The following is a 57,671-nucleotide window of genomic DNA, read 5'->3' as shown; positions in this document are numbered from 1 at the left end:
CGACATCATGACTGATGGTCAGCCGTTCCGGAGCACGGACTCGCGGGCCTTGCGATTGCCCAGCGGGCATCAGCGCTCCCAGGCTGGCTTGCGCGTCATGCGGCCGCGGAGCTCTTGCGACGGCTTGTTCGGAGCATCAAGCAGGTCAAGAAATTTCTCATGCGCGTCGGCATCGAGAAAGAAGGCACGCTGGTCGAGAATGGTCTCCTCAGCCTGCTTGCGCGCACTGTCCAGCATGAACTCCGACAGTTTTTGCCCGCGCAAGCTCGCGGCGCGGTTGAGAATGGCCTTCGTCTCGGCCGAAGCGCGGATCTGAATCACATCATCCTTGCGAACTGCGTTGCGATTGCTGCCAGCATGACTGGACTGCGCCATCGAAATCCTCCTGTGTCAGGGACAGATATCTAGTGATTGTCAGTACAACGTCAATACGTTTCAAGCCTTGAAGTGGCGATCTGGGATATCCTATCCCTTCACGCCTGCCACGCTCTCCCGTTCCACCAGCGGGCACTCCAACTTGGTGATCGGATAGCGGCCGCGGCCGGGCGTCGGCGGCGTCTCCAACTGCTCGATCGCCCATTGGCCCATCGCCAGATGCGGCAGGATGGAGGTCGTCAGCGGCGGGAACAGATGGCGGGCGATCTCCTCATCGTCATAGCCGACCACGGAGATGTCCTGCGGGATATGCAGGCCGGCTTCCTTCAGCGCTTCGTAGCAGCCGATCGCGGTGCGGTCGTTCTGGCAGAAGATGGCGGTGGGCCGGTCCTTGAGCCCGAGCAGCTTGACCGTCGCGGCATAGCCGGCGCTGGCCGACCAGTCGCCCTCGACCACCAGTTCCGGGTCGAACGGGATGTCGGCGGTGGCTAGAGCGCGGCGATAGCCCTTGAGCCGATCCTGCGCGGCCTGCATCCACGGCTCGCCGGTGATGGTGGCGATGCGGCGATGGCCATGGCCGATCAGGTGTCTCGTCGCGCTCTGGCCGCCGGCGATCTCGGAGGGAACCACGGCCGGGAAGGCATAATCGGCGGTGTAGCAGTTGAGCAGGATGACCGGCATCTCGAGGCTGTAGAGGAAATCCGGCGCGGCGATCTCGCGGGTGAAGATGGTCATATAGATCAATGCCGTGATGCCGCGCCCCGTCAGCGCCTGGATGGCGCGCGGCTCCATCACCGCGTCGCCCATGGTCTGCGCCACCAGAAGCACGTTGCCGGCGTTCCACGAGGCCTGCCGCGCGCCCTCGATGGCGACCACCGCCTCGGGGCTGGTGGCGAGCTGGTCGACCGCGAAGCCGATGACGCCATCCAGGCCCTCGAATGGCGTCACCGGCGGCCGCAGCGCGGAAAAGACCGGCGGCGAATAGCCCAGCGCTCTGGCCGCCTCGATCACCCGGTCGCGTGTCTGTTGCGACAGCCTGATGCCCGGCGAATTGTTGAGCACGAACGAGACCGTCGCCTGCGAGCAGCCGGCGGCGCGCGCGATGTCGGTCATGGTGACACGTCCTTTGGGCTTGGCGGCCGGCTTGCGGCGCCTGGAAGCCCCGGGAGGATCGCGCAGTTCCGTCGGTTCACTCATGGTCGGTTCCCAAACCCGGCCGGCACCAAAGCAAAGGCCGATTGCAACGGCAAGATGGTCGGCACGCTCATCTGAAACACACTATTGATAATAAGTATTATCAAGCGCGACATGCAAATCGCCGGCCGCGCCGCGTCGCGACGAAATCAGTCCGATAAGGTCAGCAGCGCTGACAATTCCTACGGGTTTCCGTGCGATAGAACGCTTTTGCGCACGTGCTCTCCTCACTCCCGGCGCATCTTTCGACCAGCGTCTCCTCCGCTTCGAAAGCACGCGCCTCAGCCCAAAACTAATACTCTTTACTAATAGCTGTAAGCGTTCTACTGTCAACTCGTCGTAACCGTCCGGGCTTCCGCTCGGTGCCGGCAAAGTGCGAAGGATGCTCGCTCGAAAGCCGGCGGGATCGCCGGTTTGGGCTCGTCTCCATCCTCACGAAAATGTCAGACAAATCGGACTATTTACGAATGCCACATGAGTGTCTAGTGTCTCGACCGCGGCCGGATCGGAACCGTTCTTAAGTCGGCGGACCTTTGCGCCACACCCTTGAGGAGGAGGGTTATCCGCGCCGCAGCCGAGACATCAGCGAAGAGTTCTACAAGGGAGGTTGAACTATGAAATCCATGATACGCAACGCATCAGTCGCCGCGGCGGCCTTGGCATTAGGCCTGTCGGTAAGCGCCAGCGTGCGCGCCGACGACAAGCCGACGCTGGCCTTCGTCGTCAACGGTGCGTCAGACTTCTGGAAGGCGGCGGAAGCCGGCGTGAAGAAGGCGCAGGGCGAACTGCCCGACTACAATCTCGAGCTCAAATATCCGGAACAGTCGTCGGTCGCCATCCAGCAGCGGCTGATGGATGATCTGGTGACGGCAGGCGTCAAGGGCATCATGGTCTCGGCCGTCGATCCCAAGACCTCGACCGATGGGCTGAACAAGATCGCGTCGGAAACCGCGCTGTTCACCACCGACTCGGATGCCCCGCAGACCAAGCGCGTCGCTTATATCGGCTCGTCCAACGTCGATGCCGGCAAACAGGCGGCCGAAATCGCCAAGAAGGCGATGCCCAACGGCGGCAAGTGCCTGGGCTTCGTCGGCCTGCTCGGCGCCGACAACGCCAAGGAGCGCATCCAGGGCATGAAGGACGGGCTCGCCGGCAGCAAGATCGAGCTGGTCGACGTGCGCGGCGACGACATCGACCAGGCGCGTGCCAAGAAGAATGTCGAGGACGCGCTGGTCGCCAGCCCCGACATCACCTGCATGGTCGGCTTCTACTCCTACAACACGCCGCGCATCTATGAAGCGCTGCGCGACGCCGGCAAGCTCGGCCAGATCACCGTCGTCGGCTTCGACGACGATCCGATCACGCTGGGCGGCGTCAAGGAAGGCACCGTCGCCGCGACCGTGGTGCAGCAGCCGTTCGAATGGGCCTATCAGGGCATGAAGCTGATGGCTTCCTACCTCAAGGGCGACAAGTCGGGCATCCCGGCCAACAACCTGATCATCATCCCGACCAAGATCATCGGCAAGGATGATGTGGACGCCTACGCCGCCAACCTCAAGGCGATGCAGGGCAAGTAAGCTCAGCACAGTTGCGCCGGCTCAAGGTTCGCCTTGAGCCGGCGTTCGTATTGACGGACCCGCCAAGGCCCGTCAGTCTGTGGCCACCGGCTGTTGCCCCGTGCGGTAAACTATGGCGTGATGACCTCTACCGATTCCATTCAACCGACCACTGCTCCGTTCCTGAGCCTCGAGGCCGTGCGCAAGACCTATCCGGGCGTTGTGGCGCTGGACAGATTCTCGATGGAGGTCCGGCCCGGCGAGGTCATAGGCCTGGTCGGCGAAAACGGCGCCGGCAAATCGACGCTGATGAAGATCCTCGGCGGCGTGACGCGGCCGGACAGCGGCACCATCACCGTCGACGGCGCGGCGCATGACGCGCTGACCGTCGAGCAGAGCATCGGCTCCGGCATCGCCTTCGTGCACCAGGAACTGAACCTCTTCGAAAATCTCGACGTCGCCGCCAACATCTTCTTCGGCCGCGAGCCGCTGCGTGCCGGGCCGCTGAGGCTGGTCGACCGCGCGAAACTGCGCGAGATGGTGGCGCCGCTGCTAAAGCGCGTCGGCGCCAATTTCTCGGCCGACGCGCCGGTGGCGTCGCTGTCGCTCGCGCAGCAGCAGATGGTCGAGATCGCCAAGGCGCTGTCGATCAAGGCGCGCCTTGTCATCCTCGACGAGCCGACTTCCAGCCTGCCGATGGCGGAAACCGAAAAGCTGCTCGACGTCATCAAGGGCCTGAGGGCGCAAGGCATCAGCGTCATCTTCATCTCGCACCGGCTGCATGAGATCGAGCGCGTCGCCGACCGCGTCGTAGTGCTGCGCGACGGCACGCTGGCCGGCACCCTTCCCAAGAGCCACATCAATCACGACGAGATGGTCAGGCTGATGATCGGCCGCATGCTGAAGGAGCGCGAGAAGGCCGGCGAGGCCGCGCGGGCTCCGGGCAGCGTAGCCCTGTCGGCGGATGCGATCCGCACCAGCACCTATCCGGACCGGCCGGTCAGCATCGAACTGAGGCGCGCGGAGATCCTCGGCCTGGCGGGCCTGGTCGGCTCCGGCCGCACGGAGCTGGCGCGCGTGCTGTTCGGCATCGAAGAGCGGTTGGCCGGCAGCGTCACGCTCGACGGCAAGCCGCTGAATGTGACATCGGCGGCCGACGCGGTGGCGAATGGCATCTTCCTCGTGCCGGAGGACCGCAAGCTCACCGGCATATTGCTCGATCTCTCGATCGCGCAGAACATTTCATTGCCCAACCTGCCGGCCCATGCCAGGCGCTCGCTGGTATCGGTCGGCGCCGAGCTCGCGACGGCCGAAAAGCAGAAGAAGAACCTCGGCATAAAGGCGCCGTCGGTGCTCACCCGCACCGGCACGCTGTCGGGCGGCAACCAGCAGAAGGTGGTCCTGGCCAAATGGCTGGCGATGAACCCCAAGGTGATGATCCTGGACGAACCGACGCGCGGCATCGACATCGGCGCCAAGGCCGAGATCTACGGGCTGATGCGGGCGCTGGCCGACGCCGGCGTCGCCGTGCTGATGATCTCCAGCGACATGGAAGAAGTGATCGGCGTGTCGGACCGCATCGCGGTCATGCATGAGGGGCAGATCTCCGGCATCCTCGACAAGGACGATTTCAGCCAGGAGAACGTGCTTTTGCTGGCGGTCGGCAAGAAGCCGAAACTGCTGCAAGCGGCGGGAGGAGCGCAATGAGCAAGAAAGATCTCGGCCTGCTGATCCTGATCCTGGTGGTCGGCGCGGTGGTGACGGCCATCAACCCGCGCTTCCTGTCGGCGATCAATCTCGCCAACACTTCCAACCTGGTCGCTCTGTTCGGCATCCTGTCGATCGGCCAGGCCTTCGTCATCATCACCGGCGGCATCGAATTGTCGGTCGGCTCGGTGATCGCCCTGCTCGGCACGCTGTTCATCGATTTCATCGCGGTGCGCGAGGTGAGCTGGCCGCTGGCCTTCGTGCTGATCCTCGTGCTCGGCGCCGTCATCGGCTTCGTGCATGGCTGGCTGATCACGCGGCTGAAACTGCAGCCCTTCGTGGTGACGCTGTGCGGCCTGCTCATCTATCGCGGCGTGGCGCGCTTCTATACCGCCGACGGCACGGCCGGCTTCGCCTTCGGGCAGAACTTCCCGACGCTCGAGTTCCTGACCGCGGGCCGCTCCTACGGCCTGCCGAACAGCTTCATCGCGCTGATCGTCATCGCCATCGTTATGTGGGTGGTGCTGCACCGCTCGGTCTTCGGCCGCTATCTCTATGCGATCGGCAAGAACGAGGAAGCGGCGAAATATTCCGGCATCCGCACGGGCCGGGTGATCATCGCCGCCTATGTCATCTGCGGCGTGCTGACGGCGCTGTCGGCGATCTATTTCGCCATGTACACGCGCTCGATCTCGCCCGCGAGCCACGGCCAGTTCTATGAGCTTTATGCCATCGCCGCGGCGGTGCTGGGCGGCTTCTCGCTGCGCGGCGGCGAAGGGTCGCTGGTCGGTGCTGTCCTCGGCACCGTGCTGCTGCAGGAGTTGCAGAACCTCGTCAACCTGCTCGGCATTCCTTCCTCGCTCAACTTCGCGGTGATGGGCGGCGTGATCCTGATCGGCGTGCTGGTCGACCAGCAATGGGGCGTCTTCCGCGCCCGGCGCCGGATGCTGGAGGCGTCTCGCCGGGGCGTCGCCGGCGCGCCGGCGGAGTAGTCTCGCTCTTCCGTCCACACCCGGACCGGGTTCCGATTGGATCGATGCTCGCGGTGAAGCCGTGGGCAGGTCCCGATTCGCGGACGAATTGCAACAACGCGTGAACCGGAAAACAGCCCTTGTCGCAGAATCGGGGCTGGGCTAAGCAAATGGTATCTGAGGGTTCCAAGAACAAAATATGGGAGAAATTACCGTGACATCATCACGTTGGATCGCGCTCGCCGCGCTGGCGCTGACCTGCTCGACCCCGGCTATGGCCAAGGATTGGAAGACCGTGACGGTCGCGATGGAGGGCTCCTATGCCCCGTGGAACCAGACCGATGCCAGCGGCAAGATCGTCGGCTTCGAGGTGGACATCCTGAACGACGTCTGTGCCCGCGCGAAGCTGGAATGCAGCATCGTCGCGCAGGATTGGGATGGCGTCATTCCCGGGCTAACGGCAGGCAAGTTCGACATCGTCATGGACGGCATGTCGATCACCGAAGAGCGCATGAAGACCATCGACTTCTCGATTCCCTACGCGTCGTCGCCGGTGGCTTTCCTGGCCGACAAGAACGGCCCGCTGGCGCAGATGTCCAACACCGGCAAGATGATCGATCTCTCAAAGGACGACGCCGAATCCAAGGCGGCGCTCGACACGCTGCGCAAGGAGCTCACCGGCAAGAATGTCGGCCTGCAGGTCTCGACCACGGAGGCGACCTTCGCCGACAAATATCTCAAGGATGTCGCCAACGTCCATGAATACAAGACCACCGACGAGCACGACCTCGACCTGATGGCGGGCCGCATCGACGTCGCCTTCGCCGACACCACCTATTTCCTAGGCACGCTGGCCAAGCCCGATGCGAAAGACCTGGAATTCGTCGGCCCGCAATTCAAGGGTGGCCCGATCCTCGGGCCGGGCATCGGCGCGGCCTTCCGCAAGAGCGACAAGGACCTGCAGGACATCTACAACAAGGCGCTCAAGGCCGCGCTCGATGACGGCTCGGTGTCGAAATATTCCATGCAATGGTTCAAGATCGACATTACCAAGTAATGTCGCAACGGGAGCAGCCAAGGCTGCTCCCGTTTTTGCATTGAGCATATACGTCGATGCCTATCTCGGCGCCCGCAGGAGCCGTAAGTGGAGTTTCTCAACGATCTCAAGGATCAGGTTTCGACGGCCTATGAGCTGTTGGCCGCCGGCTGGGGCGTGCAACTGCTCTGGGGCATCGCCTGGACGCTCGCCGTCACCGTCGTCTCGATGCTGATCGGCGCCGTGCTGGGCTCGCTGGTGGCGGCGGCCAAGCTTTCGCATCGCGGCGGATTGAGATTCATCGGCGAGAGCTACACCACCGTCTTCCGTGGCGAACCGGAACTCCTGATCATCTACCTGTTCTACTATGGCGGCACGCAGATCCTGACCGGCGTGGCGCGCTCGACCGGATCGATCGGCTCGGCGGACATCTTGAACATGCCGAGTTTCCTCGGCGGCGTTCTCGCGGTCGGCATCATTTCTGGCGCCTACCAGGCCGAGGTTTTTCGCGGCTCGTTCCTGGCGATCCATCGCGGCGAGCTGGAAGCGGCGCGTGCCTACGGCATGTCGGCCTGGCTGCGGTTTCGCCTAGTGATCATGCCGCAGGTCTTGCGTCTCGCGGTGCCGGGGCTGGGCAATGTCTGGCAATTGACCATCAAGGATTCGGCGCTGATCTCGGTCACCGGCGTCGCCGAGCTGATGCTCACCGCCAACAAGGCGGCGCGCTCGACGCATCATTCGCTGCTTTTCTACACGCTCGCCGGCATCCTCTATCTGGTGATGACCTCGATCTCGACGCCGATCTTCGACAGGGCCGAGCGTTACACCTCCCGAAGCTTCACACGGCCGAAATAAGAGGTGGCGGTGGATTTCGACTTTTACCTTTCGACCATGTGGAGCGTGCTGAAGGCGCTGCCGCTGACGCTCGAGATCTGGTTCTTCGGCATCGCCTTCGGGCTCATCATCGCCACCGGCCTGACCTGGCTGCGGGCTTCCGGCTACAAATCGGGCGAGTATTTCACCCGCGCCTATGTCTTCGTCTTCCGCGGGTCGCCGTTATTGGTGCAGCTTTATCTGGTCTATTTCGGGCTCTCCCAGTTCGACTTCGTGCGCCACAGCCCGATCCTGTGGCCGATCCTGCGCGATCCGATGTACTGCACCATCGTCGCCATGGCCTTGAATACTGCGGCTTATGAGAGCGAGATTTTCCGCGGCGCGCTGCGCGCGGTGCCTGTCGGCCAGATCGAGGCGGCCAAGGCGTTCGGCATGTCGGCCTTCACCCGCTTCCGCCTCGTCACGCTGCCGATCGCGCTGCGGCTTGCGTTGCCGGCCTATTCGACCGAAATCATCCTCATGACCAAGGCAACCGCGCTGGCGTCCGTGGTCACCATCATGGAGATGATGGGAACGGCGCAGAAGATCCAGCATGACACGTTCCGGCCGATTGAGGTGCTGACCTGCGCCGGCGTGATCTACCTGCTTCTCAACCTGTCGATCGCCCGGTTGTTCGCCTGGGTCGAGCACCGGCTTTCGCCGCATCTGCGTCCCCCGCCCGAGCAGAGCCAGCAAGTCAAACCCGTACCGGAGGTGTTGTGATGTCGGCAAATGTCGCCGCTGCCGCGAAAGCCGCGCCGTCCTCCGATGAGACGCCAGCCATCAGCGTAAAAGATCTGCGCAAGTGCTTCGGCGATCATGAGGTGCTCAAGGGCATTTCGCTCGAGGCGCACAAGGGCGATGTGATTTCCATTCTCGGCTCCTCGGGCTCCGGCAAGAGCACGATGCTGCGCTGTATCAATCTCCTGGAGACCCCGGATTCCGGCGAAGTGCGGGTGGACGGCGAGCTCATCAAGATGAAGCGGGGTCGCGACGGCCACCAGATGCCCGCCGACATCCGCCAGGTGGAGCGGATCCGCGCCAACCTCGCCATGGTTTTCCAGAGCTTCAATCTGTGGTCGCACATGACCGTGCTGGAAAACCTCGTCGCCGCGCCGACGCATGTGCTGAAGCGGCCGCGCGCGGAGTGCCTGGAGCAGGCCGAGGCATTGCTGAAGCGCGTCGGTATATGGGAGCGCCGCAACTACTATCCGCCCCACATGTCGGGCGGCCAGCAGCAGCGCGCGGCAATAGCTCGCGCGCTGGCGATGAATCCCAAGGTGATGCTGTTCGACGAGCCGACATCGGCGCTCGATCCGGAACTGGTCGGCGAGGTGCTGCGCGTCATGCGCTCGCTGGCAGAAGAAGGGCGCACCATGCTGGTCGTCACCCATGAGATGGGTTTTGCCCGCGACGTGTCGAGCAAGGTGATGTTCCTGCACAAGGGCGAGGTGGATTCGGCCGGCGAACCGAAGGAGATGTTCGCCAGGCCGTCGACGCCGCAGTTCAAGCAGTTCATCGCCAACTTCAATAAGTGAAGCGCTGCGTTTCACCTTCTCCCCTTGTGGGAGAAGGTGGCCGCGAAGCGGCCGGATGAGGGGTGCTGGACGGAGCGAGGCGCTGGCGTTTGGGCACAACGGTGCTGCCAGGCGAAAGCCACCGCCAAGCTGGAGCACCCCTCATCCGTCTCGGCGCTTCGCGCCGATCCACCTTCTCCCACAGGGGGAGAAGGGAAAGCGCTAGATCATGTCCGACAGATCCGAGAACGCCATCGCCTTGCGCAGCACCTCGGCGAAGCGTTCGCCGGCGATTTCCTTGTCGCCGCTGTTGTCGATCGAGGTCACGTCCGGTCCCGTCAGCTTGACGCTTGTGCTCCGCGCCAGGCGGGCAAGCACTTCGCCGCGCGATTCACGGCCGCGCGCCGCCAGCCGCTCGGCGAGGATCTCCGGCGTGGCGGTGATCTCGACCACGGCCAGGTTGGCGTAGCGCTCGCGCAGCGCCGGGATGACCGATCGAGAGACATTCGCCACGGCTACATGACCGTTGGCCACGGCCCAGTCGACATCGGCCGGCAGGCCATAGCGCAGGCCGTGCGCGTCCCAGCACAGCGAGAAGGCGCCGTCCGCCTCCGCCTCGGCAAAGGCGGCATCGGCCAGCGTGTCGTGGTCCTCGCTTGCCGTGTCGCTCGGCCTGGTGATGACACGGCGCACGAATTCCAGCCGCGTCTCGCCGGCAAAGCGCGCCTTGGCGTAGCCGATCAGCGTGTCCTTGCCGGCGCCGCTCGGGCCGACCACCGCGACGAAGACGCCGTTGCGAATCGGCAGGCTGTCGGCCAGCTCGCGCTCGATGAGGGCCGAGACCATCATGCGACCCGGCCGCCCTGACGCCACACGGTGCGCACGACCGGCACATGGTCGTCCACGCGCACCCGCACCAGGTCGGCCCGGCGGCCGGGCTCGATGACGCCGCGGTCGGCGAGGCCGATCGCTTCGGCCGGGTTCTTCGAGACCATGGCGACCGCCTGCGGCAGCGAGATGCCGTCGACGACATCGCCAAGGAAGAAGGCCGACTGGATCAGGCTGAAGGGGATGTAGTCGGATGAAAGGATGTCGAGCAGGCCGTCGGCGGCAAGCGTGCGCGCCGAGACATTGCCGGAATGCGAGGCGCCGCGCATGACGTTCGGCGCGCCCATCAGCACCCCAAGGCCTGCGGCTTTCGAGGCCTTGGCGGCCTCTTGCGTCGTCGGGAACTCGGCGACGCGCACGCCCTGCTCGATCGCTTCGTCGACATGGCCGGCGGTCGCGTCGTCATGGCTCGCCAGCACGATGCCGCGCTCCTGGCAGGCGGCCGAGATGAAGACGCGGTTCGGACCGGAATTGCGGGCCGATTCGGCCATCCGCTTCTCGCAGAATTTCTGGAAGTCGCGGTCCGTCAGCTTCAGCTTGCGCTGGTAGTAGTAGGCATAGGTCTCGAGGTTGACGAACTGGCGCTGTCCGGGCGCATGGTCCATCAGCGAGGCGAGCTTAACCCGCTCGTCGGTCTCGAAATTGGCGAAAGCCTCGAGGCAGTCCGGCGCCGAGACCTCGCAGCGCAGATGGATGAAATGGTCGGCCCTGAGCCGGTCCTGGCGCACGCTGTCCTCAATCGCGTCGGCCAGCTTGCGAACGTCGTCGGATTTCAGGTCGGCATCCTCGTCCATGCCGACGCGCAAGGCGTCGAGCACCGTCGTGATGCCGGCGGTCGCCACCTGGGCGTCATGGGCAAGCACGGCGGCGATCGGGTTCCAGCGCACTTTCGGGCGCGGCGCGTAATGGCCTTCGAGGTGATCGGTGTGCAGCTCGACAAGACCTGGGATGATGTAGTCGCCGCCCATATCCTCGCCGGCGCGGGCAGCCCCCGGCTCGACGGCGGCAATCAGGCCATCGCGCAACAACAGCGAGCCCTCGACGATTTCATCGGGCAGCACGATGCGGGCATTGGTGAGAACGGTTTCGGCGGTCATCTCGGGCGGTCCTATCTCAAGCAGTCGTTTCAGAGCAATTCCAGGAAAAGTGCTTTGCGGTTTTCCGTCCGAAATTGCGTAAACAAAAAGATGGGGCGGTTCAGCGTTTCCGCTGATCCGTCCTATGCGGTCTTGCGGGCAGGCCTGCGGCCAAGCGCATGATGGGAAAGCACCATGAACGGGGCGCCGGGCTCGCTTTCGACGAACAATGTCAGCGCATCCACCGGCACCGGCTGCCGCAGCACATCGGCGAACAGGCCGTCGATCGCTGCACGAAGACGTGGGCTTTCCTGTGGCCCGACCCGCCCCGAGAGCGTCATGTGGAAGCGGAACGTGTCGAAGACGTAAGGGTAACCCCATTGGCAAAGGTTGCGAAACTCGTCCGGCTTCAGCGCATCGGGGCTGCGGCGCTCGATCTCGGCCTCGGTCAGCGGCGCGCGGAACGAATCGAAGGCGCGCACCACCTCGCCGGCGAAATCGTTGAGCGGCGCGAACTGCGTTTCCGGCACCAGCGCGAAGAAGCCGTCGATCTGGCCGACGACGAGACGCGGGATGATCACAGGCGGCGTCGTCTCGGCGAAAGCGTCGAGCGCGGCGCGCAGCGAAGCTTCCGTCTCGTTCGGCGCCAGCCGGAACGGCGCCTTCAACGTCGCATGGAATCCGTAGCGCCGGGCGGAGGCTGTATGGAAAGCGACTTCCGCGGCCGACAGATCGCCCACGGCCTCGACCGGCCGCGTCGCCGCGCCGAACGGGTCGCGGCCCAGCCAGTTGGCGGCAATGCGCGCCAGCTTCTCGTCCTGCCCCGGGGTGTAGTAGATCGCGTAGCGCATGGGCGTTCCTCGTCAAGCGCGCTGCGCGCCCCAAAGGAATATGCGACGCGCTTCAAGTCATGGTCTTGGCAAGTCGTGGCCCAAACGCCGGAGCGCTTGCGGCGACATGCACCGGAACCGCTGCCATAGGTGATTTCCATGACGGATTGACGAAGCTTTCGTGGGTTTTCGAAGGCAAGTCCAGCACGGAGCTTGTTAGCCGACGATTTTTCCGGGCTGGACCAACGGCTTTGCCGGCGTGCCGATCAGGCCTTCATCAGCCATTCATGCTCGGCCGCGTTGTGGAATTTCCACGTCCGCTTCGGTCCGGCCATGACGTTGAGGTAATAAAGGTCGTAGCCGTGGCAGGCCGCGCAGGGATGATAGCCCTTGGGCACCAGCACGACATCGCCGTCCTCGATCGCCATCGCTTCGTCCAGCTCGCGCACGCCGTTGCGGTCGGCATCGGTGTAGACGCGCTGGAAGGCAAAGCCCTGCGGCGGGTTGAGGCGGTGATAATAGGTCTCCTCGAGATAGGATTCGGCCGGCAGATTGTCCTGGTCGTGCTTGTGCGGCGGGTAGCTCGACGTGTGGCCGCCGGGCGTGATCACCTCGACCACCAGCAGCGAATCAGCCGGCTTGCCCTCGGGCAGGATGTTGGTGACGTAGCGCGTGTTGGTGCCCTTGCCGCGCACCTCCTGGCCGAGATCGTCAGGTCCGATGACGCGCACCGGCAGGCCGCCGCTTAAGCCGGGCGCCGAGCAGACGGCGAGTTCCAGCTCGGTATCGGCGGTCACCGACCAGTCGGCGCCTTGCGGCACATAGACCGACCACGGCTTGCCTTCGAAGGGCGACATGCGCTCGCCGAGCAGGCCGAGATCCTTGCCGCCGGCCGATGCCTTGCCCTTGCCGGTGACGAACACCAGGCAGACCTCGCGCTCGCCGGTTTTGCCGGACACCGTCTCGCCCGGACGAAGCCGATGCAGGTCGAAACCGACATAGGTCCAGCCGGCGCTTTGCGGCGTGACGTGAGCGACATGGCCGTGGCCCTTGTCGGCCTTGACGAGCAGTTTCGACATTTTTGTCTCTCCTATTCCGTTGGCCTTCGTTGGTTGCGGATCAAAGATCTTGCCGGCTGACAGAACCAGCACAACCTTCGAGATTGGCCGAGGCCTCCAAACTTCGTCATTCTAGGGCGAAGCAGGAGCGCAGCTCCGTCGCGGAGACCCTAGAATCCATGCCGTTACCTCAATCGAAGGGCGCTGCGGAGCAGAATTCTGTACCGCAGCGGCTGCTTCGAAGTCACGGAATGGATCCTAGGGTCTCCGCGACGTCGCTGCGCTCCTTGCTCCGCCCTAGGATGACGAAGCGAGGGGCGTTTCGGCTAATCGCCAACGCATGCGATCCGCCATGCACGCAGTATCCGATCCGTAGACGCTTCTGAGCCATGGATTAGTCACTCCTTCGGTCCGGGTTCGGCCTTGTTCTCCTCAATCGGCTTATAGAGGTAGAAAAACTGCCACACGGCATAGCCGGCGAAGCCCAGCGCGATGACGCCCCAGAACGGCGTGCCGGACGCGAATTCGATCACCGACCAGACCAGGCAGACCGCGACGACCGCGATACGGCGCCACAGCGGCCGGAAGAAGGGATGCTCATAGTCTTTCATCGCGCCAATCCAGGATTTGCCCAAAGCACAACGGATAAACCGGGCGCCCCGACTAATCCACTGCTCAGGCCGGAAAACCCTGCGTCTCGACCGTATAGCCGGCGGCCGTCATCACCCGCATAAGTTCCTTGTGGCCGACCTGGGCCATCTTGAGCGGCGGGTTCTTCTTCGGATCCTGCTCGGCCTCGACCACGAACCAGCCTTCATAGCCATGATCGGCGAAACGCTGGACAATCGCCCCGAAGTCGAGTGAGCCGTCGCCCGGCACGGTGAAGGCGCCGAGCGCCACGGCGTCGAGGAAGGACTGTTTCGTGCGGTCGAGCCTGTCGATCACGCCCATGCGAACATCCTTCACATGGACGTGGTTGATGCGCTTGTGGTGATTGTCAATGGCGCGCAGCACGTCGCCGCCGGCAAAGGCGAGATGGCCGGCATCGAGCAGCAGCGGAATGCCTTCGCCGGAGTTGCGCATGAAGGCGTCGAGCTCCGGCTCGGTCTCGACCACCGCCGCCATATGGTGATGGTAGGAGAGCGGCATGCCTTGCTCAGCGCACCACTCGCCGAACTCGGTGACGCGCCGGCCGTAAGCCTTCATCTCGTCATCCGAAAGTTTCGGCTTGGTGGCCAGAGGCTTGGAGCGGTCGCCCTGAATGGACCGGCCGACCTCCCCATAGACGATGCAGGGCGCATCGACCGCCTTGAACAGGTCGATCATCGGCTGGATGCGGTCCTTGTTCCGGGAGATGTCCTCGTTGACAAGCGTGCCCGAGAACCAGCCGCCGCAAAGCGTGACGTCGGCCTCCTTCAGGATCGGCAGCATCACCTTCGGATCGTTGGGGAAGCGGCGGCCCATCTCCATGCCGGTGAAGCCGGCCGAGCGCGACTGGCGCAGGCATTCTTCCAGCGACACGTCATCGCTCAATTCCACGAGATCGTCGTTCCACCATGCGATGGGGGACATGCCCAGTTTGGCTTTCAAGTCGTCACTCCAATGTCGGTTCGTTGCGAGCCGGTTCAGCCCTGACGGCTGCCCACGGCTTCCTCGTATTTCTTGCGCGCGGCATTGACTTCGCGTCGCGACGAGACTTCCGGCACGGCGACATCCCACCAATGGCCGCCGGCCTCGGTCGACACCAGCGGGTCGGTGTCGATGACCAGCACCGTCGTCTTGTCGTTCTTCTTCGCCTTGGCCAGTGCTGTCTCCAACTCGGCGATCGACGCTACCTTCTCGGCGACGGCACCTAAGCTTGCCGCATGCGCGGCGAAGTCGATGTCAGGCATCACCTCGTGGCGCGCGTCCTTCAAGAGATTGTTGAAGTTGGCGCCGCCGGTCGCCATCTGCAGCCGGTTGATGCAGCCATAGCCGCGATTGTCGAGCAGCACGACGGTGAGCTTCAGGCCAAGCATCACCGAAGTGGCGATCTCGGAATTGAGCATCAGATAGGAGCCGTCGCCGACCATGACGACCACCTCCTGGTCGGGCTTCGCCATCTTGACGCCGAGCCCGCCGGCGATCTCGTAGCCCATGGTCGAGAAGCCGTATTCGGCATGGTAGGAGCCCGGCGCGCCGGCCTGCCAGAGCTTGTGCAATTCGCCGGGCAGACCGCCCGCGGCATGCAGCAGCGTGACGCCCGAGCCCATGGCGCGCTGCACGGCGCCGATCACTTGCGCATCGGACGGATAGGCGGCGTTGGTCGACGCGGTCACCTTGGCGGCGGCGGCCTGCCACTCCGTCTTGCCCTTCAATGCATTGTCGGTCCACGCGGCCGGCGCCTTCCAGCCCTTCAGGGCGGCGGACAGCTCGGCAAGGCCCTCGGCCGCGTCGGCGACCAGCGGCAGCGCCCAATGCTTGCCGGCGTCGAAACCTTGCGTGTTCAGGCCGATGATGGTGCGGCCGGCATTCTTGAACAGCGCCCAGGAGCCGGTGGTGAAATCCTGCAACCTGGTGCCGACGGCGAGCACGACATCGGCCTCTTCCGCCAGCCGGTTGGCGGCCGACGTGCCGGTGACGCCGACCGCCGCCATGTTGAGCGGATGGTCGTCGGGCAACGAGGATTTGCCGCCCTGGGTCTCGCAGACCGGAATTCCGGCGCCCTGCACCAGCTTGGCGAGCTCGTCCGAAGCCTGCGAATAGAGCACCCCGCCGCCCGCGATCACCAGCGGCTTCCTGGCGCCCTTCAGCGCCGCGACGGCTGCCGCCAGCTCGTTGCGGTCCGGGCGCAGCCGGCGCGGTGTCCAGACGCGCTCGGCGAACAGACTTTCGGGATAATCATAGGCTTCGGCCTGCACGTCCTGGCAGAGCGAAAGCGTGACCGGGCCGCATTCGGCCGGATCGGTCAGCACCTGCATGGCGCGGTTCAGCGCCGGGATGATCTGCTCCGGCCGCGTGATACGGTCGAAATAGCGCGATACGGGACGGAAGCAGTCATTGACGCTCGCCGTGCCGTCGGAGAAATCCTCGGCCTGCTGCAGCACCGGGTCGGGCAGGCGGTTGGCGAAGACATCGCCAGGCAAAAACAGGACGGGCAACCGGTTTACATGCGCGAGTGCGGCCGCCGTCACCATGTTGAGGGCGCCGGGACCGATCGAACTGGTCGCGGCCATGAAGCGGCGGCGGAAATTGGCCTTGCCATAGGCGATCGCCGCGTGAGCCATCGCCTGCTCGTTATGGGCGCGGAAAGTCGGCAGCTCGTCGCGGACCTGGTAGAGCGCCTCGCCAATGCCCGCGACATTGCCATGGCCGAAGATGGCCCAGACGCCGCCGAAGATCGGCACCTTCTTCCCGTCGATCTCGGTCATTTGCCGGCTGAGGAAGCGGGTCAGCGCCTGCGCCATCGTCAGGCGGATTGTCTTGCTCATGGTGTCTCCTCCGCAGTCCTTCAGCGGTCTTGTTATGCGGCCTTGCGGCCGCGCGCGGCAAGCCATGCCTCGGTCAACTGCTCGAAGCGCGCGGCCATGTCGGCGATCGCCTCGTCATCCGACATCCTGCCGGCCAGCCATCGTTCGGCGGCGTTGACGAAGATGGTGCGGCCGACGGCAAAGCCCTTGACGATCGGCGCATTGGCGGTGGCGGCAAACGCCGCGACCAGCTCGTCCTGCGGCGCTTCCAGCCCGAGCAGCACCACGCCACGGCACCAAGGATCGTTCCTGACGATCACCTGTTCGATCTTCGCCCAGGCGCCCGCGGAAGCCTGCGGCTCGAGCTTCCACCAGTCCGGCTTGATGCCCAGCGCATAGAGCTCTTCAAGCGCGCGCGGAATGGTGGTGTCGTCGAGCTTGCCATGCTTGCCGGCGATGATCTCGACCAGCAATTCGCGGCCGACTTTCCGCGCCGCTTCGAACAAAGCGCGCAGCTTCTGCTGCTGTTCAATTTTGAGCGCCTCCGGATCGTCCGGGTGATAGAAGCACAGGCATTTGATGCAGTGGTCGACCGGCCATTCGGTGAGCTGTGAACCGATATCCTGGGAGAATTCGAAGCGCAGCGGCCGCGATCCCGGAAGCTCGACGGGGCGGCCGAGCCAGGCGAAGGGATGGCGGGCGAATTCGAACATGGCGTCGCGGCCATATTTTTCGTCGATCAGCATGCCGTAGCCATCGCGGCCGGCGGCGACCTTTGCCGCCGCCTTGACCGTCAGCACCTTGAAGTCGGGGATGCGCGAAACGTCGGCCCCGACCTTGGCGGCAACGTCTTCAAGCTGGACGCGATGGTCGCAGGCCAAAGCCATCAGCGAGGGGATGTCGCGCCGCCGCGTCGTTGCCCAGTGGACGTGGTTGATCGCCTCGTCCTTGCGCAGCGCCAGGTGTTTGCTGCCGTTCTTCAAAAAGAACTGCAGCTCCTCGAAGGTCGGGTATTCCGGCGCGCAGAGCAGGCGCGACACCGCGAAGGCGCCGCAGGCATTGGCCCAGGTCGCGGCTGTCGCAAAACTCTCGCCGCCGAGCCAGCCGCGCAGGAAGCCCGACATGAAGGCGTCGCCGGCGCCGAGCACATTGTAGATCTCGATCGGGAAACCCTTGCCGACGATACCGTCCTCGAGATCGTCGCTGATCGGGCCGTCATAGACGATGCAGCCCTTGGCGCCGCGCTTGAGCACGATGGTCGCCGAGGACAGGGCGCGGATCGTCTTCAGAGCGCTCAGGCAATCGTCGGCGCCAGACGCGATCATGATCTCTTCCTCTGTGCCGACGATGAGATCGCAATTCGGCAGCACGGTCTTCAGCTGCGCCGAGACCCGGTCGGATTTGACATAGCGCTCGAAGCCCTCGGCATGGCCGGCAAGGCCCCAGAGGTTCGGGCGATAGTCGATGTCGAACACCACCTTGCCACCCTTGGCCTTCATCAGACGGATCGCCTTGCGCTGCGCGGCATCGGAATTCGGCCGCGAGAAATGCGTGCCGGTGACGACCACCGAGCGCGCCGAGGCGATGAACGCCTCGTCGATATCCTCCTCGGCGAGCGCCATGTCGGCGCAGTCGGAACGGTAGAAGATCATCGGCGAGACGCCTTCGCTCTCGACCGAAAGCAGCACCAGCGCCGTCAGCCGTTCCTTGTCGGTCTTCAGCCCGTCGACTGAGACGCCCTCGCGCTTGAGCTGCTCACGGATGAAGCGGCCCATCTGCTCGTCGCCGACGCGGGTGAGCAGCGCCGAGCGCAGGCCGAGCCTTGCCGTGCCGACGGAAATATTGGCCGGGCAGCCGCCGACGGATTTGGCGAAAGAGGTGATGTCCTCCAGCCGCGAGCCGATCTGTTGGCCATAGAGATCGACCGAGGCGCGGCCGATGGTGATGACGTCGAGCGGCGGGTATTTCCCTTCCACGGCTTCGCCCATTCGAACCTCCCATCGGCCTTGTTGTGCAGAGCAGCGTTTGTTTTGGACAGCACGCGCTGTCGACGGCGCGGTGTCGTCAATATGAAATATTAATTCCAATCTACAGTCAATATAGAATGAGCATTCCCGAGCCGAAAAGCGCTCATCTGGGAGGCTCAGCCCTTGCGTCGGCGCCCGGTCTCGCGGCGTTTCTCGCCCACGGCGACAGTCAGCGCCATGGCCAGCGCCATCGTCGCCGAGATCGAGCGGAAGCCGCCGAAATCGGCCTCGGCGACCTCGAACCAGACCTTGGCGAATTGCGCCAGCGGCGAGAAGGACGAGTCGGTGATCGCCACGATCGGCACGCCCTGCTCGGCGATCGAGCGCGTCTCCTCGACGGTCGCCGGCGCGTAAGGCGAGAAGCTGATGGCGATGACGGCGTCGCGCGGCGTGGCGAAGCCGATCATCTCGGCGTTCAGCCCCGCGGCCGATTCCACCAGTTGGTTGCGGATCTTGAGCTTGCCCAGCGCATAGGCGATGTAGGACGCCACCGGATAGGAGCGGCGCTTGGCCAGCACATAGATCGTCTCGGCCTTAGCCAGCAGCGCCACCGCCTCCTCGAAATGGGCATCGTTGAGCGAGCGCGAAATGTCGCCCAGCGAGGTGCTGGCGGCGGCGACGAAGCCGTCGAAGATCGCCCGATGCCCGCGGCCTTCCTCGGCCTTGGCGCGCAACGCCGCCAGCCGCTCGTCATAAGAGGAGTTGCGCTCGCGCAGCCGCTCGCGGAAAACCTGCTGCAGGCTGGTGAAGCCGTCGAAGCCGAGCTGCTGGGCAAAACGGATCAGCGTCGAGGGCTGCACGCCGGCCGAGGCGGCGATGCTCGCCGCCGTGCCGAAGGCGATGTCGTCGGGATTGTCGAGCGCATAGGCTGCGATCTGCGCGATGCGCTTGGGCAGGCTCGCGCGCCTGTCCAGGATCGTCGCGCGCAGCGTTTCGAAATCGCGAGGCACCCGTTCGTCCATCGTCGCTCCGCCCACGCTCATAAGGTTTGTCTCTCCTGCCTCATCATAGCGAGTTCGCGCAAGAACACCATAAAAAATGATTTAGATGTTCCATTCTTTACTAAAATAGACTAATCCATCCACACATACTTTCCTTTATCCTGGAGACAATCGACATGGTCGGAGTGGGCCTCATCGGCACTGGCTTCATGGGCAAGTGCCACGCCATCGCCTGGAACGCGGTGGGCACCGTCTTTCCCGATGTCGACAAGCCGAAACTGGTGCATCTGGGCGAGGTGAATGACGAGCTTGCCAAACGCAAAGCTGCCGAGTTCGGCTTCGCAAAAGGCTCCGGCGACTGGCGCGCCGTGGTCGAGGATCCGGACGTCGAAATCGTCTCGCTGACCACGCCAAACCAGTTCCACCCGGAAATGGCGATCGCCATCCTCGAAGCCGGCAAGCATCTGTGGTGCGAGAAGCCGATGGCGCCGAGTTTCGCCGAGGCCGAGGCGATGACGAAGGCCGCGAGGACATCCGGCAAGGTCGCCGTGCTCGGCTACAACTACATCCAGAACCCCGCCATCCGCCATATCGGCGCGCTGCTCGAGGAAAAGATCATCGGCGACGTCAACCTCGTGCGCATCGAGATGGACGAGGATTTCATGGCCGATCCGGAGGCGCTGTTCTTCTGGAAACACGAGGCTTCTTCCGGCTATGGCGCGCTCGACGATTTCGCCGTGCATCCGCTGTCGCTGATCAAGGCGCTGTTCGGCCGTGTCTCGCGCGTCATGTGCGACATGGTCAAACCCTATGCCGACCGCAGAACCGCTTCCGGCGCCCGCCGCGCGGTCGAGACCTATGACATCGCCAGCGTCTTGATGCATCTTGAGAACGGCGTTGCCGGCTCGCTGCTGGTCAACCGCTCGGCCTGGGGCCGCAAGGGCCGCATTGCCATCCAGATCTTCGGCTCGAAGGGCTCGATCCTCTACGACCAGGAGCGGATGAACGAGTTTCAGCTCTACCTCACCGCCGACCGGCCAACCGAGCAGGGCTACCGCACTATCCTGGTGGCGCCGCACCACAAGCCCTACGATTCCTTCCTGCCGGCGCCTGGCCACGGCCTCGGCTTCAACGACCTCAAGATGATCGAATGCCGCGAGCTCCTGATGCGCATCGCTGGTAAGCCGGCCCGCATCATCGACTTCGACGAGGGGCTGGAGATCGAGCGCACCGTGCATGCCATGGCCCGTTCGTTCCAGGAGCAGCGCTGGGTTAATGTGAGATAGGCCTGCCGGCCATCGAGGCCGCCGCAACGGGCGGTGATCACCTACCAATGCAGGACCGGATCTGAGCATTCAGGCCAGGTTGATGGCGACATTGCGCAGCAGCGCCACGGATTTGCGCATGCCTTCCATCGGCGACAGCATCATGTCCTCATGCTCGATCGACAGCACGTCGTCATAGCCGGCCTGCTTCAGCGCGGTGCAGAACTGCCGCCACCAGGTCTCGCCGTGGCCGTAGCCCAGCGTGATGTAATTCCAGGCCCTTTCGGCAAACTGATTTGGCGGGCGCGCATCGAGCGTGCCGTCGACGGCCGCCGGTATCGGTTCGATGCGTGTGTCCTTGGCGTGGACATAGTAGATGGCCGAGCCAAGCTTGCGCACGGCGGCAATGGGATCGGCGCCCATCCACATCGGATGGCTCGGATCGTAGTTGGCGCCGACCGTCTCGCCGACCGCATCGCGCAGCCGGAACAGCGTCTGGACATTGTATACGGCCTGATGTCCATGCAGTTCCAGGCAAAGCTTCCTGATGCCCAGATTGTTCGCAAATCCGACGAGATCGCGCCAATACGGGACGATGCAATCGTCCCACTGGTAGCGCTGGATGTCGGCGCATTCGGGCGGCCAGTCGGTGATGATCCAGTTGGGATTGGTGTCGCCGGGTCCGCCCGGCAGCCCGGACATCATCACCACCCGGTCGATGCCCATCAGGCTCGCCAGCCGGATTGTGTCCTCGGTCACTTGGCGATGCTGCTTGCCCTGCGGTCCCGGATGCAGCGGGTTGCCGGAGCAGTTAAGCGCCGCGATCGTCAGCCCATGGTCGCGAACCTTGGCGACGAATTCGGTTCGGATCGCGGCACTGTCCAGCATCGCCGCAAGGTCGATATGCGGCGCGGACGACCAGTTGCCACAGGCGAACTCCAGCGTCTCCAGCCCGAGATCGGCCGAGGCGCGCAGCATCTCGTCGAAGGACAGGTTGCCGAGGCTGTCCGTGATCATGCCAATCTTCATTTCGGACTCCCGCTTGCCTTCACACCATCCGCTTAGAGTTTCACCGGTTCGAACCTGCCGGACCGAGCCGACGCAAGCGCCGCCTCGCAAAGGATCATGGCCTTGCGCCCATCGCTGGCCGTGACCGCCGGACTCCTGCCCGTCTCGACGCAGGTGATGAAGTGATCGATCTCGGCGGCGTAGGACTCGGCATAGCGTTCGACGAAGAAGTAATAGGGCTTGTCGCGCGATATGCCTTTGCCGCCGTACATTTCCACAGAGGTCGGCAGCCGGTTGCCGGCCTGCAGCATGCCGTCGGCGCCGTGCACCTCGATGCGCTGGTCATAGCCATAGGCGGCCCTGACGCTGTTGTTGATATGACACTGCCGGCCGGATGCCGTTCGCAGGATGAACATCGCCGTGTCGTAATCGCCGAGCTTCCTGTATTGCGGCGCAACAAGCGAGGAGCCGGTCGCGAAGAGCTCCACAGGCTCTTCGCCAAGCATGTTCCGCGCCATATCGAAATCGTGGATGGTCATCTCGCGAAAGACGCCGCCGCCTCCGGCCAGCGCTTCCTCGGTCTCCGGTTCGGGATCGCGGCTGGTGATGATGACCTGCTCGATGGCGCCGATTTCGCCGCCGTCGAGGCGCTCCTTCAGCGCCCGGAAGCTCGGATCGAAGCGGCGGTTGAAGCCGATCTGGAACGGCACGCCGGCTTTCGCGACCAGGGCCAGGCACTCGTCGGTGCGCTTGAGGTCAAGATCGATCGGCTTCTCGCAGAAGATCGCCTTGCCATGCGCGGCGGCCGCCATGGCAAGCTCCGCGTGCGTGCGCGTGGCCGAGGCGATGAACACCATTTTCACTGCCGGATCGTTCATAACGGTCTCGGTATCTACGATCTCGGCGCCGGTTACGGCGGCGACCTTCTCGGCCGCCTCGCGATTGGGATCGACGACGTAGCGCAGCCGCACCTTCGGGTGGCGCGCGAGATTGCTCGCATGCACGCGGCCGATCAGCCCCACCCCGAACAGACAAACATCCATCATGCGTTCGACTTTCTCATCAGGCCGCTCCAGCGCTGCCCGCCGGTTCGTGTATCCGAGCGGCAATCATTTCACCGCGCCCATGGTCAGCCCGCGCACCAGATGCCGCTGCACCAGGAGTGCGAAGAAGACGATCGGCAACGCGCCGATGACGCCGGCGGCCGCCATCGAGGCCCAGTCGGTATCGATGCGCCCGATGAGTGTGGCGGTGCCGCGCGGCATGGTCATCGCCCGCGGCGTCGCGGTCAGCGCCAGCGCGAAAAGGAATTCGTTGAAGGTGACCAGCACGGCGAAGATCGCGGTGGCCGCGAGCCCCGGTGCCGCCAATGGCAGCGTGATGCGGCGGAAGGCGCCGAAGCGTGAATCGCCGTCCACCATCGCCGCCTCCTCGAGGTCAACCGGGATCTCGCGGAAGAAGCTCTCCATCATCCAGACGCAGAAGGTGACGTTGAAGGCGGTGTAGGTGGCGATCAGTCCGAGCCAGCTGTCGAGCAGCCCGAGGCTCAGCATCAAGAGATAGACGGGTATCAGGATCACCACCGGCGGGATGATGCGCAGTGTCAGGAGGAAGAGCCCGATCTTGCGCTCCGCGGCGAATGGCAGGCGGAACCTCGCGATCGCGTAGGCGCCCATCGCGCCGAAGACCAGCGCTATCGCGACCGAGAAGAAGGTGACCACCACCGAGTTCGTCAGGTAGGAGCCGAACTGCTTTTCGGTGAACAGCCTGACGTAATTGTCGAGCGTCGGCACATGCGGATAGAGCGTGCCTTCCTGCGTGATCTCGCGGTTGGACTTGAGCGAGGTGGACACCAGCCAGTAGATCGGCAGCAGCACCACTGCCAGCAAGAAAATGGTGGTGAGGATGCGCGCCAGGCGGGTGCTCATGACGCGTCGATCCTGCGCAGGAGCCTGATGGCGCTGAAGGCGAGCGCAAGCACGACGAGGCCGATCGTCACGAACAGCGCCGCCGCGTATCCGGTCTGCTGGAATTTGAAAGCGGTGTCGTAGCCATAGATCGAGATCAGCCTCGTCGCTTCGCCCGGCCCGCCCCGGGTCAGCACGAAAACCTGGTCGAAGGTGCCGAAGGCATCGATGGTGCGGAGCACGATGGCGACCGCCAGCACCGGCCGCATCATCGGGAAGGTGAGATCGGCGAAGACGCGCCAGGACCCGGCGCCGTCGACGCGCGCCGCCTCGAACGGCTCGTGCGGCAGCGACTGCAGGCCGGCGAGCAGGATCAGGAACATCAGCGGCGTCCATTCCCAGACGTCGAGCACGACAAGGCCGATGAAGGCATTGAGCGGGTTTCCGAGGATCTGGACCCCGCCGCCGCCCATGGCCTCTGACAGCGCCGTCAGCATGCCGGCGTCGCTGGCGTAGATCAGCCTGAACAGGATGGCGACAACGACCGGCGTGATCACCATGGGAATGATCAGCACCGTCCTGAGCAGCCGAATGCCGCGGAATTCGTGCAGGCAGAACAAGGCAAGCGCGAAGCCCAGCACGGCCTCGATCGAAACCGACAGCGCCACGAACTTGACCGTGACCCACAGCGAATTCAGGAACTGCGCGTCGCTCCAAAGCTGCACATAGTTCCGGAAGCCGACATGGGAGACCGGCGAGCCGTAGCGGTAAGCCCTGGTGCTGGCGCGCAGCCCGTCCCAGAGCGGGTAGACGAGCACGCCGAGCACGATCGTCAGGCCCGGCGCCAGCATGAGATAGGGGAGGGCGAGGTCGAGCCCCGCCCCCTGCAGGCGATATTTGCGTGCCTGCATGCCGGTTTGCATCAGTAGTACCCGGCCGTGGTCAGATAGTCCTTGACCTGCTTGGCCGCCGTGTCCAGGGCCGCACCGCCGCCGGAGCCGGCCTGCAAAGCCTTGTTGAGCTCGATGCCGAGCAGTTCCTCGACCTTCGCCCAGTCGGGGGTGCGCGGCCGCGGCAGCGCGCCGGCGTCGAGTTGCTGCAGGGCGACCGGTATCAGTCGGTTGCCGGGCTTGGCGATGCCGAAGGCGCTGCGCTTGACGGGAATAGAGCCCGCTTCCGAGAGCTTGGCCTGTGTTTCGGCGCTGACATACCACTTCAGGAATTCGATCGAATTCGCCTTGTTGGGCGCCGATTTCGGCACGCCGGCGATGAATATGCCCATCTGGGCGATCGCCTTTTCCTGCTTCGGCACAACGCCGAAATCGAGCTTGCCGGCCACCTTGGTCTGGGCGGGGTCGTCCGCCTTCAATGCGTTGCCCGAATATTGGATGATCGCCCCTGCCTCCCCGCCGAGGATCGCCGCGCCCTCTTGGTCGGAGTCGAACTCGACCACGCCGCTCGGCGCGTTCTGCTTCATCGTGCCGACGAAGAAATCGGCCGAGGCCTTGCCTTCGGCCGAATTGAAGATCGGGTTCCACTTGTCGTCGAAGAAGGAGCCGCCGAACGACAGGAAGACCGGATACCAGCTGGTGACGATCGGGTTGCCGGAAACGCCGCGGAAGACGACCGGGTATTTGATCTTGCCGGCCGCGACGCCTTCCTTGCCCTTGGCGATCACCTCGTCCCAGGTCTTGGGCGCACCGCCGGTGAAGACGTCGTTGCGATAGGTCAGCGTCTGCAGGTCGCCGACGAAGGGCACGCAGATCAACGTCGGCTTGGCGTTCTCGAAGCCCTTGACGCGCGGCCCCTTCTGCGGCGGCCAATAGCCCATGTCGATCATCGCGCCGATCCAGTCCTTGTCCGACCCATCGATGCCTCCGGCGCCAAGATCCTCGAGCACGTTGGCGGCGCCGAACTGCGGCACCCATGGGTCGTCGAGCAGGTAAAGGTCATACTGGCCGGCGCCGCTCTGGGCGTCGGCGAACCACTTCTCGAGCGTCACCCCGTATTCGTCCTCGAGGAACTGGATGTCGAAGCCCTGCTCCTTGGCCAGCGGGATGATCTTTTCCTTGAACGGCGTCAGGCCGCCATCGGCGAAGGCGCCGATGATCACCTTCTTTCCGGCGGCGCGGGCAGGCATCGGCAGGCCAAGCGTGGTGAGGGCGGTGGTCGCCAAAGCCAGCCCAAGCCCACCCTTGATGACGGAGCGGCGAGTAAGTCTGCTGGAATGCATCATGTCACTCTCCCATTGTTGTTGACCCTGTGGACGGCTGTCAGGCCGTCCGAATTGAAGAAACAGGCGTTCGCCGGGTCGAAGGCGACGCCGATGCTTTCACCCACCACGCCCCTGAAATCGCGGCCGGCCCGGACCGAGACGTTGCCGCCTTCGAGGCGGACATTGACCAGCGTCTCGTTGCCCATCGGTTCGACGACGTAGATTTCGCCGGGCAGGGCATCGGGTGTGCCGACGCCGGCAGCGCTGCAGTCCTCCGGCCGGAGGCCGATTTCGGCGACGGAGGAGGCGCGGCAGGCAGCAAGCCGCGCGGCGTCCAGTGGGACGACCTTGCCGGCCACGATGATGCCTTGCTCGCAAAGCGCTGCCGGCAGAATGTTCATCGGCGGGTTGCCGACGAAGGTGGCGACGAAGCGGTTCGCCGGGCGGTCGTAGATCTCGATGGGCGGCGCCATCTGCTGCAACTCGCCGCCATGCATGACGGCGACGAAGTCGGCCATCGTCAGGGCTTCGACCTGGTCGTGGGTGACATAGATGGTGGTGGCGCTGAGGCGCTGGCAGAGCCGCTTGATCTCGCCGCGCATGGTGAGCCGCAGTCTTGCGTCGAGATTGGACAGCGGCTCGTCCATCAGGAAGGCCGCCGGGTCGCGCACGATGGCGCGGGCCAGCGCGACGCGCTGGCGTTGTCCGCCCGAGAGCTGGCGCGGACGGCGGTCGAGCAGATGGCCGATCTCGAGCACGGCGGCGACCTCGCCGATCTTGGCCTTTCGCCCGGCTTCGGGCGTGCCGCGTATCCACAGCGGATAGCCGATATTTTCGGCGACCGTCATCTGCGGATAAAGCGCGTAGCTCTGGAAGACCATGGCGATGTCGCGGTCGCGCGGCTGCAGCCGGGTGACGTCGCGTTCGCCGATAAAGACCTTGCCGGCGGTCGGCATGTCGAGCCCAGCCAGGATGCGCAGCGCCGTCGTCTTGCCGCAGCCCGACGGGCCGAGCAGGGCGAGGAATTTGTGGTCCGGCACCGCGAGGTCGAGCGATCGCAGCACGTTGAGCGCGCCGAAGCTCTTGACCACCTTCTGGTACAGAACCGAGCTCATTTCCCTCCCCGGCGCCTCATGCTTTCTTCAGGCCTTGCGCTCGTGGACGTAGAAACCCGCGCCCTCGGCCAGCCTCTTCAGATTCCGATACCCCATCGTCGCGTAGGTCAAGGGATGCGCCTTGGCCGGGTCCTGCTCGGCCTCGACCACCAGCCAGCCGGAATAGCCGTGGTCGGCCAGGATCTTTAAGAGCGTCGGATAGTCGATCGCGCCGTCGCCCGGCACGGTGAAGATGCCGTCCATCACCGCGCCCATGAAGCTCATGTCGGCCTCACGCGCCTTCTTTAAGATGGCCGGGCGCACATCCTTGCAATGGACATGCACGACGCGCTCCACGTGCCGGCGCAGCAACTGCTCCGGGTCGCCGCCCGAAAAGGCGCAGTGCCCGGTATCGTAAAGCAGGCTGACCGCCTCGCCGGTGCTGTGCATCAGCCTGTCAATCTCCGCGTCGGTCTCGACGATCGTGCCCATGTGATGGTGGAAGGCCATGCCGACGCCGAAATCGGAAAAGCGCTCGGCGAGCCGGGTGATCTTGGCGCCATAGGCCTTCCATTCCCCGTCCATCAGCTTCGGCCGCTGCGAGATCGGGTCGTGGATGGCGCCATGCCGGCCGCGCGAGGTGTCGGCATAGACGACGCGCCTGGCGCCGAGGTCGCGAAGCAGCGTCAGATGCGGCCGGATCGCCTCGAATTCCTGGTCCACCTCCTTCTCGCAGATGCGCCCGTCATACCAGCCGGAGACCAGCGCCAGCCCGTAATGGTCGAGGATGGGCCTCAGCGCACGGCTCTCGCGCGGGAACTTGCCGCCAAGCTCGGTGCCGGCATAGCCGGCCTCCGCGGTCTCGCTGAGGCAGGTCTCGAGCGGCGTGTCACCACCCAGTTCCGGCACGTCGTCATTGGTCCAGGTGATCGGGTTGATGCCAAGTCGAACTGTCGTCATTGCTCGCTTTCCGCCCCGCAGCCATGATGGCTGCGGGGTGTCCTGTCTCGGGAGGAGATGGCTGCGGTTGCCGGCGGCGGGGCGAAACCCTGCCGTTTCGTTCGGCAAGACGCCCTCCCAGCGCCGCGCCTCAGATGTTTTGTCGGCGTCTTACCCCAACGTCATTGAGCGAAGTCTACGCCGCTCTGTCTCCATCGCGAGGGCCAGTTTTCTGGAAAATAAAGGAACCAGTTTGTGCGGAGAGGCGGGTGTGGCAGGATGGGTAGATGGGCTACCTCGAAATCATTGATCGTCGGCGCGAGGCCCCCCTCTCTGGCCTGCCGGCCATCTCCCCCTCAAGGGGGGAGATCGGATGTCGCGCCGGCTTTCGCCAATCGCCGACGTCGCAAAGAAAAGCGAGACGCCTGAACTGCCAATCTCCCCCCTTGAGGGGGAGATGTCCGGCAGGACAGAGAGGGGGGCGAAGGAACTCGACCTTGCAGCACAAGCGTGTCGCGGCACGCCATTGCCATTGCATCCATGGGTGGGGATAAACGATGCGCTCCCACCCCAAACCCCAGGCGTTCCCGCTCGACATGCTGGCCGTCAACCGCTCGAGCCCCGAGCATCTGTCGCGCCAGCTCTATCACGGCCTCGTCGCCATTATCCGCAACCGCACGCTTCCCCCCGGCTCGGAGCTTCCTTCCACCCGCGCTCTGGCCGCCGAACTCGGCCTTGGCCGCAACACCATCGTCGCCGCATATGACCAACTCGTCACCGAGGGCTATCTCGCCAATCGCCAGGGCGCGCGCCCGGTCATCGTCGATCTGCCCGAAGGCCCGCGCGAAACGCCGGCCGAGGATCCGCCGGTGCCGTTGCGCCAGCCCTCGCTGCGCGGCCAGCAGCTGCTCAGCCAGCCCTATCACCACGGCCGGCCGGGACACGTCGCCTTCCACCCCGGCATGCCGGATGCGCAGAGCTTTCCCTTCGGCGTCTGGGGCCGGCTGGTCGCGCGCCGCGCCAGCCATGGCGGCGAGACGCTGTTCGGCACCTATGACGTCACCGGCCATCCCGCGCTGAAGGAAGCGATCGCCGGCTATCTCTATTCCGCGCGCGGCGTGCGCTGTCGTCCCGAGCAGATCGTCATCACCACCGGCGCGCAGGCCGCCTTCGACCTTCTGGCGCGCCTTTTGCTCGACCCCGGCGACACGGTGTGGATGGAGGAGCCAGGCTATTACGGCGCCAAGGCCGCCTTCACCGTGGCCGGCGCAAGAATCCTGCCGATTGCGGTCGACCAGGAGCGCGGCTGGCGGCTCGATGCTCCAAACTTCTCGCCCCGTCTCATCTATGTGACGCCGGCCTGCCAGCATCCGCTCGGCATCACCATGCGCATGGAGGAGCGGCTGCGCCTGCTCGACATCGCCGAGACCGCGAATGCCTGGGTGATCGAGGACGATTTCGACGGCGAGTACCGCTTTCAAGGGAGGCCCGTGCCGGCGATCCAGAGCATGGACCGCTCCGGCCGCGTCATCTATGTCGGCACCTTCGCCAAGCTGCTGTTCCCGGCGCTGCGCCTCGGCTTCATGGTGCTTCCGCCGGAGCTTGCCGGCCGCATCGTTAATGCGCTCTCCACCACCGGTCAGTTCGCGCCGCTGCTGCTGCAGGCCGCCTTGGCCGACTTCATCACCGAAGGCCATATGAGCCGGCATCTGAAGCGCATGCGCCGCATCTACGCCCAGCGCCGCCAGCTTTTTCGCGAGATCGTGACCGAGCGCCTGCGCGATGAGATCACGCTGTCCCCCGCCGAAGCCGGCATCCAGGTGGTGGGCTATCTGAGAGAGGGCATCGATGACATCAAGGTCAGCCAGGCCGCAGCAAAAAGGGCGATCAACGTCTCGCCGCTGTCGAAATATTTCCAGAACACGGCCCCAACGCAAGGCCTGGTGCTGGGCTATGCGGCGTGTGATGCCGCGCAGACGCGGGACGGGGTGGAGCGGCTGGCGCAGGCGATCCGCGAGACGCTGGGGTGAGGGTTTCGCGGCGCCGGTAAATGGCGCACCCGACGTCCTGCTTGGCTAGGTCGCACGAGGCGGCAAGCCTGCCGAGGAACAAATGGCCTCTTCGCGGCCGCTCAACCAAAAAGGTGCATGGAGTGCCGCCGCCGCATTGATTGAATCAATTATCCCGATATACAAGCTGATTTCGGGTGCAAATCGCATAGGCTGGCAATCCATTGAGTCGCAATTTTCTGGTGATCGACCCTGAGGAGGGCATGGCCGTCCTTAAGGGCCTTGCCTCTTCGGCGCGCATTTCCATGCTGAGGCTGCTGCATGAGAAGGGGCCGATGAATGTCAACGAAATCGCCTCCGTGCTGTCGCTGCCGCAGTCGACGGTCTCGACCAATATCCAGGTACTTGAGGATGCGGGCCTGATCCGCACCGAGAACCAGAAGGCGAAGAAAGGCAGCCAGAAGATCTGCTATCCCACCGCCGAGGAAGTGCTCGTGGTCTTCAAGAGCGAGTATCGTGCGCTTAAGAACGACGCGATCGAAGTATCGATGCCGATTGGGCTTTACACCGGCTTCGAGGTCACCGCGCCCTGCGGTCTCTGTTCGCCGGACGGGATCATCGGCCTGCTCGATGTGCCCAACACTTTCCTGGATCCGGACCGTATGAAGGCCGGTTTGTTGTGGTTCACGCGCGGCTTTGTCGAATATCAGTTCCCCAACAATGCCAAGCTCGCCAATACCGAGATTACCGAGCTCGAGCTGGTGGTGGAACTGTCCTCGGAAGTTCCGGGCACCAGCGCCGACTGGCCTTCCGACATCACGCTGACGATCAATGGCGTCGACGTCGGCACCTGGACCTCACCTGGCGATTTCGGCGACAAGCGCGGCGTTTTCACGCCCTCCTGGTGGAAGCTCAAGGGCTCGCAATATGGCAAGCTGAAGAACTGGCGGGTTTCCGCTGACGGCACCTATGTCGACGGCGTCAGGATTTCCGAGACCAGTCTCGCCGCCCTCGACCTGAAGGGTCATCATTCAATCCGCGTTCGTATCGGCGTCAAGGACGACGCCGAGCGTCCCGGCGGAATCAATATTTTCGGCAAGGGATTTGGAAATTACGATCAGGACATTCTGCTGAGGATCAAAACCGGTTGATATCGTCAAATCGGGTCTCAAAAATAGTGAAATAATTTCAAATATTTGGCTGCATTTGCGGCTGAGGCTGCCGGTCAATTGTCAGACTTTTGGCGGTTTTTCGCTTGACGAACGGATGCTGTTTCCCTTTGATATCTAATAAGGTGATTTAAATCACTATTTATGATACTCTCGGAGGGAATGCATGAAGGCGGCCGTTACGGCGCATCCGCGTTATATCGTCTCGAAGATCGATCCCAGGCTCTATGGATCCTTCATCGAGCATCTTGGGCGGGCGGTTTACACCGGTATCTATGAGCCCGGCCATGCGACGGCGGATGACAATGGCATGCGTCGCGACGTCATCGATCTCGTCAGGGAGCTCAGAGTTCCGATCGTCCGCTATCCTGGCGGCAATTTCGTATCCGCTTACAATTGGGAAGATGGCGTCGGCCCCAAGGAAGGACGCCCTGTGCGCCTTGACCTTGCCTGGCACACTTCGGAAAGCAATGAAGTCGGCCTGCATGAATTTGCCGACTGGTGCGCCTCGGCGAACACCGAGATGATGCTTGCCGTCAATCTCGGCTCGCGTGGGCTCGATGAAGCCCGCAACCTTCTGGAATACGCCAATCATCCCGGCGGCAGCGAGTGGAGCGACAAGCGCATCGCCAACGGCCGCAAGGAGCCCTTTGACGTCAAGCTCTGGTGTCTTGGCAACGAGATGGACGGCCCCTGGCAGATCGGCCACAAGACCGCCGACGAGTATGGCCGCCTGGCCCACGAGACCGCCAAGGCGATGCGTGCCTTCTCCAAGTCGCTCGAGCTCGTGGTCTGCGGCTCGTCAAATGCCAAGATGCCGACATATCCGGAATGGGAAGCGACCGTTCTCGATCATACTTACAACGAGGTGGATTACATCTCGCTGCACATGTATTTCGACAATGAAGCCAACGACGCGCCGAATTATCTAGCCATGAGCGAGAAGCTCGACGCTTACATTGTCTCGGTCGCCGGCGTCATCGATTATATCAAGGCCAAGAAGCGCTCCAAGAAGCAGGTCTACATCTCGTTCGACGAATGGAACGTCTGGTACCATTCCAAGGAGCAGGACAAGAAGATCCTTGGCGGCAATGAGGGTTGGCCCTTCGCCCCGCCATTGCTCGAAGACATCTACAATTTCGAGGACGTGCTGCAGGTCGGCCTGATCCTCAACACCTTCATCCGTCGTTCCGACGTGGTCAAGATCGCGTGCCTGGCGCAACTGGTCAACGTCATCGCGCCGATCATGACCGTTCCCAACGGCCCGGCATGGCGGCAGACGATCTTCTATCCTTATCTCTATGCCTCGATCTACGGCCGCGGTAATGCGCTGGATCTCAAGGTGGAAAGTCCGACCTACAGCTCCACCGTTGCCGGTGACGTTTCCTATGTCGATGTCGCCGGCGTGCATGACACGGAAACCGGACATGTCACCTTCTTTGCCATCAACCGCCATTCGAGCGAGGAAATCGAAACCGCGATCGACATAGCGGGCTTCGGCGCGGCTGAGATCGTCGACCATGAGCTGATGGCGCATGCTGATCTGAAAGCCGTCAATTCGGCGCAGAACCCAAGCAATGTCAGTCCCAGGAAGGGGACCGGCGCGTCGCTGGTGGGCGGCAAGCTGAGCCTGCCGCTGCCGCCCTATTCCTACCAGATGGTCCGCCTGAAGCTCTGACTTCAGGCGCATCGTCGTGCATGGGCTGAGGAGGAGCCTCGACGTGACGGCCGATATTGAGATCAGGAATGTGAGCAAGCATTTCGGCGCCATGACGGTGCTGGATGATCTGTCTCTCTCCATCAAGACACGCGAATTCATCGTGTTTCTCGGGCCCTCCGGCTGCGGGAAATCGACGCTTCTGCGCATGATCGCGGGCCTCGAGACTGTCGATACCGGCGAGATAGCCATCAACAACGAACGTATCGATCATCTGCCGCCGGGCAAGCGCGGCATTGCCATGGTGTTCCAGTCCTATGCGCTTTATCCGCATATGAGCGTGCGCGACAACATGGCGTTCGGGCTTGAGAATATTGGCATGCCGCGCGACGTCATCGATGCGCGCATAAAGGAGAGCGCCCGCATCCTCGAAATGGAGCACTTGCTCGAGCGCAAGCCGGGCCAGCTCTCCGGCGGCCAGCGGCAGCGCGTCGCCATCGGCCGTGCGATCGTCAAGGAGCCGAAGGCCTTCCTGTTCGACGAGCCGCTCTCCAATCTCGATGCGGCATTGCGGACCCGTACCCGCATCGAACTTGCCCAACTGCACCAGCGCCTGCAATCGACGATGATCTTCGTCACCCACGACCAAGTTGAGGCGATGACGCTCGCCGACCGCATTGTCGTCATGAACAATCGCAAGATCGAGCAGATCGGCTCTCCCATGGAGATCTACGACCGCCCCGCGACCAAATTCGTCGCAGGCTTCGTCGGCGCGCCGGCAATGAATTTTGTCGAGGCGACGCTCGACAGATCGAGCCGGAATGCCACGGCCAGGTTTGCGGACGGCGTATCGGTTCAGACCGAGATCGCCTCCGGCCAGACGAGCGATGGCAAATACACTTTCGGCATCCGTTCGGAAGACGTGCGCATCGTTCCCGTCGGGCAGGGCAATGCCGATGGCGTGGTCGATGTGCTTGAGCGGCTCGGCGAACGCACCTTGGTCTACGCCCGGCTTGGCGATGGCCAGCAGATCGTCGGCTCGGATGTCGGCAACAGCCGCGTCGCGGTCGGCGACAAGGTCGGGCTCGCCTTCGACGGCCGGAAATCGCATCTGTTCGGCGAGACCGGTCGCGCCTGGCACGCGGGGGAGGTCTGACATGGACGACCGACGGGCGACGCCGCGCACCACGCTTCCGGCCGCCGGCGTCAGAGCCGCAAGCGTCGATATCTACGCGCCGCAATGGCGAAACTTCATTTTCGTCGCGCCGTTCCTGTTCTTCTTCACGACGCTCCTGCTGGTCCCGCTGTTCTGGGGAATGTGGCTGAGTTTCCACAAGGCCGACACGTTCTCATCCGGAAACTTCGTCGGTTTCGGCAACTATATCAGGCTGTTTCACGATAAGGTGTTCCTGCAATCGGTCTGGAATACCTTCTACTTCGTGCTTCTGACGGTGCCGACCCTGGCACTGATCGGTCTTTTTCTCGCCCTTTGCCTCAACCGCCGCACGCGCACCGCCGCGGTGCTGCGGACCCTGTTCTTTTCTTCCTCGGTGCTGTCGGTCACGATCGTCACGCTGATCTGGCGCATCGTGTTCATTCCGAATGTCGGCCTTCTGTCGACGATCTACGGATGGTTCGGCGCAACCGCCCCGGCTTTCATTTCCGATCCCAGCCTGGCGATGATCGGCATCGCCATTGCGACCGTCTGGTGGTGCATCGGCCTGCCGATGATGCTCTTTCTCTCCGCCCTCCAGCAGATTCCGCAGGATATTTACGAAGCGGCAGCCCTGGACAATGCCAATCGCTGGCAGACGTTACGCTCGATTACGCTGCCGTCGATCAAACGCACCTTCGTCCTGGTGGTCATCGTCCAGATCGTGCTGCAGTTCCAACTGTTCGGCCAGGCCTGGCTGATGACGCGCGGCGGTCCGAACAACCTGACCAAGCCGATCGTGCTCTACATCTATGACACCGCGTTCCGTCGCTGGGATCTCGGCATGGGTGCCGCGGCTTCGGAGGTGCTGTTCGTCCTGATCCTGATGGCGGCCATGGCCCAGTACCTGGTCACGCGCAACAAGGCGGGTCAGGCATGAAGGCTCCAGCCATTTCCATCAAGGGACGCGCATTCGGCGACCGCGTGTTGCTGGCTCTGGTCATCCTGCTTTCCCTGGTCATGGTCGCGCCGGTCCTGTGGGTTATCGGCCTGTCGCTCAAGGAAAATGCCGAGCTGATGGCAAATCCGAATTCGGTGTTTCAGGCGCCCTATACGCTCAAGAACTACATCAACACCATCGGCACCTCGTCGGTGTTCGTCTGGGTGCTCAACAGCATCATCGTCTCCGGAGGATTGACGCTCGGAACGCTGATCCTGTCGTCGCTTGCCGGATATGGCTTTGCACGGCTGAATTTCCCTGGCCGAAACATCCTGTTCGTGATCGTCCTCTTCGGCCTGGCGGTTCCGGAACAGGCCGTGCTTGTCGCCCGCCATCAGATCTTCAGCATGCTGAACTTCCACAACACCTATCATGGGCTCATTCTCCCGGGCCTGTCGGCTTCTTTCGGCGTCTTCCTGATGACCCAGTATTTCAAGGCCATCCCGAAGGAGCTGGACGAAGCCGCCATGCTGGACAATGCCAGCCGGTTCAGGACGTTCTGGAAGGTTCTTTTGCCGCTCACGGTGCCCGCCCAGGCAACCCTCGGCATCTTCACCTTCCTCGGCGCGTGGAACGATTACTTGTGGCCGCTGATCTCGGCAACCAAGAAGGATATGTACACGCTGACGGTCGGCATGGCCTCGACACAGACCAATTTCGCCCAGTCCGAAGGCATCGGCTTCTTGATGGCGCAGGCGGTGTTCGCCGGCGCGCCGATCCTGATCGTCTACCTGTTTTTCCAGAAATACATCGTCACGGCCGTCTCGGGCGCCGCGGTGCGATGACGAGATTGCCTGACGGCGGGCGTCGCAGCGATTGAAGCATGAAGCCAGTCCAGCGTGGAGTGGCGCAGACTCAGGAGGAGGAACTGATATGAAAATGAAGAAAGTCCTGTTTGCAGCGGTCTCAGCGGGCGTGCTGATGCTCGCAAGCCCGAGCCTTGCAGCGACGGAATTGACGGTGCAGCGGTTTTTCGGTGCCTGCGATGCCGATTTCGGCACCAACACCGATGTCGCCAAGGCAGTAGGCGAATGCGGCATCATCACCTCGCTGATCAACAAGTTCAACGTCGACAACCCCGATGTCCACGTCAGTGTCAGCACTGTGGAATGGCCGGGCTATGACCAGCTGACCGCACAGTTTGCTTCGGGCGATGCTCCCGACATCGTCACGATCCATGAATCCGCGCTTTCGGATTACCAGTCCAAGGGGCTGTTGATGCCGCTTGACGATCTGTTGAAGTCCGTCGGCGTCACACCCGATTCCTTCACGGACGCGGCGCGAAACGGCGCCACCAAGGACGGCAAGATCTATGGCCTGCCGATCGACAGCTGGACGATGCTCTATCACATCAACATGGATCTCTTCAAACAGGCCGGCCTCGTCAATGCCGACGGCACGCCGATCCTTCCGACGTCGCCCGAGGAGCTGCTCGCCCAGGCCGAACAGTTCAAGCAGAAGACCGGTAAGCCTTACTTCGTTCAGAACCTGGCCAATGAGACCGCGCTCTACACGCGCAATCTCTACACCTATCTCTTCCAGCAGAATTCCGATTTCTTCGCCGATCCAAAGCATGTGAAGCTGAACACGCCGGAAGCCAAGAAGGTCGTCGAGATGTACAAGGCGATCTTCGACAAGGACTACACCACCAAGGACCTCGACTACGGCGGCGCGATCAACGCCTTCCTTGCCGGTGGAGGTGGCGTGCAGCTCAACGGCACGTGGGTCGTCGGCGACAACAACGCCCAGTCCGAAACCAAGGGCACGGCCCTCAACAAGGGCGGCTATGCAGTCTACCCGTATCCGCAGCTATTTGCCGGCGCCCACGCGCAATATGCCGATGGCCACACCTGGGCAGTCTCGCAGAAGGACCGCACACCCGAACAGACCGCGGCTATCGGCAAGTTCCTGAAGTTCTTCGCCGACCATGACTTCGATTGGTCGCGCACCGGCCACCTGCCGGCCTACAAAGCCATCATCGCCTCGGACGCCTTCAAGGCACTGCCGCATCGCAATACCATCGCCGCGGTCGCCGATCTCGGCAGGCCGCTGCCGTCGGCGGTACAGCGCCAGTTCGCGATCCAGGACATCGTGGGCGAAGAGATGAGCGCTGCAATCACCGGCCAGAAGGACGTCGATGCCGCACTTGCCGACATGGAAAGCCGCGTCAACGAATTGCTCGCCAACATTTGACCGCAGGTTTGTCGAAAACGCTTTCGATGCCCGCGGCTGGAGACCGTCGCGGGCATTCTTGGTGAATGAAGCAGCACCGCTTCTTCGGACCGTCCGCAAATTTCAGGCCACGTCCCGCCGAATTGGTTTGCGATCGTCAGCCGCGAACACCGCGCTCGCCTCGCTGACAATAGAGACATGGTCCCTGGCGGCCTTGCCCGCAGCCACGCTGTCTCCGCGCATGATTGCGGTGACGATCAGGTCGTGTTCCTGCCAGGATTTGGCCAGCCGTCCGGGCAGCATGAACTGGGCGCGGCGGAAGGGTGCCAACCGGCTGCGGGTCATCACGGTGAGTTCGTGGATATGCGCATTGTGGGCGCCACGATAAAGCCGGCTATGGAACTCGGTGTTGAAATACTCATAGTCCTCCTCGGCGCCCAGCTGCACCATCCGCGCCGAAGCCTGGTGCTCGATCTCGAGCCCGCGACGCTCGCTGCTGGTCATGCGCTCGGCCGAGAAGCGCGCGCAGATCGCTTCCAGTTCGGCCATGCTCTCGAACATCGAGGCGAGATGCTCCTGCGTCACGACGGCGACGATAGCGCCCCTGTTGGGTCGCCTCTCGACCAGGCCCATGGCGCTGAGCTGGCCGAGCGCCTCCCTGACAGGGGTGCGTGATACGTCGAAGCGAGCGGCGAGCGCGGTCTCGTCCAGCTTTTCGCCGGGACGCAGGTAGCCGGTGACGATCCGGTCGCCGATCGCCCGGACCATCTGATCCACGGTCGTGCCCGACCTGATCAAGCTGCGCTTCCCCGACAATTTTCCTCCGTCGCGTCTTCTCGTGGAGTCGGCCGACTCGTTGGCCTTTCGACTCAGGCATGCCCTCTATGCCTCTATTTTAATCTGTCTGTCAAATTGGCTACTTTCAAGGCAAAAAGTGCATGCAATTGCCTCCGGCATAGGCATAAGCCTTCGATCTGATAACTGATTTTATTGGATAAATTCCCATACATAAATTGGCACGGCGGTTGCATGCACTTTCTTGGACGGCATGTTAACCGACCCGGAAAAGGGTCCCAAAGGGGAGCATTCACTATGACCGACAGATTCATGCTTAACCGCCGCCAACTGCTCAAGACCTCAGCCGCGGGAGCCGCGCTCGGCCTCGCCTCGGCATCCTTTCCGATCAGCCGTGCCTTCGCCGCCGCCGCCACTGTCGGCTTCATCTATGTCGGCCCGAAGGACGACTATGGCTACAACCAGGCGCATGCCGAGGGGGCGGCCGCGCTGAAGGGCATCGAAGGCATCTCCATCGTCGAGGAGGAAAACGTTCCCGAGACGGTCGACGTCCAGAAGACGATGGAATCGATGATCAACCTCGACGGCGCTTCGCTGATCTTCCCGACCTCCTTCGGCTATTTCGATCCGCACATGCTGGCCATGTGCGCGAAATTCCCCGACGTGCAGTTTCGCCATTGCGGCGGCATGTGGGACAAGGCCAAGCACCCGATGAATGCCGGCTCCTATTTCGGCTATATCGGCATGGGCCAGTACCTGAACGGCGTCGTCGCCGGCCACACATCCAAGTCGAAGAAGCTCGGTTTCGTCGCCGCCAAGCCCATTCCGCAGGTGCTGCTCAACATCAACTCCTTCCTGCTCGGCGCGCGCTCGGTCGATCCGTCGATCACCTGCCAGGTCATCTTCACCGGCGAATGGTCGCTGGCGGTGAAGGAAGCGGAAGCCACCAACGCGCTGGTCGACCAGGGCGCCGACGTCATCACCTGTCATGTCGACAGCCCGAAAGTGGTGGTCGAGACGGCCGCGGGCCGCGGCGCCTTCGTCTGTGGCTACCACGCCAACCAGAGCCCGCTGGCGCCGGAAAAATACCTCACCGGCGCCGAGTGGAACTGGGCGAAGGTCTATAAGATGTTCGTCGACGACCTCATCGCCGGCACGCCGCTGCCCAATTTCACCCGCGGCGGACTGGCCGACGGCTTCGTCAAGATGAGCCCGCTCGGTCCCGCCGTCGGCGAGTCGGCCCGCAAGCAATTCGACGCCACCCTGGCCGAAATGATGAAGGGCGGCTTCTCCGTCATCAAGGGCCCGCTGAAGAGCAACAAGGGCGCTGTCGTGGCGACGGAAGGCCAAGCCTTCGTCGAGACAGCCATCGAGCTCGAAAGCATGGACTATCTCGTCGAGGGCGTCGTCGGCTCGACCGCCTAAAGCCGAGCGGAGACGGGGACGATGGCGGATACGGTCAGCAGTGCGGAGGCGCCGGCCATGCTCGGCGCCAAGGGATATCCGGCGGCGCTGGAGTGGATCGCGCGGCGGGCGGAGGCTTTCGTCATTCCGCTCGCGGCACTTGTCGCCGGCATGGTGCTGTTCAGCCTGTTCATCGCCCTGGTCGGCAAGTCCCCGGTCCTGCTTTACGAGACCATGTGGCGGGGCGGCTTCGGCTCGTGGTTCTCCATTCAGAATTCGCTGTCGCGGGCCGCACCGCTGCTGCTGGCGGCGCTGTGCGTGGCACTGCCGGCGCGGCTCGGCCTCGTCGTCATCGGCGGCGAGGGCGCCATCGTGCTCGGTGGCGTCAGCGCCGCTGCCATAGGCGTGGCGCTGGGCGGCGCGCCTTCCTTCATCGTCATTCTTGCCATGGGCGTGGCGGGCCTGGCCGCCGGCGGCATCTGGATCGGTGCCGTCGGCGCGCTCCGCCACTACCGGGCCGTCAACGAGACCATTTCCAGCCTGCTGATGGCCTACATCGCCATCGCCCTGATGAACCAGCTGGTGGAAGGGCCGCTGCGCGACCCGGCCTCGCTCAACAAGCCCTCGACCCAGCCGCTCGCCGACATCTACCGCATCGGCAACATTCCGGGCATGGAGGTGCATTGGGGGCTTGCCGTCGGCGTCGTCGCCTGCATGCTCTCCTGGGTGCTGATCGAAAAGACCCGCTGGGGCTTTGCCGCCCGCATCGCCGGCGGCAATGTCAGGGCAGCGCAGGTGCAGGGGCTGGCCGTCGGACCGCTCATCGTCGGCTTTACCGCGCTCGCGGGCGGCTTTGCCGGTCTTGCCGGCATGCTGGAAGTCGCAGCCGTGCAAGGCAGCGCCAATGGCTCGCTCGCCGCCGGCTATGGCTACACCGGCATCCTCGTCGCCTTCCTCGCCCGCCACAACCCACTGGCCATCATCCCTGTCGCCATCCTGCTTGGCGGCATCGACGCATCCGGCGGGCTGATCCAGCGCCGCATGGACCTGCCCGACGCCACCGTGCTGGTGCTGCAAGGCATGCTGTTCATCGTCATCCTGCTCAGCGAAACCCTGTACGGCCGCTTCAAGGCCTTCAATCCCGATTTGTGGCGGAGGGCCTCGTGATGGATGCGACCGGGATCGGCCTCTGGGGCGTGCCGCTCGCCATCCTCGGCGGCGCGATCCGCGTGTCGACGCCCTTCATCTTCGTTTCGCTGGGCGAAGCCATCACCGAGCGCTCCGGCCGCATCAATCTGGGGCTGGAAGGCACGCTCGTCTTCGGCGCCATGACCGCATATGCGGTCGCGGTCATGACCAGCTCGCCATGGCTCGGCCTGCTTGCCGCCGCGGCCGCCGGCCTTTGCTTCGGCCTGTTCCATGGCTGGATCTGCAAATTCCCGAAAGTCAACGACATCGCCATCGGCATCGCGCTGATGCTGTTCAGCTCGGGGCTCGCCTTCTTCTTCGGCAAGCCGTTCATCAAGCCGAAAGCGCCCAATCTTCCGGCCATTCCCTTCGGCGCCTGGTCCGACATTCCGCAGGTGCAGGCGGCACTCGACGTTAACGTCCTGTTCTTGATCGGTGCGGTGCTTTCGCTGGTCCTGTGGTGGGCGTTCCGCAACACCCGCGCCGGCCTCATCGTGCGTGTCGTCGGCGACAGTTCCGATGCCGCGCGCGCCATGGGCCTCAACCCGAACACCGTGCGCCTCATCGCCACCGGCGTCGGCGGCGCGCTGGCCGGCATCGGCGGCGCCTATCTGTCGCTCTACTATCCCGGCAGCTGGACCGAGCGCATCTCGTCCGGTCAGGGGCTGATGGCGGTGGCGCTGGTCATCTTCGCGCGCTGGAATCCGCTCGGCTGCTTTGCCGCCGCGCTTCTGTTCGGCGGCGCCGGAGCGCTCGGACCCGCGCTGCAGTCGGTCGGCGTCACGCAGGGCTACTATTTGTTCTACGCCGCCCCCTACATCCTCACCCTCATCATCATGATCGCCACCTCGTCGCCGACACGCTCGCTAGCGGGCGCGCCGGGCGAATTGTCGATCACCAGATAGCTGGAGTTTTTGCCATGAACGCCAGAGCCGAAATCACCCAGCGCTATATCGACGCCGACCCGTATCCGTGGCCCTACAATGGCGAGCTTCGCCCCGACAACACGGCGTTGATCGTCATCGACATGCAGACCGATTTCTGCGGGCCGGGCGGCTATGTCGACCATATGGGATACGACCTGTCGCTGGTGCGCGCACCGATCGAGCCGATCAAGTCGGTGCTGTCGGCCATGCGCGCGAAAGGCTACACCATCATCCACACCCGCGAGGGCCACCGCCCCGACCTCGCCGACCTGCCCGCAAACAAGCGTTGGCGCTCGCGCCGCATCAATGCCGGCATCGGCGACCCCGGCCCCTGCGGGCGCATCCTGGTGCGCGGAGAGCCGGGCTGGGACATCATCCCCGACCTCTACCCGGCCGAGGGCGAGCCGATCATCGACAAGCCCGGCAAGGGCTCGTTCTGCGCCACCGACCTGGAGCTGATCCTCAACCAGCGCGGCATCGAAAACATCGTGCTCACAGGCATCACCACCGATGTCTGCGTGCACACCACCATGCGCGAGGCCAACGACCGCGGCTTCGAATGCGTGATGCTGGAGGACTGCTGCGGCGCGACCGACTACGGCAATCATCTTGCCGCGATCAAGATGATCAAGATGCAGGGCGGCGTCTTCGGCGCGGTGTCGAGCTCGGCGTCCTTCGTCGCCCAGCTACCGTAAGGAAGCCAGGATGAGCGCGATCACCGGCAACAAGGCCGTCGGCGTCGAGACCATCGGCATGACCATGCGTTTCGGCGCCTTCACGGCGTTGGGCGACGTCTCCATCAAGGTGCCGGCCGGATCGTTCCACGCGCTGCTTGGCGAAAACGGCGCCGGCAAGTCGACGCTGGTGAAATGCATGATGGGTTTTTATCACCCGACCGCCGGCGACATCCTCGTCGACGGCCGCGAGGTCGCGATCGCCAGCCCCAGGGACGCCTCGGCGCTCGGCCTCGGCATGGTCTACCAGCATTTCACGCTTGTCCCCTCGCTGACCGGCGCCGAGAACCTGGTCATTTCGCGTGAGAAGGTTCCCGGCGTGATCGACTGGCGCAAGGAGCACGGCGAGCTTGCCGCGTTCATGGATCGAATGCCGTTCAAGCTGCCGCTCGATGTCAAGGTGGCCGAGCTCGCTGCCGGCGAGAAGCAGAAGCTGGAGATCATCAAGCAGCTTTATCTCGGCCGCTCCTTCCTGGTCCTGGACGAGCCGACCTCCGTGCTCACCCCCGGCGAGGCCCAGGAAGTGCTTGGCCTGGTGCGCGCCATGACAAGGGCCGGCAACCTGACGGTGCTGATGATCTCGCACAAATTCCATGAGGTGACGGCATTCGCCGACGACGTCAGCGTGCTGCGCAAGGGCAGGCTGACCGGCACTGGCCGCGTCGTCGACCTCGACCGCAAAGCCATGGCAGCGATGATGATCGGCGACCAGCCGATCGCGGTCCTCGACAGCCGCGCCGAGCCCAGGCCGGACGCCGAGATCGTGCTCAAGGTCAAGGCGCTGAAGGCGCCGGACCGCACCGGGCTGAAGTCGATCCGGATCGAGGATCTCGGCGTGCGCGCCGGCGAGATTGTCGGCATCGCCGGCATTTCCGGCAACGGCCAGAAGGAATTGCTCGAAGTGCTGGCCGGGCAGCGCCCCCGCGATGCCGGCGAGGTCATGGTGCGCGGCACCGCCTATGCGGCAACGCGGGCCGAGGCGCGCGCTCTCAATGTGCGGCTCATTCCCGAGGAGCCGCTGAAGAATGCCTGCGCGCCGAAAATGACGGTGGCCGAAAACATTTCTTTCCGCACCTTCGACATCGACGCCAACGGCAAACCGGTGAGCTGGATCAGTGCCGGCGCCATCAGGGCATTCAGCGCCAGGTTGGTCGAGCAGTTCAAGGTCAAGACCGCATCCCTTGCCTCGCCGATCGCCTCGCTGTCGGGCGGCAATGTGCAGCGCGCCGTGCTTGCCCGCGAGCTCACCGGCAAGGTCGACCTTCTGATCGTCTCCAACCCGTGCTTCGGCCTCGACTTCTCGGCCGTGGCCGAAATCCGCGCCCGCATCATGCAGGCGCGCAATGCCGGTGCCGCCGTGCTTCTGATGTCGGAGGATCTCGACGAACTGCTCGAGCTCTCGGACCGCATCTTCGTCATGTCGGACGGTGCGCTGGTCTACGAGACGCCGATTGCGCAGGCCAGTGTCCAGACTATCGGCGAGCACATGGCGGGACATCACTAATGGCGGAAATCGCAGCGCAGCCATTTCCGTTCGCCTTCAAGCCGCGGACCATGGCGCTGGTCGTCATCGACATGCAACGCGACTTCGCCGAGCCCGGCGGCTTCGGCGCCAGCCTCGGCAACGACGTCAGCCGGGTGACCGCGATCGTGCCGACGGTGAAGCGGTTGATCGACGGCTTTCGCGCCGCCGGCCTTCCGGTGATCCACACGATGGAGTGCCACCGGCCCGACCTTTCCGACCTGCCGCCAGCCAAGCGCAACCGCGGCAATCCGTCGGTTCGTATCGGCGATGCCGGGCCGATGGGCCGCGTGCTGATCGCCGGCGAGCCCGGCACCGCGATCCTCGACGAGCTTGCGCCGCTGCCCGGCGAGATCGTCATCGAGAAGCCAGGCAAGGGCGCCTTCTATGCGACCTCCTTCGGCGATGACCTGAAAAGGCTCGGCGCCGAGCAGCTCGTCTTTGCCGGCGTCACCACCGAAGTCTGCGTGCAGACGACGATGCGCGAGGCCAACGATCGCGGCTATGAGTGCCTGCTCGCCGAGGACGCCACGGAAAGTTATTTTCCCGAGTTCAAGGCGGCGGCGATCGCCATGATCAGGGCGCAGGGCGCCATCGTCGGCTGGACGGCGACGACCGACCAGGTGCTCGAGGGAATTGCCAATGCCTAATCTTGCCTTTGCCGGCCTGCTCGACGGCGGCTGGCGCGATCTGGCGTTCGAGCCTTTCCGAGACGGCATCGGCGTGCATTGGCTGCTGAAGGGTGGGCCGGTCGAGCCGTCGGTCGCGATCCTGAAATACCGGCCGGGCGCCAGCGTGCCGCGCCATCGCCATGTCGGGCTGGAGACCATCGTCGTGCTGGAAGGCACCCAGAGCGACGAGAACGGCGACTATCCTGCCGGCAGCGTGATCCTCAATCCGGTCGGAACCGAGCATTCGGTGTGGACGAAGGACGGCTGTGTCGTGCTGATCCAATGGGACCTGCCGGTGATCATTCTGGGGGAGACGAAATGAGCGATGTCCACTTCGACATAGCGAGCCTGCGCGCCGCCTATCGTGGAGGTGTCGGCATTGGCGATGTGATCGCGGCGATTTATGCCCGCATCGAGGCAGCCGACGATCCGGGCATCTTCATCCATCTCGCCGCCAGGCCGGATCTGCTTGCCGCGGCCGAAGCGCTCGGCCCGTTCGACCCGGTGGCAAAACCGCTGTGGGGCATTCCCTTCGCCGTCAAGGACAACATTGACGTCGCCGGCATGCCGACGACGGCGGCTTGCGCGCAATACACCTACTGGCCCGACAAGGACGCCACCGTGGTGGCGCGGCTCAAGGCCGCCGGCGCGCTGGTCGTGGGCAAGACCAATCTCGACCAGTTCGCCACCGGCCTCGTTGGTGTGCGCACGCCCTGGCCGATCCCGCGCAACGCCATCGACGCGGAGCTGGTGCCGGGCGGCTCCTCCTCCGGGTCGGCGGTGGCGACGGCGCGCGGCATCGTCTCCTTCGCGCTTGGCACCGACACCGCCGGCTCCGGCCGCATCCCGGCTGGCCTCAACAACATCGTCGGGCTGAAGCCGACCGTCGGTGCGTTGTCGACAGGCGGCGTCGTTCCGGCCTGCCGCACACTCGACTGCGTGTCGGTGTTCGCGCTGACCGTCGACGACGCCCATGCAGTGTTCTGCGTCGCGGCAGCGCGCGATGCGACCGATCCCTATTCGCGCGACATCGCCGTCCGGCCGCTCGCCGCGCGCCCGCCTGTGCCGAGCGTCGGCATCCCGGCAAGAGCCGACTGGAAATTCTTCGGCGACGCAGCGATGCAGGGCGGCTTCGAGGCTTCGCTCGCCATGCTGTCGCGGCTCGGCTGCCGGCTGGTTGAAATCCCGTTCGGCGATTTCTACGCCACCGCCGACCTGCTCTATGAGGGCGCATGGGTGGCCGAACGCTATGCCGCCATCCGCGATTTCATGGAAGCCAACGAAGCCGCCATGCATCCGGTGACGAGCAAGATCATCGGCGGCGCCAGGAAGCTGTCGGCGGCGGACGCTTTCCGCGGCCTTTATGCCTTGCAGGCCTACCGGGCCAAGCTCGCCCCGCTCATCGCCTCGGTCGACCTGTTCTGCGTGCCGACCGCGCCGACGCACTACACCACCGCCGCCGTGCTCGCCGATCCGGTCGAGACCAACAGCCGGCTCGGCACCTACACCAATTTTGTCAACCTGCTCGACATGTGCGGCATCGCCGTGCCGACCGGCACGCGCGACGACGGCCTGCCGATGAGCGTGACACTGCTTGCGGCCGCCGGACTGGACGGCCTTGTGGCGTCCATCGCGCGCGATCTCCATGCCGCGAGCGGTCTCACCCTCGGCGCGACCGGCTGGCGCCAGCCGAGCGTGCAGCCTGTCGGCGCGTCGGCCGAAGACGGCACGATCGAATTGGTGGTGGTCGGCGCTCACCTCTCGGGAATGCCGCTCAATGGCCAGCTCAAGCAGGCCGGCGCCCGGTTCTGCCGGGCGATGAGGACGGCCTCTTCATACAAGCTTTATCAGCTCGCCGGCCAGGCCACCCCCAAGCCGGGACTGGTCCGTGTGGAGAACGGCGGCACTGCGATCGAGGTAGAGGTCTGGCGGCTGCCTGCCGAGGCCTTCGGCCACTTCGTGGCCGCCATCCCGCCGCCGCTGGGCATTGGCAATATAGAGCTTGACGACGGCAGCAGCGCCAAAGGCTTCCTGGTGGAATCCGTGGGCTTGCTGGGCGCTTCCGACATCTCGTCATTCGGCGGCTGGCGCCGCTTTCTGTCTGATCGCGTTCCCGTTTGAATGTGTCCTCAACGGACTCCGCGAACTGCTTTGCATGGAATCAGTGCCGGGCACGTCCTTCGAACGATGACGAAGAGGGTGCCGCTCAACGATTGCTATTATGCGCTGCTGCCGACAGTCCAGAACCCGACGCGTGCTGATGCCAGACGTCGAGCACCGCGGCAACGATTGCCGAGCCTCGGCGTACCGGGACAGGCGGGCGTGCATCAGGTCTGGAAGCAAGCCCAGAAACACGCATTGCAGGAGACGGAGTGGTCGGAACCTACGAACGGCCAGCATGAGGTCGGCGGCATTGGTCGCCGCCTTCACAGCTGCCGCTTTCACAATGCAATCTGGGCAAGCGGTTTTCGGGCGGGGCCGTGGATGACCGAGCCGTCGGCGGCAAAGATCGAGCCGTGGCAGGGACAATCCCAGGTGCGGTCAGCATTATTCCAGGATACGGTGCAGCCTTTGTGGGTGCAGGTCGCCGAAACCGCCCGGAGTGCTCCTTCGGTGTCTCTCCACGCCGCAATCTTTTCGTCTCCCCTGACGATCACGCCACCCATGCCGGGCGCGATATCGTGCGTGCTCGAGACGATCGATTGACTGCGGCCATTCTTGTGGAAGTCCTCGGGATAGGGCCGCGCCGGATCGTAGAGTTTTTGCCATCGGCTTGGGCGGCCGCAGATCAGGTCGGCGATCATCGTGCCCGCGACCGTTCCGTTGGTGATGCCCCAGGCGTTGAAACCCGTGGCAATGTGGAAGCCGGCCGCCTTGGTGGGATCGGGTTCGCCAGCGTATGGGACCCTGTCGGCCGTGTCATAGTCCTCATTGCACCAGCGCCACGCAACGTCACCGACGGGAAGGTTCTTTCTCGCCCATTTTTCCAGTTCGATGAACCGCCTCGCCACGTCGCCATCCCAGCCGGTGTTGAATTTGGGGCCGAGCGCGACCAGCAGTGGACCTTCGACGTCACGGCCAGTGCGAATGGAATGGGTCGGATCGTCGATGCCGATGAACATGCCGTCGACAGGGCGGGGATCATCGATCCGAAAGGCCATGGCGGTGTGGCAGCGCGGTTGCGTCCGGTTCGCCATGCCGACGGGACTCTTCACCGTCATGTTGGTGGCCACGATGACGTCCCCGGCATCAACGGCGCCGCCATCGGTGACGACGCGCCAGCGGCTTGCCTCGTCGATCGAGGTGGCGCGGCTGTTTTCGAAAATACGACCACCATGGGCTGTCACCGCTGCCGCCAAGCCAATCAGATACATCGTTGGATTGAACTGCGCCTGGTCGGGAAACCGTAATGCTGCGGTCGTTTCGAAAGGCAGCGGCGCGCGATCGAGGAGATCGGCCTCCAGCCCGACCTGGCGCGCGGCCTCCGCCTCGGCCACGACCTCCGCGCGCCGGCTTTCACTGCACGTGTAGGTATAGGCGTCCTTGCTCTCGAGATCGCAGGCGATCGCGTAGTTGTTGATCCAATCGCGGATTTGTTGGGCGCCAGCGGAATTCGCGTCGGCGTAGTCCTGGGCCAACTCCAGGCCGACAGTGTCGATGAGATGACGATAGATCAGGGCATGCTGCGTGGTGATCTTGGCCGTCGAGCGGCCGGTGACCTGGCCGCCTGTCCGCAGGCCTTCGAGGACGACCACCGATCGGCCCGCTTCGCAAAGACGAAGCGCCGTCGTCAGGCCGACAATTCCGGCTCCCACGACAACGGCGTCCGCACGGAGCGAACCTTCGAACCGGGGAAAGTTCGTGGCGGTGGCTGCCGCAACCCAACAGCTTCCCGGTTTTCCTAAGAGAATGGCCATTTCAACCGCGTCCCTCGCGTCTCGATGCGCTTCCATCGACAACCGGGCCGGCGGAGGAACGTTCCGGGGGTTCGTCGCTTTCATTCGATCGCTCGCCACCCCTGGCCAAAAAAGCACCGGGAAGGTGCGAGGTGCAGGCCATCACCCAAGTGATCGCCTCGCGGTCGTATTCGTCGCCCGAGCGCCAGTCCTCGAAGAAGGCGTTCAGCCTGTCGATACGCCCTGGCCAGATACCGGCGGCCTGCAGGCCGAGTGAAACGCCGTAATTGGTAAAGGCGAACTTGGTATCGCCCAGCCATGGGGCGCGGCTGAAATAGCCGGGCGGGTCGACCCACATCGTTTCCAGCGTTCGCAGCGAACGCCTCGTCTGCGCCTCTGCCCACGGCTCGTCGGGAAAGAAATGGGCGAGCCACAGCATCATGCCCAGGCCGAGGTCCTGCTCGATGTCGAGGGTGCGCCAATCCCGCTCCATCAGGTCGCGCATTTGCGCGATCTCGACCGCCAGCGCGTCCTCACCGAGCATCCGGTAAGAGACGTAACCGTCATAGGCATCCATGCTGCCGAGACCGTAGCCAGGATATGGACTGCTCAGATCCTCCTGCATCTTCCAGATCACGCCGCGGCCGGGGATCACAAAGGCTGGGTGAATGTCACGCGCCAGCGCAATGCCCCGCTTGCGGTATTCCGGCTTCAGATCGCCGAGACGCGCCAAGGCGAACAGCCACATCGCCAGATAATGGAAATACTGGCCATCGCGATCCGCCGCCTCGCCGATCCTCAATCCGCGCCGGCGGCCGAGCACATGCTCGACATCGGCCACCAGCCGGTCGGCCGCGCCCAGCCAGCGCTCTTCGCCAGTTTCTGTGTAAAGCGAGACATAGAGCACGACGCCGAATGCATCGGTCCAAAGATACCGCAAGCCGTTGGGCCAGATGCCTTCGGCGCGCAGCCAATCGAGTTTTCGCAGGACATAGTCGACGTCATGCAACATTGAGCCAAAGTCCTAAAACTGGCGGAACTGGCCGGTATTCGGCGCCGCGCGATTGCGAGCATGCCGAATTTCGAGCTCTCCTCGGTCCGGTTGATCTGGCCAATATCGCGAAACGATCTGATCGGCGGCGGGTTCCTTGGCCGCTTTGCCCGCCGACCGGATATCCTCGTCCTGATCACGAGTTTCGGGTCCAGGCACTCATGGCGGGATGTGCGAGGTTGCCAGGCGTTTCGGGCGTTTCGATCGGGGAGGCAAGGTTGCGACGCCGCCAAATCCGAATTGAGGCTGGCGAGGCCGCAGCCGAGCGCGGTTCTCAGCGCTTACGCCGCTCAACCCCGAACGACTTCAGCTAAGCAAAGCCTAGTGCTAACTACCTGTTATGCAATGAGAAATTGGCGCACCCGACAAGATTCGAACTTGTGACCTCTGCCTTCGGAGGGCAGCGCTCTATCCAGCTGAGCTACGGGTGCTTCCCGGGAAAACGAACCGGCGGTGAGCCGGCCAGCCACGGCTTCATAGCCGAAGCCGCCTCGGGCTTCAACGGCCAATTGGAAGTCGTGCATGTAAGGTCGGGTCACTGCCACAGTGCGGCGCTCAATCGTCGATGAAGCACCTCACGCTGATCATCCACCGCAATGATGGCTTCCAAGGGTTCAAAGTTGGACTCTGGTGGCTTAATCCTGTCCGCGACCAATATCGCAGGAGACAGCATGATCACCGGTGAACTGCGCAGCAAGATCGATGCCGTTTGGAATGCGTTTTGGGCCGGCGGCATCGCGAACCCGCTCGAGGTGATCGAGCAGATCACCTACCTGCTTTTCATGCGCGGGCTGGACGATGCCGAGCAGCTTGAGGAAAACCGCTCGACGCGCACCGGCCAGCCGATGCGCCGGCGCATTTTCAAGGATGGCAAGGACGGCATCGGCGCGAACGGTGGCGTCGCCTATGCGGACATGCGCTGGTCGCGGCTGAAGAACAAGGATGCCGGCACGATGTTCAAAATCATGTCCGAGCACGTCTTCCCATTCCTGCGGAGCATGGCGGAAGAGGGCACGGCACATGCCACCCACATGAAGGGTGCGCGCTTCACCATTCCCTCGCCGGCGCTGCTGGTGAAGGTGGTCGATCTCATCGACAAGCTGCCGATGCAGGATCGCGACACCAAGGGTGATCTCTACGAATACATGTTGTCGAAGATCGCCAGCGCCGGCCAGAACGGCCAGTTCCGCACGCCGCGCCACATCATCGCGCTGATGGTGGAGATGACGGCGCCGACGCCGAACGACATCATCTGCGATCCGGCCTGCGGCACCTGCGGCTTCCTAGTCGCGGCCGGCGAATATTTGCGTGACAGCCATCCGAAGATGTTCCACGACCAAGAAAGCCGTGACCACTTCAACGAGGAAATGTTCCACGGCTTCGACTTTGACAACACCATGCTGCGCATCGGCTCGATGAACATGACGCTGCACGGAGTTGAGGGTCCCGACATCCGCTACAAGGATTCGCTCAGCCAAGAGCATGCCGGCGACGAGGATCGCTATTCGCTGGTGCTGGCCAATCCGCCCTTCGCCGGTTCGTTGGACTACGAGACGACCGCCAAGGATCTGCTCTCGATCGTCAAAACCAAAAAGACCGAGCTCCTGTTCATGGTGCTCTTTCTGAAGCTCTTGAAGCCCGGCGGACGCGCAGCTGTGATCGTGCCGGACGGTGTGCTGTTTGGCTCCTCCACCGCGCACAAAGAAGTCCGCCGCATGCTTGTGGAGGACCATCGGCTTGACGGCATCATCAAGCTGCCGTCCGGCGTGTTCCGGCCCTATGCCGGCGTCTCGACCGCGATCGTGCTGTTCACAAAGACCAATTCCGGCGGCACGGACCACGTCTGGTTCTATGATTGTCAGGCCGACGGCTTTTCGCTCGACGACAAGCGCAACGCCTTGCTGCCGGGCGAAAAGCTAGGGCCGACGCCGGGACATCGCGAGGCCGGCCATTTCGTCAACCTGACCATGACCGACGAGGAACTGGCTAGGAACAACCTGCCGGATATCGCCGCGCGCTGGGCGGAGCGAAACGGCGCCGAGCGCGGGCGGCCCCGGACGGCGCAAAGCTTCTGCGTGCCGAAGGCAGATATCGCGGCGGCCGGCTATGACCTTTCCATCAATCGCTACAAGGAGGTGGTGCACGAAGCGCAGGAGCATCGCTCGCCGAAGGACATCATCGCCGAACTGAAGGCGTTAGAGAAGGAGATCATCGAGGGGCTGGACGAGCTGGAGACGATGCTATGAGCGTTGTTGCGCTTCCTTTCGAGAAAGTGTTTGAAGATGCTTCTTCCGGTAACTTGAAGGTTCAGAAAGGCGACTACGTCGCAGTCGGTCGGCATCCAATCGTCGACCAAGGGCAGGAGTTCATAGGCGGATACACTGACGACTCCGCCTATCTCGTCAAGGGGAAAGGACCCTGGATCATTTTCGGCGACCACACCCGCGCGCTGAAATTCGTGGATTTTCGCTTTTGCATGGGTGCTGACGGCGTCAAAGTTTTGAAACCAAAGTCGGAGATAGGAGCCGACCCTCGGTTCCTTTACCACTTCCTGGTCGCCAACGAGATACCGAGTGCAGGATATAGCCGGCACTACAAGTTTCTAAAACGCCTCGAAATCCCGCTTCCGCCACTCCCCGAGCAACGGCGGATCGCCGCCATCCTGGACAAGACGGATGCGCTGCGCCGCAAACGCAAGCGCGCCATCGAACTGCTCGACAGCCTGACGCAGTCGATCTTTCTGGAGATGTTTGGCGACCCGAATATCAATCCACGTAATTTGCCAAAAATCGCGCTTGGCGATCTAGTGAAAGTCAAGAGCGGCAACGGACTCGTGGCCAAGGACATGGACGAGAACGGCTCGTTTCCTGTCTACGGCGGCAATGGGATTAATGGTCATCACTCGTCCTATATGTTTGAAGAACCTATGATCGTTTTGGGCAGAGTTGGCGTCTACTGCGGCGCAGTTCATGTCACGCAACCGCACAGCTGGGTGACTGACAACGCGCTTTATGTATCTGAGATTAAGCGATCGACGTCGCTTCGATATTTGGCTGACGCTTTGCGATTTGCGGATCTGAACCAATATGCCGGACGCGCTGCCCAGCCGCTGATATCGGGCAGTCGCATATATCCGGTAGAGGTGTTGTTTCCACCTTTGGAGTTACAGCGGACTTACGAAAGAGCGATTGCGTCATCAAGAAGTATGGAAACATTGCTTTTCGATTCTCGGGAACGTTTGGAGGCGCTCTTCTCCTCCCTCCAATCCCGCGCCTTCTCCGGCCAACTCTGATCATGCCCGATGCGCTGGCCGGTAGCGATTGGACCGACCGCGAAATCGACCTGATCGTCGCGGACTACTTCGACATGCTGTCGCTGGAATTGGCGGGCCGAGCGTTTGTAAAGGCCCAGCGCAACGCAGCGCTGCAGGAGTTCACCGGCCGCAGCCGTGGCTCGATCGAATTCAAACACCACAATATCAGCGCTGTGCTGGATCGACTCGGCATGATCTGGCTAAGAGGTTACGTGCCGAGGCGCAATTTCCAGCGCGCGCTGGTCGACGGCGTCGAGCGCCACATCGCCCTTAACCCGACACTCTTTGAAAATCCTATGTCGGCCGCGTCGGCACCCGGCCTGCACGAGCCCCAACAAATCTTCTTCGAGGAGCCGCCCATCGCGAGTGTCGAGGGGGTGCCAGCCGCGCTGGAGCGGATCGTGCGGAGGTTTGATCCTGCGCTGCGGGATGCGCGTAATAGACAGATGGGCAAGAATGGCGAGGAGCGCGTGTTCTTCGCCGAGCAATCCGGCCTGCGTGCTGCTGGCCGTAGTGATCTCGCCCGCATGGTGCGATGGGTTTCGGCGGAGGACGGCGACGGCGCTGGCTACGACATCCGCTCGTTCGATCCGGCCGGTGGCGAGCGGCTGATCGAGGTGAAGACCACCACCGGCCACAAGCAGACTCCATTTCTGATTTCGGAGAATGAGCGGGCTTTCTCGGAAGAGCGACCGGACGCGTTCCGGCTGGTTCGGCTGTTCGATTTTGCCCGTCAGCCCCGAGCGTTCGAGCTTACACCGCCACTGGATAAATCCGTGCTGTTGAAGGCCGCGACCTGGCGGGCGCAGTTCTGATCCCCGCCAATACTTGAATCTGCTTGCGAATTCGGTTGTTTTCCGTAGTTTCCCCGCATGTCCAATTTTGCGTTCCTCGCCGGCGAGTTTCCAAATATTCACGAAGCGGCTGTTGAAGCCGAGCGGCAGGCAGGTGTGTCGCCAACGGCAGCGGCCTTCTTTGCCGGCAAGACAGTTGAGCTCGCGGTTAAATGGGCGTTTCGCAACGACCCTGGCCTGAAGCTCCCATATCAGGACAATATCGCCGCGCTGCTGCACGAGCCAAGCTTTCGACGAGCAGCCGGCGAGGCGGTGTTTGCCAAGGCGAAATTCATCAACTCGCTGCGCAACCGCGCCGTTCATGAGGAAAAAATCATTCGGCCCGGCGACGCCGCCGGTGCGGTCAAGGAATTGTTCCACGTCTGTTTCTGGCTGGCGCGCACCTATGCTCGCAAGGCCAAACCGGCGGACGGTCTGGTCTTTGACCCGTCGGTATTGGCGCGCCGTGACGAGACACTGAAGAAGGCCTTCGCGCATCTGAAGGCGCAGCAAGCCGAACTCGATGCCAAGAACGGTGAACTGACTAAGCTGCTTTCCGACAAGCAGAACCTCGACGCCGAATTGCAGCGCCTGCGCGCCGAGGTTGCGGCGGCCCGCCATGCGGCCGAGGCGACGCCATCTGAACATGACTACAACGAGGCCGAAACCCGCGACCGCTACATCGACCTTCTGCTGCGCGAGGCGGGCTGGGCGCTCGACAAGCCGGAGGATTTGGAGTTTCGCGTGGAGGGCATGCCCAACGAGCAGGGCATAGGCTTCGTCGATTACGTGCTGTGGGGCGCCGACGGCAAGCCAGTCGGACTGGTCGAGGCCAAGCGCACTCGCAAGGATGCCCGCCAGGGCCAGCAACAAGCAAAGCTTTATGCCGACCGGTTGGAGGCGCGTTACGGCCAGCGACCGGTGATTTTCTACTCGAACGGCTATGAGCACTGGATTTGGGACGACACTCGCTATCCGCCGCGCCAGATCGGCGGCTTCTACAAACGCGATGAACTGGAACTGCTGATCCAACGTCGCAGCAGCCGAAAGCGGCTAGGAGAAGTTCGGATAAACAGCAAGACAGTCGAGCGCTACTACCAGCAGCGCGCCATTCGGGCCATCGCCAAGGCGGTTGAGGAGGAAGGCGAGCGCAAGGCGTTGCTCGTCATGGCGACCGGTTCGGGCAAGACGCGGACCGTGATCGCGTTGGTCGATCTGCTGATGCGTGCCGGTTGGGTGAAGCGCGTGCTCTTCCTGGCCGACCGTGTCGCGCTGGTGAACCAGGCCGCAGGCGCCTTCAAAGCGCATCTGCCAGACTCGGCACCGGTTAATCTGGTCACCGAACGAACTTCAGAGGGCCGCGTGTTCTTATCCACCTATCCAACGATGATGAACCTCATCGATGGCAGGCAGGAAGGCAAAGCGAAGTTCGGTCCTGGGCACTTCGATCTTATCGTGATCGACGAGGCCCATCGCTCGGTCTACCAGCGCTACCGCGCCATCTTCGAGTATTTCGACTCCTTTCTCGTCGGTCTCACTGCGACGCCGAAGGACGAGATCGACAAGAACACTTACTCGCTCTTCGATCTGGAAGATGGCGTTCCGACCGACGCCTATAGTCTCGATGAAGCGGTCGCAGACGGGCATCTCGTGCCGCCGGTAGCGATTTCGGTACCGCTCAAGATCGTCCGCTCCGGCCTTCGCTATGACGATCTCTCCGAAGAGGAGAAAGACCAGTGGGACATGCTGGAATGGGGCGAGGAGGAGATTCCGGATACCGTTGAGGCAGCCGAGGTCAACAAGCGTCTTTTCAACCAGGACACGGTCGACCAAGTCATCGCTCACCTGATGGAGAATGGCTTGAAGGTCGAAGGAGGGGACCGGCTCGGCAAGACCATTATCTTCGCAAAGAACCAACCACACGCCGTCTACATAGAGGCCCGCTTCAATGCAGCCTATCCCTCGCTTGCCGGCCATTTTGCTCGAGTGATCACCTACGAGAGCGGAGCCTACGCGCAGACGCTGATCGACGATTTCTCCAAGAAGAACAAAGTCCCGCATATCGCCATATCGGTCGACATGCTGGATACCGGCATCGACGTGCCTGAGGTGGTCAACCTCGTCTTCTTCAAGCAGGTGCGGTCGAAGACGAAGTTCTGGCAGATGATGGGACGCGGCACTCGGCTTTGTCCCGACCTTTTCGGTCCGGGCCAGGACAAGGAGTTCTTCCGCGTCTTCGACTATTGCCAGAATCTCGAATTCTTCGGCGCAAATCCAGAGGTCAAGGAAGCCAGTGCGGCGAAATCGCTTTCGGCGAGGTTGTTCGCGGCTCGGCTCGACCTGGTGCGCGCCTTGGATCGAAAGCACGAATTGCCGAACGGGTTCTCAGAGGAGAAGCAGCAGTCGTTTGAAGCCCAAATTGCCACCCATGCGCCACCCAGCGAAGAAGACGTTCGAGCCAGTGCTCTCACAGTTTTGCGCGAAACGGTCGCCGGCTTAAACCTCGATAATTTCATCGTGCGGCGGCGCCGGCGCGAGGTGGAAAAATATCAGCGAGACGAGGCGTGGCAATCCATTGACGACGATTCGCGAAACGAGCTGGTCGAGGAAATTGCGCCGCTGCCGTCGTCTCGCGACCTCGGAACCGAGGAGGCAAAACGCTTCGATCTCTTGATGTTCCAACTGGAACTGGCGCTGCTAAAGGGCTCAAAACGTTTTGGCCAGCTGAAAAAGCAGTTGCTCGAAATCGCCTCGGCGCTGGAAGACCAGGCGGCAATTCCAGGCATTGCCGCGCAAGCGACATTGATCGAAGAAATTCAAGAGGACATCTGGTGGCAGGGCGTGACCGTGCCCCTGCTGGAATTGGTTCGCCTCCGGCTTCGCGACCTCATCCAGCACATAGAAAAGGGCCGCCGATCGATCGTCTACTCCAACTTCGCTGATGAGATCGGCGTCGGGGAGGAGATCGAGCTGCCGCAAGTCGGCGAAGCGGATTTCGCTCGCTTCAAGACTAAGGCCCGCCACTTTCTGAAGGCATGCGAGGACAACATTGTCCTTCACAGGTTGCGCCAAGGACGGCCTTTGACCGCAAGTGACCTGGAGCAACTAGAAAAGATGTTGCTCGATGCAGGCATTGGCGGGCCGGAGGACATCGACCGGGCCCGGCAGGCAAGCGATGGCTTTGGCCGTTTCGTCCGCTCGCTCGTCGGCCTCGACCGTGCTTCCGTCACTGAGGCCTTCGGGGATTTCCTCAACTCAGGCTCCGCGACCCATCAGCAGATCGAGTTCATCAAGATGGTGATCGAGCATCTGATCGCCAGAGGTACGATGGACCCTGCTTTGCTCTATGAGCCGCCCTTTACCGACATCGCGCCGACGGGACCCGAGCAAGTGTTCGACGGGGATCGTGTGACGAAGCTTGTCAATCGTATTCGCGAGATCAGCGACAGCGCGGTGGCCTAGCCCCTCACCCCTCCGCCTCCACCTTCGCCACCCTCCTTCTCACCGCCCTTGTCGCCCGCTTCTGCTTCTTTGCACCCGCCAGCTCGTGCATGGCATCGAGCTGCATCTGCTGCATTTCGGCCAGGCGCTGCCATTGGCGCGAGATGAGGTAGTCGAGCTTTTCGTGCAGGTGCCGCACTTCCAGCTCGGCCTTGAGGTTCACCCGGTAGTCGTTGAAGGAGCGCAGCCGGTCTTTGGCTTCCTGCCGCTTCTGGCTCATCATGATCACCGGCGCCTGGATGGCGGCGATGCAGGAGAGCAGAAGGTTGAGCAGGATGAACGGGTAGGGATCGAAGGCGTGCGCCAGGCCGGCGATCAGGTTGACGCCGATCCAGACCAGAAGCACGGTACCAAACGAAATCAGGAACCACCAGCTGCCGCCGAACTCGGCCATCGTGTCGGAGACGCGGTCGGCGAAGGAGCGGTGCTCCTCGAACTCCTCTTCCGAGTTTTCCGAGATCGTGTCTTGTCTCGCGATCGATTCAACCACCTGGCGGTCGAGCTCGGAGAATTCGCCATGCTCCTGCTGCAGCAACTCCTCCATGTAGCGCATGCGGTAGCGGCCGAGCTCCTCGCGGCTGATGCGGGCGCCGCGCGGCAGGTCGGGATGGTCGGAGCGGATGCGGTCGGCCAGGCTGGGCCTGAGGTCGTCGATGCGCACCAGGTCGCGCTTGCGGAATTTCCGGCCGCTGATCGCCGAGGGTTTTTTCTTCGGCTTGATCCGGCCGGGCACATGCGGTTCGGAATCCGG

General features: G+C 63.3%; 50 protein-coding genes and 1 tRNA gene (2 of these 51 cut by a window edge). 27 read left to right on the top strand and 24 right to left on the bottom strand.

Annotated elements, in window-relative coordinates; all coding sequences use genetic code 11:
- The 3 genes from LB529_RS07695 to LB529_RS07685 form a co-directional block, all read right to left on the bottom strand.
- Positions 1 to 70, bottom strand: partial view of a GNAT family N-acetyltransferase gene (locus LB529_RS07695; protein WP_224708656.1) — the 5' end (the start) only. 467 nt of this gene lie to the left of the window's left edge; only the first 70 of its 537 coding nucleotides appear in the window; its start codon is at positions 68 to 70; its stop codon lies beyond the left edge, outside the window.
- Positions 70 to 375: a DUF1778 domain-containing protein gene (locus LB529_RS07690; RefSeq protein ID WP_224708655.1), complete on the bottom strand. Its 306-nt coding sequence runs from the start codon at positions 373 to 375 to the stop codon at positions 70 to 72. The genes LB529_RS07695 and LB529_RS07690 overlap by 1 nt, the downstream gene beginning before the upstream one ends.
- 90 nt (positions 376 to 465) lie before the next feature.
- Positions 466 to 1,488, bottom strand: a complete 1,023-nt coding sequence (locus LB529_RS07685; RefSeq protein WP_140843704.1) for a LacI family DNA-binding transcriptional regulator — start codon at positions 1,486 to 1,488, stop codon at positions 466 to 468.
- Positions 1,489 to 2,183: 695 nt separating this feature from the next.
- Between LB529_RS07685 and LB529_RS07680 the strand changes: the two genes are divergently transcribed.
- The 7 genes from LB529_RS07680 to LB529_RS07650 all read left to right on the top strand — a co-directional run bounded on the left by LB529_RS07680 (position 2,184) and on the right by LB529_RS07650 (position 9,250).
- Complete coding sequence (locus LB529_RS07680; protein WP_095768035.1) at positions 2,184 to 3,146, top strand: sugar-binding protein; 963 nt, start codon at positions 2,184 to 2,186, stop codon at positions 3,144 to 3,146.
- 120 nt (positions 3,147 to 3,266) lie between these two features.
- Positions 3,267 to 4,832 (top strand): sugar ABC transporter ATP-binding protein, encoded by a 1,566-nt coding sequence (locus LB529_RS07675; RefSeq protein WP_224710720.1) that lies wholly within the window; start codon positions 3,267 to 3,269, stop codon positions 4,830 to 4,832.
- A complete protein-coding gene (locus LB529_RS07670; RefSeq protein WP_224525925.1) occupies positions 4,829 to 5,824 on the top strand; it encodes an ABC transporter permease in 996 nt (331 codons plus the stop codon). Before LB529_RS07675 ends, LB529_RS07670 begins: the two co-directional genes overlap by 4 nt.
- A gap of 193 nt (positions 5,825 to 6,017) precedes the next feature.
- A complete protein-coding gene (locus tag LB529_RS07665; protein ID WP_224629887.1) occupies positions 6,018 to 6,860 on the top strand; it encodes a transporter substrate-binding domain-containing protein in 843 nt (280 codons plus the stop codon).
- A gap of 87 nt (positions 6,861 to 6,947) precedes the next feature.
- Positions 6,948 to 7,694 carry an ABC transporter permease gene (locus LB529_RS07660; RefSeq protein ID WP_140843596.1) on the top strand — a complete coding sequence of 249 codons (747 nt, stop codon included), beginning with the start codon at positions 6,948 to 6,950 and terminating at the stop codon, positions 7,692 to 7,694.
- Between the two features lie 9 nt (positions 7,695 to 7,703).
- The gene (locus LB529_RS07655) at positions 7,704 to 8,435 is read left to right on the top strand and encodes an ABC transporter permease (protein WP_224631606.1); all 732 of its coding nucleotides are present in this window, start codon (positions 7,704 to 7,706) and stop codon (positions 8,433 to 8,435) included.
- Positions 8,435 to 9,250, top strand: coding sequence for an ABC transporter ATP-binding protein (locus tag LB529_RS07650; protein WP_140843598.1), 816 nt, complete (start codon positions 8,435 to 8,437; stop codon positions 9,248 to 9,250). The genes LB529_RS07655 and LB529_RS07650 overlap by 1 nt, the downstream gene beginning before the upstream one ends.
- A gap of 201 nt (positions 9,251 to 9,451) precedes the next feature.
- Here LB529_RS07650 and phnN read toward each other — a convergent pair whose 3' ends face one another.
- From phnN to LB529_RS07605, 9 genes are all read right to left on the bottom strand, one after another.
- The gene (phnN, locus tag LB529_RS07645; protein WP_181174826.1) at positions 9,452 to 10,078 is read right to left on the bottom strand and encodes a phosphonate metabolism protein/1,5-bisphosphokinase (PRPP-forming) PhnN; all 627 of its coding nucleotides are present in this window, start codon (positions 10,076 to 10,078) and stop codon (positions 9,452 to 9,454) included.
- Positions 10,075 to 11,214 (bottom strand): alpha-D-ribose 1-methylphosphonate 5-triphosphate diphosphatase, encoded by a 1,140-nt coding sequence (locus LB529_RS07640; RefSeq protein WP_224710719.1) that lies wholly within the window; start codon positions 11,212 to 11,214, stop codon positions 10,075 to 10,077. The genes phnN and LB529_RS07640 overlap by 4 nt, the downstream gene beginning before the upstream one ends.
- A gap of 122 nt (positions 11,215 to 11,336) precedes the next feature.
- Positions 11,337 to 12,044: a DUF1045 domain-containing protein gene (locus LB529_RS07635; protein WP_224710718.1), complete on the bottom strand. Its 708-nt coding sequence runs from the start codon at positions 12,042 to 12,044 to the stop codon at positions 11,337 to 11,339.
- Between the two features lie 245 nt (positions 12,045 to 12,289).
- Positions 12,290 to 13,102, bottom strand: coding sequence for a 5-deoxy-glucuronate isomerase (gene iolB, locus LB529_RS07630; protein ID WP_224710717.1), 813 nt, complete (start codon positions 13,100 to 13,102; stop codon positions 12,290 to 12,292).
- 377 nt (positions 13,103 to 13,479) lie between these two features.
- Positions 13,480 to 13,692, bottom strand: a complete 213-nt coding sequence (locus LB529_RS07625; protein WP_095768043.1) for a DUF3329 domain-containing protein — start codon at positions 13,690 to 13,692, stop codon at positions 13,480 to 13,482.
- A 64-nt stretch (positions 13,693 to 13,756) separates the two neighbouring features.
- Positions 13,757 to 14,671 carry a myo-inosose-2 dehydratase gene (gene iolE / locus LB529_RS07620; RefSeq protein ID WP_224639519.1) on the bottom strand — a complete coding sequence of 305 codons (915 nt, stop codon included), beginning with the start codon at positions 14,669 to 14,671 and terminating at the stop codon, positions 13,757 to 13,759.
- Between the two features lie 35 nt (positions 14,672 to 14,706).
- The gene (gene iolD / locus LB529_RS07615; RefSeq protein WP_224710716.1) at positions 14,707 to 16,551 is read right to left on the bottom strand and encodes a 3D-(3,5/4)-trihydroxycyclohexane-1,2-dione acylhydrolase (decyclizing); all 1,845 of its coding nucleotides are present in this window, start codon (positions 16,549 to 16,551) and stop codon (positions 14,707 to 14,709) included.
- Between the two features lie 32 nt (positions 16,552 to 16,583).
- Positions 16,584 to 18,518, bottom strand: a complete 1,935-nt coding sequence (locus tag LB529_RS07610; RefSeq protein WP_224710715.1) for a bifunctional 5-dehydro-2-deoxygluconokinase/5-dehydro-2-deoxyphosphogluconate aldolase — start codon at positions 18,516 to 18,518, stop codon at positions 16,584 to 16,586.
- A 155-nt stretch (positions 18,519 to 18,673) separates the two neighbouring features.
- Positions 18,674 to 19,519: a MurR/RpiR family transcriptional regulator gene (locus LB529_RS07605; protein ID WP_224710774.1), complete on the bottom strand. Its 846-nt coding sequence runs from the start codon at positions 19,517 to 19,519 to the stop codon at positions 18,674 to 18,676.
- A gap of 155 nt (positions 19,520 to 19,674) precedes the next feature.
- On the opposite strand from LB529_RS07605, the gene LB529_RS07600 reads away from it, so the two are divergent.
- A complete protein-coding gene (locus LB529_RS07600) occupies positions 19,675 to 20,784 on the top strand; it encodes a Gfo/Idh/MocA family protein (RefSeq protein WP_224710714.1) in 1,110 nt (369 codons plus the stop codon).
- 69 nt (positions 20,785 to 20,853) lie between these two features.
- On the opposite strand, the gene LB529_RS07595 is transcribed toward LB529_RS07600, so the two are convergent.
- The 7 genes from LB529_RS07595 to iolE (LB529_RS07565) form a co-directional block, all read right to left on the bottom strand.
- Positions 20,854 to 21,792 (bottom strand): sugar phosphate isomerase/epimerase family protein, encoded by a 939-nt coding sequence (locus tag LB529_RS07595; protein ID WP_224710713.1) that lies wholly within the window; start codon positions 21,790 to 21,792, stop codon positions 20,854 to 20,856.
- 32 nt (positions 21,793 to 21,824) lie between these two features.
- Complete coding sequence (iolG, locus tag LB529_RS07590; protein ID WP_224710712.1) at positions 21,825 to 22,817, bottom strand: inositol 2-dehydrogenase; 993 nt, start codon at positions 22,815 to 22,817, stop codon at positions 21,825 to 21,827.
- A 63-nt stretch (positions 22,818 to 22,880) separates the two neighbouring features.
- On the bottom strand, positions 22,881 to 23,699 hold the full coding sequence (locus tag LB529_RS07585; protein ID WP_224710711.1) for a carbohydrate ABC transporter permease: 819 nt from the start codon (positions 23,697 to 23,699) through the stop codon (positions 22,881 to 22,883).
- Positions 23,696 to 24,589, bottom strand: coding sequence for a carbohydrate ABC transporter permease (locus tag LB529_RS07580; protein ID WP_176477056.1), 894 nt, complete (start codon positions 24,587 to 24,589; stop codon positions 23,696 to 23,698). Before LB529_RS07580 ends, LB529_RS07585 begins: the two co-directional genes overlap by 4 nt.
- Positions 24,590 to 24,600: 11 nt before the next feature.
- Positions 24,601 to 25,914, bottom strand: coding sequence for an extracellular solute-binding protein (locus LB529_RS07575; RefSeq protein ID WP_224551448.1), 1,314 nt, complete (start codon positions 25,912 to 25,914; stop codon positions 24,601 to 24,603).
- On the bottom strand, positions 25,911 to 27,008 hold the full coding sequence (locus LB529_RS07570) for an ABC transporter ATP-binding protein (protein WP_224710710.1): 1,098 nt from the start codon (positions 27,006 to 27,008) through the stop codon (positions 25,911 to 25,913). The genes LB529_RS07575 and LB529_RS07570 overlap by 4 nt, the downstream gene beginning before the upstream one ends.
- 27 nt (positions 27,009 to 27,035) lie before the next feature.
- Positions 27,036 to 27,947, bottom strand: coding sequence for a myo-inosose-2 dehydratase (iolE, locus tag LB529_RS07565; protein WP_224710709.1), 912 nt, complete (start codon positions 27,945 to 27,947; stop codon positions 27,036 to 27,038).
- Between the two features lie 536 nt (positions 27,948 to 28,483).
- Here iolE (LB529_RS07565) and LB529_RS07560 point away from each other — a divergent pair.
- From LB529_RS07560 to LB529_RS07530, 7 genes are all read left to right on the top strand, one after another.
- Entirely contained in the window at positions 28,484 to 29,956 is a 1,473-nt protein-coding gene (locus LB529_RS07560; protein ID WP_224710708.1) for a PLP-dependent aminotransferase family protein, read from the top strand.
- A 203-nt stretch (positions 29,957 to 30,159) separates the two neighbouring features.
- Positions 30,160 to 31,086, top strand: coding sequence for an ArsR/SmtB family transcription factor (locus tag LB529_RS07555; RefSeq protein WP_224609683.1), 927 nt, complete (start codon positions 30,160 to 30,162; stop codon positions 31,084 to 31,086).
- Positions 31,087 to 31,270: 184 nt separating this feature from the next.
- Positions 31,271 to 32,782: an alpha-N-arabinofuranosidase gene (locus LB529_RS07550; protein WP_224710707.1), complete on the top strand. Its 1,512-nt coding sequence runs from the start codon at positions 31,271 to 31,273 to the stop codon at positions 32,780 to 32,782.
- A gap of 43 nt (positions 32,783 to 32,825) precedes the next feature.
- Positions 32,826 to 33,917 (top strand): ABC transporter ATP-binding protein, encoded by a 1,092-nt coding sequence (locus LB529_RS07545; protein ID WP_224710706.1) that lies wholly within the window; start codon positions 32,826 to 32,828, stop codon positions 33,915 to 33,917.
- Position 33,918: 1 nt separating this feature from the next.
- A complete protein-coding gene (locus LB529_RS07540; RefSeq protein WP_224710705.1) occupies positions 33,919 to 34,854 on the top strand; it encodes a carbohydrate ABC transporter permease in 936 nt (311 codons plus the stop codon).
- Entirely contained in the window at positions 34,851 to 35,699 is an 849-nt protein-coding gene (locus tag LB529_RS07535; RefSeq protein ID WP_224710704.1) for a carbohydrate ABC transporter permease, read from the top strand. The genes LB529_RS07540 and LB529_RS07535 overlap by 4 nt, the downstream gene beginning before the upstream one ends.
- Before the next feature lie 94 nt (positions 35,700 to 35,793).
- Positions 35,794 to 37,107: an ABC transporter substrate-binding protein gene (locus LB529_RS07530; RefSeq protein ID WP_411962453.1), complete on the top strand. Its 1,314-nt coding sequence runs from the start codon at positions 35,794 to 35,796 to the stop codon at positions 37,105 to 37,107.
- Positions 37,108 to 37,209: 102 nt separating this feature from the next.
- Here the strand turns inward: LB529_RS07530 and LB529_RS07525 are convergent, their stop codons facing one another.
- Positions 37,210 to 37,854, bottom strand: a complete 645-nt coding sequence (locus tag LB529_RS07525) for a GntR family transcriptional regulator (protein ID WP_224631680.1) — start codon at positions 37,852 to 37,854, stop codon at positions 37,210 to 37,212.
- 324 nt (positions 37,855 to 38,178) lie between these two features.
- On the opposite strand from LB529_RS07525, the gene LB529_RS07520 reads away from it, so the two are divergent.
- From LB529_RS07520 to atzF, 8 genes are read left to right on the top strand one after another with little or no spacing between them, the layout of a single operon-like run.
- Complete coding sequence (locus tag LB529_RS07520; RefSeq protein ID WP_224710702.1) at positions 38,179 to 39,306, top strand: BMP family ABC transporter substrate-binding protein; 1,128 nt, start codon at positions 38,179 to 38,181, stop codon at positions 39,304 to 39,306.
- Between the two features lie 21 nt (positions 39,307 to 39,327).
- A complete protein-coding gene (locus LB529_RS07515; RefSeq protein ID WP_411962447.1) occupies positions 39,328 to 40,452 on the top strand; it encodes an ABC transporter permease in 1,125 nt (374 codons plus the stop codon).
- Positions 40,452 to 41,378 carry an ABC transporter permease gene (locus LB529_RS07510; RefSeq protein ID WP_224710701.1) on the top strand — a complete coding sequence of 309 codons (927 nt, stop codon included), beginning with the start codon at positions 40,452 to 40,454 and terminating at the stop codon, positions 41,376 to 41,378. Before LB529_RS07515 ends, LB529_RS07510 begins: the two co-directional genes overlap by 1 nt.
- Before the next feature lie 14 nt (positions 41,379 to 41,392).
- Positions 41,393 to 42,094: a cysteine hydrolase family protein gene (locus tag LB529_RS07505; protein WP_095768065.1), complete on the top strand. Its 702-nt coding sequence runs from the start codon at positions 41,393 to 41,395 to the stop codon at positions 42,092 to 42,094.
- Positions 42,095 to 42,104: 10 nt separating this feature from the next.
- The gene (locus LB529_RS07500; protein ID WP_224710700.1) at positions 42,105 to 43,637 is read left to right on the top strand and encodes an ABC transporter ATP-binding protein; all 1,533 of its coding nucleotides are present in this window, start codon (positions 42,105 to 42,107) and stop codon (positions 43,635 to 43,637) included.
- Positions 43,637 to 44,305: a cysteine hydrolase family protein gene (locus tag LB529_RS07495; RefSeq protein ID WP_140655605.1), complete on the top strand. Its 669-nt coding sequence runs from the start codon at positions 43,637 to 43,639 to the stop codon at positions 44,303 to 44,305. Before LB529_RS07500 ends, LB529_RS07495 begins: the two co-directional genes overlap by 1 nt.
- On the top strand, positions 44,298 to 44,648 hold the full coding sequence (locus LB529_RS07490) for a cupin domain-containing protein (RefSeq protein ID WP_224608202.1): 351 nt from the start codon (positions 44,298 to 44,300) through the stop codon (positions 44,646 to 44,648). Before LB529_RS07495 ends, LB529_RS07490 begins: the two co-directional genes overlap by 8 nt.
- Positions 44,645 to 46,447 carry an allophanate hydrolase gene (atzF, locus tag LB529_RS07485; protein ID WP_224710699.1) on the top strand — a complete coding sequence of 601 codons (1,803 nt, stop codon included), beginning with the start codon at positions 44,645 to 44,647 and terminating at the stop codon, positions 46,445 to 46,447. Before LB529_RS07490 ends, atzF begins: the two co-directional genes overlap by 4 nt.
- 320 nt (positions 46,448 to 46,767) lie before the next feature.
- Here atzF and LB529_RS07480 read toward each other — a convergent pair whose 3' ends face one another.
- From LB529_RS07480 to LB529_RS07470, 3 genes are all read right to left on the bottom strand, one after another.
- Positions 46,768 to 48,243: an FAD-dependent oxidoreductase gene (locus LB529_RS07480; RefSeq protein ID WP_224710772.1), complete on the bottom strand. Its 1,476-nt coding sequence runs from the start codon at positions 48,241 to 48,243 to the stop codon at positions 46,768 to 46,770.
- A gap of 1 nt (position 48,244) precedes the next feature.
- Positions 48,245 to 49,234 carry a hypothetical protein gene (locus LB529_RS07475; RefSeq protein WP_224710698.1) on the bottom strand — a complete coding sequence of 330 codons (990 nt, stop codon included), beginning with the start codon at positions 49,232 to 49,234 and terminating at the stop codon, positions 48,245 to 48,247.
- Between the two features lie 393 nt (positions 49,235 to 49,627).
- Positions 49,628 to 49,704: transfer RNA gene (locus tag LB529_RS07470), tRNA-Arg, on the bottom strand.
- Positions 49,705 to 49,944: 240 nt separating this feature from the next.
- Here LB529_RS07470 and LB529_RS07465 point away from each other — a divergent pair.
- From LB529_RS07465 to LB529_RS07450, 4 genes are read left to right on the top strand one after another with little or no spacing between them, the layout of a single operon-like run.
- Positions 49,945 to 51,519: a class I SAM-dependent DNA methyltransferase gene (locus LB529_RS07465; protein ID WP_224710697.1), complete on the top strand. Its 1,575-nt coding sequence runs from the start codon at positions 49,945 to 49,947 to the stop codon at positions 51,517 to 51,519.
- Positions 51,516 to 52,565, top strand: coding sequence for a restriction endonuclease subunit S (locus tag LB529_RS07460; RefSeq protein WP_224710696.1), 1,050 nt, complete (start codon positions 51,516 to 51,518; stop codon positions 52,563 to 52,565). Before LB529_RS07465 ends, LB529_RS07460 begins: the two co-directional genes overlap by 4 nt.
- A 2-nt stretch (positions 52,566 to 52,567) precedes the next feature.
- On the top strand, positions 52,568 to 53,401 hold the full coding sequence (locus tag LB529_RS07455; RefSeq protein ID WP_224710695.1) for a DUF3883 domain-containing protein: 834 nt from the start codon (positions 52,568 to 52,570) through the stop codon (positions 53,399 to 53,401).
- A gap of 57 nt (positions 53,402 to 53,458) precedes the next feature.
- Complete coding sequence (locus LB529_RS07450; protein WP_224710694.1) at positions 53,459 to 56,881, top strand: DEAD/DEAH box helicase family protein; 3,423 nt, start codon at positions 53,459 to 53,461, stop codon at positions 56,879 to 56,881.
- 4 nt (positions 56,882 to 56,885) lie between these two features.
- Here the strand turns inward: LB529_RS07450 and LB529_RS07445 are convergent, their stop codons facing one another.
- A protein-coding gene (locus LB529_RS07445; protein ID WP_224609617.1) for a DUF1003 domain-containing protein crosses the window boundary here: on the bottom strand, positions 56,886 to 57,671 show its 3' portion. The gene runs 138 nt beyond the window's last position; the window shows 786 of its 924 coding nt (coding positions 139-924); the start codon falls outside the window, past its right edge; its stop codon occupies positions 56,886 to 56,888.

This window comes from Mesorhizobium sp. CA5 (genome assembly GCF_020165105.1).
Taxonomy (GTDB): Bacteria; Pseudomonadota; Alphaproteobacteria; order Rhizobiales; family Rhizobiaceae; genus Mesorhizobium.
Note: the sequence above shows the minus strand (reverse complement) of the source record. Positions and strands in the feature narration are given on the sequence as shown.

Bases quoted from the DNA above. Each gene is read 5' to 3' on its own strand.
- LB529_RS07520 (WP_224710702.1), top strand. From the start codon at position 38,179: ATGACCGACAGATTCATGCTTAACCGCCGCCAACTGCTCAAGACCTCA.
- LB529_RS07475 (WP_224710698.1), bottom strand. From the start codon at position 49,234: ATGTTGCATGACGTCGACTATGTCCTGCGAAAACTCGATTGGCTGCGC.
- LB529_RS07595 (WP_224710713.1), bottom strand. From the start codon at position 21,792: ATGAAGATTGGCATGATCACGGACAGCCTCGGCAACCTGTCCTTCGAC.
- LB529_RS07510 (WP_224710701.1), top strand. From the start codon at position 40,452: ATGGATGCGACCGGGATCGGCCTCTGGGGCGTGCCGCTCGCCATCCTC.
- LB529_RS07610 (WP_224710715.1), bottom strand. From the start codon at position 18,518: ATGGGCGAAGCCGTGGAAGGGAAATACCCGCCGCTCGACGTCATCACC.
- LB529_RS07550 (WP_224710707.1), top strand. From the start codon at position 31,271: ATGAAGGCGGCCGTTACGGCGCATCCGCGTTATATCGTCTCGAAGATC.
- LB529_RS07450 (WP_224710694.1), top strand. From the start codon at position 53,459: ATGTCCAATTTTGCGTTCCTCGCCGGCGAGTTTCCAAATATTCACGAA.
- LB529_RS07600 (WP_224710714.1), top strand. From the start codon at position 19,675: ATGGTCGGAGTGGGCCTCATCGGCACTGGCTTCATGGGCAAGTGCCAC.
- LB529_RS07505 (WP_095768065.1), top strand. From the start codon at position 41,393: ATGAACGCCAGAGCCGAAATCACCCAGCGCTATATCGACGCCGACCCG.
- LB529_RS07580 (WP_176477056.1), bottom strand. From the start codon at position 24,589: ATGCAGGCACGCAAATATCGCCTGCAGGGGGCGGGGCTCGACCTCGCC.
- LB529_RS07680 (WP_095768035.1), top strand. From the start codon at position 2,184: ATGAAATCCATGATACGCAACGCATCAGTCGCCGCGGCGGCCTTGGCA.
- phnN (WP_181174826.1), bottom strand. From the start codon at position 10,078: ATGATGGTCTCGGCCCTCATCGAGCGCGAGCTGGCCGACAGCCTGCCG.
- LB529_RS07530 (WP_411962453.1), top strand. From the start codon at position 35,794: ATGAAGAAAGTCCTGTTTGCAGCGGTCTCAGCGGGCGTGCTGATGCTC.
- LB529_RS07675 (WP_224710720.1), top strand. From the start codon at position 3,267: ATGACCTCTACCGATTCCATTCAACCGACCACTGCTCCGTTCCTGAGC.
- LB529_RS07640 (WP_224710719.1), bottom strand. From the start codon at position 11,214: ATGACCGCCGAAACCGTTCTCACCAATGCCCGCATCGTGCTGCCCGAT.
- LB529_RS07585 (WP_224710711.1), bottom strand. From the start codon at position 23,699: ATGAGCACCCGCCTGGCGCGCATCCTCACCACCATTTTCTTGCTGGCA.
- iolD (WP_224710716.1), bottom strand. From the start codon at position 16,551: ATGAGCAAGACAATCCGCCTGACGATGGCGCAGGCGCTGACCCGCTTC.
- LB529_RS07685 (WP_140843704.1), bottom strand. From the start codon at position 1,488: ATGACCGACATCGCGCGCGCCGCCGGCTGCTCGCAGGCGACGGTCTCG.
- iolB (WP_224710717.1), bottom strand. From the start codon at position 13,102: ATGTCGAAACTGCTCGTCAAGGCCGACAAGGGCCACGGCCATGTCGCT.
- LB529_RS07560 (WP_224710708.1), top strand. From the start codon at position 28,484: ATGCGCTCCCACCCCAAACCCCAGGCGTTCCCGCTCGACATGCTGGCC.
- LB529_RS07490 (WP_224608202.1), top strand. From the start codon at position 44,298: ATGCCTAATCTTGCCTTTGCCGGCCTGCTCGACGGCGGCTGGCGCGAT.
- LB529_RS07540 (WP_224710705.1), top strand. From the start codon at position 33,919: ATGGACGACCGACGGGCGACGCCGCGCACCACGCTTCCGGCCGCCGGC.
- atzF (WP_224710699.1), top strand. From the start codon at position 44,645: ATGAGCGATGTCCACTTCGACATAGCGAGCCTGCGCGCCGCCTATCGT.
- iolE (WP_224710709.1), bottom strand. From the start codon at position 27,947: ATGACGACAGTTCGACTTGGCATCAACCCGATCACCTGGACCAATGAC.
- LB529_RS07635 (WP_224710718.1), bottom strand. From the start codon at position 12,044: ATGCGCTACGCGATCTACTACACCCCGGGGCAGGACGAGAAGCTGGCG.
- LB529_RS07605 (WP_224710774.1), bottom strand. From the start codon at position 19,519: ATGGACGAACGGGTGCCTCGCGATTTCGAAACGCTGCGCGCGACGATC.
- LB529_RS07690 (WP_224708655.1), bottom strand. From the start codon at position 375: ATGGCGCAGTCCAGTCATGCTGGCAGCAATCGCAACGCAGTTCGCAAG.
- LB529_RS07515 (WP_411962447.1), top strand. From the start codon at position 39,328: ATGGCGGATACGGTCAGCAGTGCGGAGGCGCCGGCCATGCTCGGCGCC.
- LB529_RS07570 (WP_224710710.1), bottom strand. From the start codon at position 27,008: ATGAGCTCGGTTCTGTACCAGAAGGTGGTCAAGAGCTTCGGCGCGCTC.
- LB529_RS07455 (WP_224710695.1), top strand. From the start codon at position 52,568: ATGCCCGATGCGCTGGCCGGTAGCGATTGGACCGACCGCGAAATCGAC.
- iolG (WP_224710712.1), bottom strand. From the start codon at position 22,817: ATGATGGATGTTTGTCTGTTCGGGGTGGGGCTGATCGGCCGCGTGCAT.
- LB529_RS07670 (WP_224525925.1), top strand. From the start codon at position 4,829: ATGAGCAAGAAAGATCTCGGCCTGCTGATCCTGATCCTGGTGGTCGGC.
- LB529_RS07650 (WP_140843598.1), top strand. From the start codon at position 8,435: ATGTCGGCAAATGTCGCCGCTGCCGCGAAAGCCGCGCCGTCCTCCGAT.
- LB529_RS07625 (WP_095768043.1), bottom strand. From the start codon at position 13,692: ATGAAAGACTATGAGCATCCCTTCTTCCGGCCGCTGTGGCGCCGTATC.
- LB529_RS07575 (WP_224551448.1), bottom strand. From the start codon at position 25,914: ATGATGCATTCCAGCAGACTTACTCGCCGCTCCGTCATCAAGGGTGGG.
- LB529_RS07525 (WP_224631680.1), bottom strand. From the start codon at position 37,854: ATGGTCCGGGCGATCGGCGACCGGATCGTCACCGGCTACCTGCGTCCC.
- LB529_RS07495 (WP_140655605.1), top strand. From the start codon at position 43,637: ATGGCGGAAATCGCAGCGCAGCCATTTCCGTTCGCCTTCAAGCCGCGG.
- LB529_RS07480 (WP_224710772.1), bottom strand. From the start codon at position 48,243: ATGGCCATTCTCTTAGGAAAACCGGGAAGCTGTTGGGTTGCGGCAGCC.
- LB529_RS07460 (WP_224710696.1), top strand. From the start codon at position 51,516: ATGAGCGTTGTTGCGCTTCCTTTCGAGAAAGTGTTTGAAGATGCTTCT.
- LB529_RS07535 (WP_224710704.1), top strand. From the start codon at position 34,851: ATGAAGGCTCCAGCCATTTCCATCAAGGGACGCGCATTCGGCGACCGC.
- LB529_RS07465 (WP_224710697.1), top strand. From the start codon at position 49,945: ATGATCACCGGTGAACTGCGCAGCAAGATCGATGCCGTTTGGAATGCG.
- LB529_RS07500 (WP_224710700.1), top strand. From the start codon at position 42,105: ATGAGCGCGATCACCGGCAACAAGGCCGTCGGCGTCGAGACCATCGGC.